Here is a 55,978-nt window from a genome sequence, read left to right as displayed (position 1 = left end):
ATCGCCGAGGCCACGCCGGTCAGCCCGGCCCAGCGGCCGACCGCCTCGCCGCGGTCGTCGCGGCGGATCGTGGAGTTGATCAGCGCCAGGCTGCCGGGCACCAGCAGGGCGCCGCCGACGCCCTGCAGCAGGCGGGCGGTGATCAGGGCCGCGCCGTTCGGAGCCAGGCCGCAGCCCAGCGAAGCCAGCGTGAACAGCACCAGGCCGAGCGTGTAGACGCGGCGGCGGCCGTAGCGGTCCCCGAGCGCACCGCCGAGGAGCAGCAGCGCGCTGAGTGTGAGCAGGTAGGCGTCCAGCACCCACTGCAGGACGCTGAGGTCGCCGCCCACGTCCCGGCCGATCGCCGGCAGCGCGACGTTGACGACGGAGCCGTCCAGGAACGCCACCCCGGAGCCGAGGATCGTGGCGAAGATGATCCAGCGGCCGGACTGGGAGCGAAGGGCTGTGGCGGCGGTCACCGCCCGACCATAAGGGGCGGGCCCAGGCCACGCCGTTGATCACCTGGTCCCCGGCGTGAAAGCCACCGGCAGGTGCTTGATCCCGTTGATGAAGTTCGACACCAGGCGCTCGACCGGCCCGGCCACCCGCAGGTCGCGCATCCGCCACAGCGCCTCGCGGTAGAACGCCCGCAGCTGCAGCCGGGCGAAGTGCGCGCCCAGGCAGACGTGCGGGCCGTTGCCGAAGGCGACGTGGTCGTTGGGCGCGCGCCGGATGTCGAAGCGGTGCGGGTCGGGGAACCGCCGCTCGTCGAAGTGCGCCGAGCAGTGGAAGATCACGACCTTGTCCCCGGCGGCGATGCGCCGACCGCCGAGTTCGGTGTCGGCGGTCGCGGTCCGGCGGAAGCTGAGCACCGGCGGGTGGTAGCGCAGCGTCTCCTCCACGGCGGAGTCCAGCAGCCCGGGGTCCTCCAGCAGCAGCCGCAGCTGATCGGGGTTCTCGGCGAAGGCGAGCATCCCGCCCGGCAGCGCGCTGCGCACGGTGTCGTTGCCCGCCACCGAAAGCAGGAAGAAGAACATCTCCAGCTCGGCGTCGGCCAGCCCGCGCCCGCCCGGCTCGGCGGTGGCCAGCGCGGTCATCACGTCGTCGGCCGGGTTCCGGCGCTTGAACGCCGCGAGGTCCTGGGCGAAGGCGAACATGTCCGCCAGCATCGCCGGGGAACGCGGGTTGACCGGCTTGCCGTCCGCGTCGCGGACCACCTCGGAGTGCTCCGGGTCCTGGTAGCCGATCACGCGGTTGGTCCACTCCAGCAGCATCCGCCGGTCCGACTCCGGCACGCCGAGCAGATCGGCGAGGTTGCGCAGCGGGTAGTCGTCGGTGACCTCGGCGGGCAGGTCGCACTCGCCGCGCTCGACGACGCCGTCGACGAGCAGGCGGGCCCGCTCCGCGACCTCATGCCGGAACCGGTCGATCCGCCGGGGCGTGAACGCGCGGCTGACCAGGCGGCGCAGCCGCCCGTGCTCCGGCGGGTCGAGGTTGAGCATCATGCTGCGGATGAACGGCAGGTCCGCCGGGTTGGGATCGCGGATCTGGGTGGCGCCCAGCCAGGACGAGTACGTCGCGGCGGACTTCAGCACCGCGACGACGTCGGAATACCTGGTGACGGCCCAGAATCCGGGCCCGGAGGGCCAGTCGCCGATCTCGTGCTCCTCCTGGCGGCTCACCGGCGCGTGCCGTCGCAGCCAGGCGAAGTCGTCATGCGGCACGCCGTCGGCGTACCTGCGCGGGTCGAACACGTCCGGAACGTGGGCGGGCGCTGCCATTCGCGACTCCTTCACCGCAGCCGTTGCAGGCCTACTCTGGCCGCGGCGCGCGACCTCGTCAACGCCCGCCTCCGGTCCGAAGTGGACTATCCGGCTACCGGCACCGCCAGCCCGGGGGCGGGCAGCTGCGAGCCCGCGGCGTCCGGGGCGTAGCGGCGCAGCAGGTCCAGGCCGATCTGCGCGCGGCGCACCCGCTCCCGGCCGAGCGCCACCGCCGTCGGCGTCAGGTGGGTGCCGCTGGGGTAGATGTTCGGCGCGTTGCGCAGCCCGAACTTGACGTGCACCGGGGCCGCGACGCGCACGATCTCGGCGATCTCGAAGTGCCGGACGAAGCCGCCCATGTCGTCGGGCGCCTCGACGTAGACGTCCAGCGGCAGGTCGGTGGCGGCGCGGATGGCGGCCAGCTGCCCGATGCTGAGGTCGGTCGGCACGTTGTAGGTGTCGGCGCCCAGGTCCTCGGCGATGCGCACCGAGGCGGGGTTCGCCAGTCCCATCTGGACGCTGATCTTGAACTGCAGGTCCGGCGGCAGGTCGCCGGCCGCGCGCATCGCCGCGGCCACCTTGAGCACGCCGAGATCGGTGATCAGCACGCTGCGGATGCCCGCGTCGGCGGTGCGGCGGATGTCCTCCAGGACGTGCACCAGCTGCTCGGTGCCGCGCGCCTGGGCGGCGACCGGCCCGCCGGCCGGGGCGGTCGCCATCGGGCTGGTGTCCCACCCGGCGACCGGCCGGGCGAACAGGCTCAGCTCGACCGACCGCCCGGCGGCCGTGGCGGCCATCGCGCGCAGTTCGTCGTCGGTGAGCAGCATGCCGCCGCTGCCCTGGGAGATGCGGTGCACCGGCACCCGCCGGGCGTCCGCCGCGTCGAGCACCGCGTCGAGCACCTCGGGTCCTTCGGTGCTGGGGATCTCCACCCGGTACTGCGCGCCGTCCGGGAACCGCTTGGTGCTGGTGGTGGGGGAGTCGTCGGTGGGCAGTCCCTGGGACCGCAGGAATTCACGTGTCTGGCGCACCGGTAGCTCCGTCCGAAATGTCGAACAATGTTCGTCAAATCGTATGGTCGGCCGGACCGGGTGGTCAAGGACTCTCGGCTCGCCGTGGTCGATATCGGATACGATGTTCGAAATATCGGTCAACGGGCCGACGAGTTCCGACAGGGGGAAGTACGCGTGGCACGAGCGGTACCTGCCGTGGAACGGGCCTTCGACGTCCTGGAGCTGTTCCTGGACGCCCACGAGCTGAGCGCGCCGGAGATCACCGCGCAGCTGGGCCTGCCGCGGACCACGGTGCACGAGCTGGTCGGCACGCTCAGCGAGCGCGGCTACCTGATGCCCGCCGGTCGCGGCAGCAACCGGTTCCGGCTGGGCGTGCGCGGTTTCCAGCTCGGCGCGGCCTACGCCGAGCGGCTGGACCTCGCCCGCGAGGGCCAGCTCGTCGCGGAGGAGATCGCCGAGCGCTGCCAGGAAACGGTGCACGTCGGGGTGCGCGACGGCACGGACGTGCTGTACGTGGCCAAGGTCGACAGCAGCCACCCGGTCCGGATGGTCTCGGCCGTGGGCCGGCGGCTACCCGCGCACTGCACCGCGCTCGGCAAGGCGCTGCTAGCGGCGCTGCCTCGCGCCGAGGTCGACGAGCTCTACGGCAGCCGCCGCCTGGAGGCGATGACCGAGCACAGCATCACCACCCGCAAGGCGCTGCGCCGGGAGCTCGACGCCATCGCCGAGGGCGGCGTGGCAGGGGAGTACTGCGAGTCCAACGAGTCGGTGGCCTGCGTCGCCGCGCCGGTGCGCGACCAGTCCGGCGAGGTGGTGGCCGCGATGAGCATCTCGGCGCCGATCCTGCGCTGGAACGACGAGACCGAGGCGGCGCTGCGCGAGCTCGTCGCGGAAGGCGCGTCGGCCCTCTCCGAACGCCTGGGCCACACCGGTTCCTGACCCCGCACGGGCGGCAGCCGGGAAGGCTGCCGAGGTTCCGCTCCGCCGCCGCGCGGGTCGATCTACCGGATCGTCGTTCAGTGCCGGACGATCACGACCGGGCACTTGGCGTGCTGGGCGCAGCGCTGGCTCACCGACCCGAGCAGCGCGCCGTAGAAGCTGCCGTGGCCGCGGCTGCCGACCACCAGCAGGTCGGCGCCCTCGGAGGCGTCGAGCAGCGTCTGCGCCGCGTGCCCGTGGGTGAGCTCGCGCTGCACCGGGACCGCCGGGCTGAGCTCGTGCTCGATCTCGTCGACGGTGTCGGCCAGGCTCTTGCGCGCGGCCTCCTCGAAGTCGTCCGGCGGCATCGGGCCGCCTTCCCAGCTGTAGAAGGCCGGGAACTCCCACGAGGTGATCGCGTGCACCGCGGCCCCGGAGAGCGCTGCCTGCTGCAGCGCCCACCGCAGGGCGCACTTGGACGAATCCGAGCCGTCCACCCCGACGACGATCCTGTGCTGGGTTCCGCTGTTCATGGCGGTGGCCTCCGGTTCCGCGATCCGCTGTGGCGGGCTCAGCCGCCGGCCCGCTCGACGAGCTCGTCGGACAGTTTCCGCAGCCGCGCCCTGGCCTGCCCGTCGTAGGCCTGTTCGAGCGCGCGGCAGGCGCGGGTTCCATGGAAGTACTCCCCGGTCACCTCGTCCAGTCCCGGGTCCGCGACCAGCCGCATCGTCGCCGCGACGCCCTCGGCCACCGTGGTCACCGGGCTCACCCCGGCCTCGCGGACCATCGCGGTGTTCATGTAGGTCGCCGGATGCAGCGCGTTGACCGTGACGCCGGTGCCGCGCAGCTGCTCGGCCAGGTCGAAGGTGTACATGATCTGCGCGAGCTTGCTCTGCGCGTACGCGCGGTAGCCGAGGTAGTTGCGGACCAGCATGGGGTCGTCGAAGTCGATCGGGTGCTGCCCGGCCGAGGCGACGTTGACCACCCGGGCCGGCGCCGAGAAGATCAGCAGCGACTGCAGCAGCCGCGTCAGGTGGTACCCGGCCAGATAGTTCACCGCGAACCGCAGCTCGATGCCGTCCGCGCTCTCCTCCCGGCCGCTGTCCGGCGGCCCGGAGCCGACGCCCGCGTTGTTCACCAGCACGTCCAGCCGGTCGCAGCGCAGCCGGACGTCGTTGGCCAGCCGTTCGACCTGGCGGAGCTCGGCGAGGTCGGCGACCAGCACGCCGAGGCGGTTCGATCCGGTGGCCGCCGCGATCTCCGCGCGCGCCGCTTCGGCGCGCTCCGCGCTGCGCCCGTGGATCAGGACCCGGGAACCGGTCTCGGCGAGCCGGTGGGCCAGGGCCCGGCCGAGCCCGCCGGTCGCGCCGGTGATCAAGATGCAACGCTGGCTGGGGTCGCGCACGGCTCGCTCCGAACTGTCGGCGGTGATTACGACCAGTGTGCGGACGTGCGCCGGGAAATGTCATTCCCGCGTGCCGGAGATCCCCGGCCGAGGTACCACGAAAGCGTTGTGTCGCAAGTCTATCTCTGAGGAAGTCGAGATGGGCGGTACGGATAGTGCGGTCCTTACCCGAGTGGGTGCTTGTCACTGTCCGTAACGCGCGATACACCTGGGAACGGTGTGGCGTTTCGCCGCACCCGGAACTCGCCGAGGGAGCAACCATGACCACCAACGAGGAGAGCTCCACCGGACGCTATCTGGTGCTGCTGGAAGACAACTCGACGATCATCGGGACCCGCGAGCTGACGCGGCTGACGGGCATCCGCTGCGCCAACACCGCCGACGCGGCGGGCGCGGCGCCGGGCGAGCTGTTCCGCGGCGCGGGCGGGATCGTGCTGCACCAGCTCGGCATCGCGTTGGTCAGCGCCGACGCCGAGCAGGCGGCGGCCCTGACGAACGCTGCCCGGGAGAGCGGCCCGATCGCGGCGTTCGAACCGGAGCGTCGGGTGTTCGCCATCGGCGCGGAACCAGCCGTCGCGGACGGCGAATTCACCTGGGGCCTGCAAACCGTGCGCGCCGACCGCGCGCAGCCCACCGGCAAGGGCGTGCGGGTCGCGGTGCTCGACACCGGCCTCGACCTCAAACACCCGGACTTCGCCGGCCGGGACATCGTCACGGGCTCGTTCGTGGAGGGCCAGGACGTGCAGGACGGCCACGGGCACGGCACGCACGTGATCGGCACTTCCTGCGGGCCGCGCACCTCGCAGGCCGGGCCCGGCTACGGCATCGCGTCCGAGGCCAGCATCTACGCGGGCAAGGTGCTCGGCGACGACGGTTCGGGCTCCGACAGCGGCATCCTCTCCGGCATCGAGTGGGCGATTTCCAACGGTGCCGCGGTGGTGTCGATGTCGCTCGGCGCGCCGACGCAGCCCGGCGAGGCGTTCTCCGCGGCCTTCGAGCGGGTCGCGCAGCGCGCGATGGAACGCGGCACGCTGATCATCGCCGCGGCCGGCAACGAGAGCGAGCGCGCCGCCGGGAAGATCGCGCCGGTAGGCCACCCGGCCAACTGCCCGTCCATCCTGGCCGTCGGCGCGATCGATTCGCAGCTGCAGATCGCGGACTTCTCCAGCGGCACGGTCGACGAGATCGGGCAGGTGGACCTGGTCGGTCCCGGCGTGGACGTCTACTCGAGCTGGCCGGGAGCGGAGCGCTACCGGAAGCTCAGCGGCACCAGCATGGCCACGCCGCACGTCGCGGGTGTCGCGGCGCTGTACGCGCAGCAGCACGCGGAGCGGGCGTGGGGGCTGTGGGCGCGGCTGTCGCAGACCGCCCGCCGGCTGCCGCTCGCGTCGACCGACGTCGGTGCGGGTGTGGTCCAGGCGCCGTAGCGGCCGGAGGTCGCCGCGCGGTCATTCGTCGAGGATGGCCTGCGCGGCGACCTTCGCGCAGTTGCCGAGGTCCTCTGCGGCGGCCGCCGCTTGGTCGAGCACGACGTGCAGTTCGGACGGTTCGGCGGAGTTCGGCGTCTCGTAGGCGGCGGCCAGCATGTCGAGCTGCCGGGCCAGCCGGGCGCCCGCCGCGGTGACGGCCAGCAGCGCTTCGCGGGCCGCGGCGGTTTCGCCCGGCTCCCGGCCCTTGCGGGCGGCTCGTTCCAGTTCCCGGCCGGCCTGCGAGATCACTTCGCCTGTCGTGCCGACGTCCTGCCAGCGCGACGGCGTTTCGCTCTCCATCTGGTTTGCCCCCCACAAGCACCCGTTCGCCCGCCCGGGTCAGCTCCGCTGCAGCGCCCGCTCCAGCTCCGACTTCGTCATCTTCGAACGGCCTTTGATGCCGGCGCGCTGGGCGTCCGCGTAGAGCTGCTGCTTGGTGCGCCCGCCCGGACCGGAGCCGGATCGCAGCCCACCGCGGCGCTGCGGCGGGATGTCCTGAGTGGCGGTCCTGCTCTGCTGCCTGGCTTCGCCGCGCTGCGCGCGGTTCTTGTTGACCGTCCGCGCCGCGATCTCCTCGGCGCGGTCCTCGGTGCTGCCGCGCTCGATCGCCTGGTCCTTGATGTGCTGGTACTGGCGTTCCTCCGTTGCGGTCCAGCTCTGCTGCGGCATGCCGTTCACCTCGCCTCCGCACGACTTCGGACGTGCTTCGCGTACCCCGTGCGGGCGTCGGTCACACGTGTCAGCGGCGGGCGCGGAGGCGCGCGGCGGCGACGGAGCCGAGCGCTCCGGCGGCGACCTCCAGGCGGCGCGGGCCGGAGACCGCGAGCCGCTGCCGGAACACGTCGTACCCGGATTCCACGATGCGGTCCAGGATCTCGCCGTACAGCGTGAAAGCGGTGCGCACGCACGGCCGGGACCACGGCGCGAGCAGCGCGATGCCGGGCTCCGCGGCGCGGTACTTCGAGCGGGTGCGCGCGACCTGGTCGGCCAGCGCGCGGCGCACCGGGCGGTCCGGGCGGCCCGATTCCCGGCACCAGGCCAGCCGGTCCCGGTCCACGCCGAACACCGCGAGCTCCTCCATCGGCAGGTAGACCCGGCCGCGGTCGAGGTCCTCGCCGACGTCGCGCAGGAAGTTGGTGAGCTGGAAAGCGCCGCCCAGCGCCGCGGCGTAGGGCTCGGCCTCGTCTGCCGGGCACACCGTGCCGAGCACCGGGAGCAGCTGGAGGCCGATCACCGCGGCCGAGCCGTGGATGTAGGCGTCCAGCGCCGCCCGCGTCGGGTAGGCGCGGACGGTCAGGTCCATCCGCATCGAGGCCATGAAGTCGGTGAACAGCGCCGGGTCGATGCCGTGCCGGGCGACGGTGTCGATGAGCGCGGCCAGGATCGGGTCGTCGCTGGACCCGGCGCGCAGGCCCGCGCGCAGCTCGCCGTCCAGCCGGTCCAGCGCCTGCTGCCGGTCCGCCACGGTCCGCTGCCGGTCGGTGTCGTCGACGATGTCGTCCACCCACCGCGCGAAGCCGTAGAGCGCGTGCACCGAAGGCCGCTGCCGCGGCGCCAGCAGCCGGGTCGCGAGGAAGTAGGTGCGCCCGTGCGCGGCGTTGAGCATCCGGCATCGCTGGTAGGCGGGGCGCAGCTGCGGCCGGACGCCCGCGGCGTCGAGCTCGCGGCGCGCCGCCACTCGCGGCCAGGTGCCCGTGTCCATACCGGGAATCTCAGCACACGGAGTGCGCGAGCGTGCGCACGGTGGGCATCCGCGGTGAACCCGGTCACTACTGTCGGAGTCCTCTTAGGACTGTTCGGCCGGCCCGCTGCGCTCGCCCGGCGGGGTTCCGCCGAGGCCGCTCTCGGCCAGGGCCTCGTCGAGGCCGTCGAGCAGGACCACGCCCAGGGTGTTCGCGACCGAGCCGGAGGCCAGTTCGCTGCGCAGCCGGAAGGCGAGCAGCCGTACCCGGCGCGGATCCGGCCGGTCCTGCCGCACGGCCTCGCCCAGCCGCCGGGCGATGAGTTCGATCTCGGCGGTGTCGCCGTAGCGCGCGTGCACCGTGGGCAGCGCCAGCAGCACGACCTTGGCCACCCGGCTCAGCCCGGTGAAGTCCGGGCGCTCCGGCGGAGCGGGCGCCGGCTGGGCGGGCACCACGGGGTCCGCCGGGCGCTCGTCGAGCACCGCGACCGACTGCGCCCTGGCCCACGAGCCGATGTCGCCGCCGTGCCTGCCCGCGCAGATCAGCCCGGAGCCGGTCAGCCCGGCGCGGGCGGGCGCGCCCTGCGATCCGGTGCCGCTGGTGGCGATCAGCTCGTGCTCGCGCAGCGTCTGCACGACGTCGGCGAGCTCCGCCCACGACGGCTGCAGCGCGGCCGCCACGGCCGCCGGGCTGGCGAAGAAGTCCGCGATCTCGGGCCGGAAGCGGTCGTCCTCGTACAGGTATCGGAGGAAGGCGCGAGCGATCGACTCAAGCCTGGACACGGTTGGCCTCCAGAGTGCTCGTCCAGGGTGCAGGGCGAGAGGGAGGGCGGACCCGGGTCCTGCCGAAGACCGCAGAACGCACCGGCGCGCAGCCGGTTCCGGATTTTTGGTGCCGCTGTCCCCAGTTTCAGCGGATCCGCCGTGCGGCCGCCGGGTCCCGGGCGGCCACATCGGAGGAGCGTAAGCGGACCGGGGCCGTGATCGCAGGGGTCTTTCGTCACCCACAAGCTGGGGATTTCGACGCCGCCGCGTGACTGTCCACTGTGTTCAACTCGGCCGGGAACCGTGCCGCTGCGGCGAACGTGACGGGAGTTGCTCGGGGGACCGCCGGTCGCGACCCACATCCAAGTCACGACCGACGGCCGGTAGCGCGCACGAAATCCCCTCTGCGTTCCGCGCGCGCGGCGGGCGCTCCAGATCGCCCACGGGATCGAGACCCGCGGGCGAGATCATCATGACGCCAAGATCTGGAACTTATTTCGCGCGAGTTGCGGGGGCCTCCGGCACGCGGTCGTCGGCGCCGGTGCGCAGCCCGTCGAAGGCGATCTTGGTCACCGCGTCGGCGACCTGCGCGGCCCGCAGGCCGCGGCTGGGCCGGTACCACTCGATGATCGAGTTGACCATGCCGAACAGCAGGCGGCTGGTCAGCGCCGGGTCGACGTCCGGGCGGATGCTGCCCTCCGCCTCGGCCTGCCGGACCAGCTCGCTGACCACCTGGTCGAACTCGCGGCGCCGGGCCAGCGCCTGCCGCTCGACCTTGGTGTTGCCCCGCACCCGCAGCAGCAGCGTGACGAACGGCAGCTCGTCGACCAGCACCTCGATGCTGCGCCGGACCACGTGTTCGAGCCGGTCGATGGCCTTGCCGGTGGTCGACGCCGCTTCCTCGGTGACCGCGAACAGGGCGTCCAGGGCCCGGTTGACGCTCAGCCGCAGCAGCTCGTCCTTGCTGGACACGTGGTAGTAGATCGCCGACTTGGTGATGCCCAGCCGCTGGGAGAGGTCCTCCATGCTGGTGCCCTCGTAGCCACGCTCGTTGAACACCCGGACGGAGACGTCCAGCAGTCTGCCGAGGTCGTAGCCCGGCCGACCTCGGCGATTCGCGCGACCAGCGTTCCCCGACATGGCTCGCAGTATTTCAGCCGGCCGAGCGGGGTTCGCGGCGGTCCACCACGCGGCGCAACTTGCCCACCGAGCGCTCCAGCGTGTCCGGGTCCACCACGGCGACCTCGGTGCTGACGCCGACACCGTCCTTGATCGCGCGGACCAGTTCGGCGGCGGCGGGTTCGCGGCGGTCGGCGGGGCAGTCGGTGCGCGCCTCTACGCGGACCGCCATCTCGTCCATCCGGCCCTTGCGGGTGAGCACCAGCTGGAAGTGCGGCGACAGCCCAGGCGTGCGCAGCACCAGCTCCTCGATCTGGGTGGGGTAGACGTTGACGCCGCGCAGGATGATCATGTCGTCGCTGCGGCCGGTCACCTTCGCCATCCGGCGCATCGGCCGGGCCGTGCCGGGCAGCAGCCGCGTGAGGTCCCGGGTGCGGTAGCGGATGACCGGCATGGCCTCCTTGGTCAGCGAGGTGAACACCAGCTCGCCCTCGACGCCGTCGGGCAGCACCTCCTCGGTGAACGGGTCGATCACCTCGGGGTAGAAGTGGTCCTCCCAGATGTGCAAGCCGTCCTTGGTCTCCACGCACTCGTTGGCCACGCCGGGCCCCATCACCTCGGACAGGCCGTAGATGTCGACCGCGTCGATGTCCAGCCGCTCCTCGATCTCCTGCCGCATCTGCTCGGTCCACGGCTCGGCGCCGAAGATGCCGATCTTCAGCGACGTGCTGCGCGGGTCGATGCCCTGGCGCTCGAACTCGTCGACGAGGGTGAGCAGGTAGGACGGAGTGACCATGATGATCTCGGGCTTGAAGTCCTGGATGATCTGCACCTGCCGGGCGGTCATCCCGCCGGAGGCCGGGATCACGGTGCAGCCGAGCCGCTCGGCCCCGTAGTGCGCGCCGAGCCCGCCGGTGAACAGGCCGTACCCGTAGGCGACGTGCACCTTGTGGCCCGGCCGCCCGCCGGCGGCGCGGATGGAGCGCGCCATCACGTCGGCCCAGACGTCCAGGTCCCGCTCGGTGTAGCCGACGACGGTCGGGTTGCCGGTGGTGCCGCTGGAGGCGTGCAGCCTGCGGACCTGCTCCATCGGCACGGCGAACATGCCGAACGGGTAGTTCTCGCGCAGGTCCTGCTTGGTGGTGTGCGGGAACTTCGCCAGGTCGGCCAGGCTCCGGCAGTCCTCCGGGCGGACGCCCGCCGCGTCGAACTTGTCGCGGTACAGCGGCACGTTCTCGTAGGCGTGGCGCAGGGTGTGCTGCAGGCGCTCCAGCTGCACCGCGGCGAGCTCGTCGGCGGAGTACCGCTCGGCGGGGTCGAGATCGGCCGGGTCCGGCGCGGCTCCGAGCCGGCGCGGGGCGCCCGTTGTCGCGGTCATGGCTTGGCTCCCTCGGACTGGTTCTCGGACGAGCCGTTCAGCGTCCGGCTGTGGCCCCGGAATTCGGCGATCGGCTCGTCGTCGCGATGCACCGACACGTCGTAGATCCCGCTGCGGCCGAAGCGGGTCCGCTCCTCGGCGCGAGCGACCAGCAGGTCGCCGACGCGGACGGGCCGCATGAAGGTGATGTCCGCGCGCGCCGCGACGGTCGTCGGGCCGTGGCTGTTGCAGGCGCAGGCGAAGGTCGTGTCGGCCAGCAGGAAGATGTAGCCGCCGTGCGCGATCCCGTGGCCGTTGACCATGGCGTCGGTGATCCGCATCCGGGCGAGGGCGAACCCGCTGCCGGTCTCGACGAGCTCGATGCCCAGAGCCCGCGAGGCGCGGTCGTCGTCGAACATGGCCTGGGCCGGGTTGCGCGTCGTCGCGCCGGGCTCCTGCACTGGGGTTCACCGCCTCGTAACCGAACGAATAGTCGGTAATTAATACTGCGCCGCCGGACGCTGTCAAGGGTTCCTGCCCGGGCCGGTGTTTCTGGCTCGGTACAGCAGAATTTAGCTGCATCGGGTGGTGTGCGACACCGGTCGCCGGTGGTACTTTTTCGAACGAACGGTCAGTTAAAGAACGAGCCGGAGGAGGTCGGGCCGCATGGCTGCCCTGCGGAGCTACGTCAACGGTGCCTGGCACGCGCCAGCGGACAACGGGGTGCCGTTGCGCGATGCGGTGACCGGCGAGGAGGTCGCACGGGTCTCTTCGGCGGGGATCGACATGGCCGCGGTGCTGGCCCACGGGCGCGGCAGCGGCGGCCCGGCGCTGGCCGAGCTGACGTTCCACCAGCGAGCCGCGTTGCTGAAGAGCCTCGCGTCGCACCTGCGCGAGCACCGCGAGGAGCTGTACGCGCTGTCGGCCCGCACCGGGGCCACGCTCGGCGACTCCAAGTTCGACATCGACGGCGGCATCGGGGTGCTCTTCGGCTACTCCAGCAAGGGCCGCCGGGAGCTGCCCAACAGCACCGTCTACGTCGACGGCGCGGTCGAGCCGCTGAGCAAGGGCGGCACGTTCGTCGGGCAGCACGTCTGCACGCCGCTGCAGGGCGTCGCGGTGCAGATCAACGCCTTCAACTTCCCCGTGTGGGGGCCGCTGGAGAAGTTCGCGCCCGCGTTCCTGGCCGGGGTGCCCAGCCTGATCAAGCCGGCGAGCCAGACCGCGTACCTCACGCACCGGCTGGTGGAGCTGATGCTGGGCTCCGGCCTCCTGCCCGAGGGGTCGCTGCAGCTGATCTGCGGCAGCGTCGGCGACCTGTTCGAGCACCTCACCGACCAGGACCTGGTGTCGTTCACCGGCTCGGCGGCGACGGGGCAGCGGTTGCGCGCCCACCCGGTGGTGGCGGCGAACTCGGTGCGGTTCAACGTGGAGGCCGACTCGCTGAACTGCTCGATCCTGGGCCCGGACGTCGGGCCCGGCACCGAGGAGTTCGACCTGTTCGTCAAGCAGCTGGTCACCGAGATGACGGTCAAGGCCGGGCAGAAGTGCACCGCGATCCGCCGGGCGCTGGTGCCGGCGAACCGGATCGACGACGTGGTGGCGGCCGCCAAGGCGCGGCTGGAGAAGGTCGTCGTCGGCAACCCCGCCTCGCCGGACGTGCGGATGGGCGCGCTGGCGAGCCTGGAGCAGCGCGAAGAGGTCCGCCGCTCGCTGAAGGCGCTGCTGGAGGCCGGGACCCTGGTGCACGGCGACCCCGAGCGCGTCGAGGTCGTCGACGCCGACCCGGAGCGCGGCGCGTTCCTGCCGCCGCTGCTGGTCCGCTGCGACGACCCGGACCAGCCGCAGCCGCACGAGGTGGAAGCGTTCGGCCCGGTGAGCACCCTGCTGCCGTACGAGACGACGGCGCAGGCCGTGGAGCTCGCGCGGCGTGGCATGGGCAGCCTCGCTGGATCCGTGGTGACCGCCGACGCGGAATTCGCCCGCGAAGTGGTGCTGGGGGCGGCGTCGCGGCACGGCCGGATGCTCGTGCTGAACCGGGAGAACGCCGGGGAGAACACCGGGCACGGCTCGCCGCTGCCCGCGTTGGTCCACGGCGGGCCGGGCCGGGCCGGCGGCGGCGAGGAGATGGGCGGCGTTCGCGGCGTGCTGCACCACATGCAGCGGACCGCGGTGCAGGCCGACCCGGCGACGCTGACCGCGATCACCGGGCAGTGGGTGCCCGGGACTCCGCGCAACACCACCGAGAAGCACCCGTTCCGCAAGCACCTCGACGAGCTGCGCATCGGCGACACGGTCGTCGCCGGGCCGCGCACCGTGACGCTCGAGGACGTCGAGCACTTCGCCGAGTTCACCGGCGACACCTTCTACGCGCACACCGACGAAGAAGCGGCGAAGGCCAACCCGTTCTTCGACGGCCGGGTCGCGCACGGCTACCTGGTGGTGTCCTTCGCCGCCGGGTTGTTCGTGGACCCGGACCCGGGGCCGGTGCTGGCCAACTACGGGCTGGAGAACCTCCGGTTCCTCACGCCGACCTACCCGGGCGACGAGATCACCGTGACGATGACCGCGAAGCAGATCACGCCGCGGGTCGGCGCCGAGCACGGCGAGGTCCGCTGGGACGTGGACGTGACCAACCAGGACGGTGCCTCGGTGGCCAAGTACGACGTGCTGACGCTGGTCGCCAAGCGGTCGGGGAAGCAGGAGGCATCATGACCAGCACGGTGGACCGGCTCGGCGACGCCGGGCTGCAGGAGCACTTCGACGAGCGGATCGCGCACGATCAGCGCATCGAGCCGCGGGACTGGATGCCGGAGGGCTACCGCAAGACCCTGGTGCGCCAGATCGCCCAGCACGCGCACTCCGAGATCATCGGCATGCAGCCGGAGGGCAACTGGCTGACCAGGGCCCCGAGCCTGCGGCGCAAGGCGATCCTGCTGGCGAAGGTGCAGGACGAGGCCGGGCACGGGCTCTACCTGTACTCGGCGGCCGAGACGCTCGGCGTGGACCGCGCGGAGCTGACCGAGAAGCTCATCACCCGGCGGCAGAAGTACTCGTCGATCTTCAACTACCCGACGCTGACCTTCGCCGACATCGGCGTCATCGGCTGGCTGGTCGACGGGGCGGCGATCTGCAACCAGGTGCCGCTGTGCCGCAGCTCCTTCGGGCCCTACGCGCGGGCCATGGTGCGGATCTGCAAGGAGGAGTCGTTCCACCAGCGGCAGGGCTACGAGCTGCTGATGACGATGATGCGCGGCACCGACGAGCAGCGGGAGATGGTGCAGGACGCCACGAACCGCTGGTGGTGGCCGTCGCTGATGATGTTCGGCCCGCCGGACGCCGACTCGCCCAACACCCAGCAGTCCATGGCGTGGCGGATCAAGCGGCACACCAACGACGAGCTGCGGCAGAAGTTCGTGGACATGTCCGTGCCGCAGGCGGAGGCGCTGGGCGTCGCGCTGCCCGATCCGGCGCTGCGCTGGAACGACGAGCGCGGGCACTACGACTTCGGCGAGCCGGACTGGTCCGAGCTCAAGCGGGTGATCGCCGGGCACGGGCCGTGCAACGAGGAGCGGCTGGTCCGGCGCCGGGCCGCGCACGAGGAAGGGCAGTGGGTGCGCGATGCGGCAGCCGCCCACGCCGCCAAGCACGCCGCACGCGAGGAGGTCGCGCGATGAGTTCGGACGCCGAGACCGGTGCGCCGCGGTCCGCGTGGCCGCTGTTCGAGGTTTTCGTCCGCGGCAAGCGGGGTTTGAACCACGTCCACGTGGGCTCGCTGCACGCCGCGGACGAGGAGATGGCGCTGCACAACGCGCGCAACCTGTACACGCGTCGCAACGAGGGCGTGAGCATCTGGGTGGTCCGGGCGGACGCGATCACCGCGTCCAGCCCGGACGAGAAGGACCCGTTCTTCGCGCCCAGCGGCGACAAGGTGTACAGGCACCCGACGTTCTACCGGATCCCCGACAACGTCCCGCACATTTGAACCCTCTCCCGCGTGAACGCGGGAGATTCCTGGCTCAGACTGCTTACTTGCCTAGCAGACAAGCAAGTCTGACGTCGTCAACGCCAGCCGGGACGGAACCTGCCCGGCCCTCAACCGAAGGAGGTTTTGGTGCTGGCTTGGTTCTCACTCAGCACGTTGATCAGCATAGCCGGTTGCTACGCGACCGGACACGAGGGATCGGCTACTGCCTGGCCGAAAGGCCAGGTTGTCCGCCGATTGGAGATCAGGTGAGGTCACCCCAATGTCGTTCGACAACGCCTACGAGGCGCTGACCGCGGCGGAGCCGGAGGGCGAGTCCCGCTGGGCCTTCGGCACCGGCTTCGACGACCCGCTGTCCGGAGTGGACACCACGCTGCCGGAGGGCGTCGACGGCGCCGCGTTCGCCCGGTACTGCCTGATGCTCGGCGACGACGCGCTGATCGCCTCGCAGCGGCTGACCGAGTGGGTCACCCACGCGCCGGAGCTGGAGGACGAGCTGGCGCTGGCCAACATCGCGCTCGACCTGCTGGGCCAGGCGCGGCTGCTGCTGTCCCGCGCCGGGCAGGCCGACGGCAGCGGGCGCGACGAGGACGAGCTGGCGTACTTCCGCGACGAGCGGGAGTTCCGCAGCGTGCGGCTGGTCGAGCCGCCGAACGGCGACTTCGCGCAGACCATCGCCCGGCTGCTGGTGTTCGCGACGTGGCGGCTGGCGCTGTTCGCCCGGCTCGCCGAGTCCCGCGACCCGGTGCTGGCGGCGATCGCGGCCAAGGGCGTCAAGGAGCTGGCCTACCACCGCGAGTACGCGGCGCAGTGGGCGGTCCGGCTCGGCGACGGCACCGAGGTGTCGCACGCGCGGATGCAACAAGGGCTCGACGGTGTGTGGCCGCTGGTCGACGAGCTCTTCGCGCCGAACGCGACCGACCGGGAGATGGTCGCGGCCGGTGTCGGCACCGATCCGGCGCAGGCGCGAGCCGAGTTCGACGACGTCCTGGACCAGGTCATCGCCGCGGCCACCCTGCGGCGACCCGATGCGTCGGCGCTGGCCGGGGTTGCCGGGCGGACCGGCCGGGACGGCGTCCACACCGAGCACCTGGGCTTCCTGCTGGCCGAGCTGCAGAGCCTGGCCCGAGCGCACCCGGAGGCGACGTGGTGACGAGCACGAAGCCGGACCTCCGGCACGCCCGCGCGGTCGCCGAGTCGGTCACCGACCCGGAGCTGCCGGTGCTGACGCTGGCCGACCTCGGGGTCCTGCGCGACGTCGAGATGACCGGGGACGGGACGGTGGTCGTGTCGATCACGCCCACCTACTCCGGCTGCCCGGCGATGCGCGAGATGCGCGCGGATCTCAGCCACCGGCTGCGCGAAGCCGGCTTCGCCGACGTCGAGGTGCGCACGGTGCTGGACCCGCCGTGGACCACCGACTGGATCAGCCCGGCCGGCCGGCGGAAGCTGGCCGACTACGGCATCGCCCCGCCGGGCGCCGCCCCGCAGCGCTCGCCCGGCCCGGTGCCGCTGACGCTGACGGCGCCGCGCGCCCAGGTCCGCTGCCCGCAGTGCGGTTCGCCGGACACCGAGCAGGTCTCGCAGTTCGGCGCGACGGCGTGCAAGGCGCTGCGCCGGTGCCGCTCGTGCCGCGAACCCTTCGAGCACATCAAGGAGATCTGACGTGGTCCGTCCCGCCCCCGTCGACGCGCCCGCCCCGGCCGCCACCGAGCGTCCCGGCCGCCGTCGCACGACCTTCCACCCGCTGCGGGTCAGCCACGTGGAGCGGCTGTGCGAGGACGCGGTCGCGGTCAGCTTCGACGTCCCGCCGGAGCTCGCCGAGGAGTTCGCCTTCCGGCCGGGCCAGTCGCTGACGCTGCGCCGCCGGGTGGACGGCCGCGAGGAGCGCCGGTCGTACTCGATCTGCGCCCCGCACGGCGCGGCGCCGCGGATCGGCGTGCGCCACGTGCCGGGCGGGCTGTTCTCCAGCTGGCTGGTGCAGGAGGTGCGGCCCGGCGACGAGATCGAGGTACTCCCGCCGGTCGGCGGCTTCACCCCGGACCTGACCGCGCATGAGCGGCATGTGTGCGTCGCCGCCGGATCGGGCATCACGCCCGTGCTGTCCATCGCCGCGTCGGTGCTGCGCGAGACGGACGCGACCGTGACGCTGCTCTACGGGAACCGGCGCAGCGACACGGTGATGTTCGCCGACGAGCTCGCCGACCTGAAGGACCGCTACCCGGCGCGGCTGGAGCTGGTGCACGTGCTTTCGCGGGAGCCGCGGGAGTCGGAGCTGTTCACCGGCCGGCTGGACGCGGCGAAGATCCGGGCACTGCTGTCCACAGTGGTCGATGCCGGTTCGGTGGACCAGTGGTGGCTGTGCGGGCCGTACGGCATGGTCAGCGACGCCCAGGACGTGCTGCGCGAATGCGGCGTCGCCACCGGGCAGATCCACCAGGAGCTGTTCTACGTCGAGGACGTCCCGCCGGAGCCGGCGCGCCACGAGGAGCCGGTGGTCGAGGGCCCGACCAGCGAGGTCACGGTGGTGCTCGACGGCCGGTCGACGCCGATGTCGCTGCCCCGCGACGTCCCGGTCCTGGACGCGGCCCAGCGTGTCCGCCCCGACCTGCCGTTCGCGTGCAAGGGCGGCGTCTGCGGCACCTGCCGTGCGAAGGTCACGTGCGGGGAGGTCCGGATGCGCCGCAACTTCGCCCTGGAGGAATCCGAGGTGGCGGAGGGCTTCGTCCTGACCTGCCAGTCGCTGCCGACCACCGACGAGGTCACGGTCGACTTCGACGCCTGACGGCTAGCCCTGCAGGGCCAGGCGGATCTCCTCTGCCGCGCGCCGCCCGGATTCCACCGCGCCGTCGAAGTAGCCGTTCCACCGCACCGCGGTTTCGGTGCACGCCCAGTGCAGCGCCCCGACGGGCTTGCGCAGCGCCGCCCCGAACGCGGTCCAGCCGCCCGGGATGAAGTGCCCGGAGAAGCAGCCGCGGGTCCACTCCTCGGCGAGCCAGTCGAATTCGACGAGTTCGTCGGGGTGCAGCGCTCGGCTGCCGAAGAGGTCTCCGAGCTGGCCCAGGACGAGCCGGCGACGTTCTTCCGGGGCGCATCGACGCAGCATGATGGCCTCGTCGCCGTAGGCGAAGGCGGTCAGCACGGCCCTGGGCGCACCCGGCGGCGTGTTGTCCACCGTCTCGGTGAGCACGCCGGTGGTCGACCGGGCCACCCCGGACAGGCCGTCGGCGCGCCAGAACGGCTCCGGGTAGACGGCGTGGACCTTCATCGCCGTTCCCGCGGGCATCCGCTGGAACACGCCCTCGTGCAGCGCGGGCAGCGGCGGGTCGTACTGGATGCGGCCCGCGAGCATCGGCGGAACCGCGATGACGACGCGCGAGGCCCAATGCTCGCCGAGGCGGGTGACCAGGCGCGCGCCCGAACCGTCGTGCTCGATGCGCAGGACCGGGTCGCTGAGGTGCACCGTTCCCGCGGGCAGGTCGGACGCCATGCAGTTCGCGATCTGCTGCGCGCCACCGACGATCCGCGTGTCCTGCGCTCCGCCGCCGTAGCCCAGCAGCGGCTCCACGCCACCGGCGCTGGCGATGTAGAACATCGTCTCCAGCACGGACGTTTCCGAGGCGCTGCCTGCGAGCAGCCCTCCGGAGATGACGCGGTCGACGAACTTGGCCGCCACGTCCGAGCAACCGGAGTCGGCGAGCCAGGATGCGAACGTCCGGCTGTCCCATTCCGCTGCCTGCGGAGCGGACCACGGCTGCTCCACCGGGATCTGCTTGGCCATGGAGTCGATCTCGGCGAAGACGTCGAGGACCTCCTGCGGGGAGTCGCCGAGCCGTTGGCCGCCGTAGTCGACGATCATCGCGCCGTGCCCCGGGGTGGGGTAGGTCTCGATGCCGTAGCGGCGCACGAGCTCGACCATGTTCAGCTGCGTCGGGCCGATCCACTGCCCGCCGAGGTCGAGCTGCGTGCCGTCCGGCAGGTACCGCGTGAACACCCGGCCACCGACGCGCGACCGCGCCTCCAGGACCCGCACGGTCAGCCCCGCGCGCAGGAGCTCGTGCGCGGCGGCCAGCCCCGCGAAGCCGGCACCCACGACGACCGCGTCGTAATGCCCGAACCGTGCCATGTCCCAGCCCTTCCGCTGCCGAATCCGCGTCGCCCCGCTTCGCGCTCGGGCGGGGCGGTCACCGGCACGAGTTTCAGCGGCGCCCCAGGGCCGGGCAACTCGAAGCGGACCTCCTCGACGGATCGTCCACTGTGGTCAGGAGGCCTTGCGGGAACGGCGTCCTTCGGTGCCGGTGGGTTTCCGGGTGGCCGCGGCCACCGCCTCTTCGAGTTCGGCGCGCTTCATCTTGGAGCGGCCCTTGATGCCCAGCTGCTTCGCCCGGTCGTCGAGCTCGGCCTTGTTCAGCTCCGACAGGTCCTCCTCCGCCCGCGCGGGCTTGCGGCCCTTCCGGGCCTCGTCGACGCTGCGCCGCAATGCCTCGGTGAGGTCGATGACATCCGTCGGCTTCGGCGGCTCCTCCGCCGCCGTCACCTCGCCGCCGTGCGCCTTCTCCGCCAGCAGCTCCTCGACCTTCGCGGTGTAGGTGTCCTCGTACTGCTCCGGTTCCCACGGCCCGCTCATCGACTCGATGATCGTGGTCGCCATCTGCAGTTCCTTCTCCGACGGTTTCGCCTGCTCGCCCTCGTCGCCGATCAGCTCGCCCGGGTCGCGGACCTCGTCGGCGAAGAAGAGGGTGTTCAGCGCCAGCACGGTGTCGTCGGCGCGCACCGCGGTGAGGTACTGCTTGCCGCGCAGCACGAAGGTCGCGATCCCGGCCTGGCTGGTCTCGTGCATCGCCCGGCGCAGCAGGTTGTACGGCCGGTAGTGCTCCTTGCTGTTGGGGGCCAGCCAGTAGGTCTTCTGGAAGTGCACCGGGTCGATCTCGGTGAGGTCGACGAACGTGGTGATATCGATGGTGCGGGAGCGACCGGGGGCGATCTCGTCGAGTTCGGACTGCTCCACGGTGATGACCCCGCCGTCGAACTCGCGGCCCTTGACGATGTCGTTGAAGCCGACTTCCTCGCCGGTCCGCTCGTTGACGCGCTTGTAGCGGATCCGGTCGGCGGTCCCCCGCTCGTACTGGTGGAACTGGATGGTGTGGTCCTCGGTCGCGGCGTAGAGCCCGACCGGGATGGTGACGAGGCCGAAGTTGATGGAGCCGGTCCAGATCTTCCGCGGCATGGTTGCCTCCCATCGCCCCGGCGCCCGAGCGCCGCCGGTGTTCACCATGCGGTGATGGGCGCAAGATCGCAGAAGTCCTGCTCATCGCCGTGGCGTCGGGTTGCCCTCGGTATTTCCCGGGGCCGGGGGTGGGGAAACAACGCGGTGGGTGCCGTCGGCCTGCCGTTGCGTCCGGCCGCGGCGAGCGAGCAGTTCCAGCAAGGGAACCGCAACGCGGCGCGATGTGTCCAGCGCCTGCCTGGCCTGGCTGAGCGTGAACGGCTCGGGTAGCCGCGCCAGCCGTGCCACGGCGGCCTCGTCGGCGCCCGGCAGGAGCACCAGGCCGGGAGCCAGGCGCAGTAGTGCGCCGGCGTGCGCCGCTGCGGCGAGTTCCTTCTCGCCGAGGCCCAGTTCAGAGAGTTCGCCGGCGGTCGGGGCTTGGAACGGGTGGTCGACGAGCGCGCTCCGGATCGTCTCCACCGCGCGCTGCACGTGCTCGGGCAACCGGCTCCGGCCCTTGTGCAATCGCCCTTCGCGCAGAGCGATCCCGGCTGCTCGGGCGATCGGGGGCAACAGGTCCGGATCGGGCAGGTCGAGGGCGCGGCGGGCGGCTTCGGCGGGCATGCCGTCGTCCAGCGGGTGCGTCTCGTGGTGCCGTGCCAGCAGGCCGTCGAGGCGGCTGGCGAGTTCGTCGCGGTGCTCCTCGTCCAGCAGCCAAGGCCCGGGACCGGGCGGGGTGGTGCCCATCGCGCGCAGATCGTCGGCGCGGGCCAGGCGGCGGCGTCGTAGCTCGGCCGCGCCGTCCGGGCGGCCGTCCATGGTGTCCAGTTCGGCCGCCCGCGCGCGGGCCGCTCCGCGCCTGGTCAACCGCGGCGGGCGGACGTCGAGCACCACGAGTCCGCCGCAGATGCACCGGTTTCCCGGATCGCGCAGCAGGGCGCGGTCGCCGATGCGGAGGGGCAGCGGGGTCCGCAACGTCAGCCGCGCCGTGTCATGGCCGAGCGGCCGGACGCGAGCCCCGACCGCCGCCGCGCCGATGTGCAGCACCAGGTCGCGGGGGAGACGTGGTTCCGCTCCGGTGCCGGCGGAAGCAGGCGAGGCCGCCCGGTGGAGCCGGACGTCGAGGACGTCGGTTGTCAGCCACCGGTCCGGGGTCAGCAGCGCGTCGCCGCGCCGCACCTGGTCGAGGTTCACGCCGCGGAGGTTGACCGCCACTCGCGCGACGGCGCCGACCTGGTGTTCGGATGAGCCGAGCGCCTGCAGGCCCCGGACCGTCGCTTCCACACCGGCGGGATGCAGCCGGAGCCGGGCATCTTCGCGGAGGGTTCCCGCCGGGAGGGTGCCGGTCACGACCGTTCCGGCGCCGCGGATGGTGAACGCGCGGTCCACCCAGAGCCGCACATCGGCATCCGGGTCGGCCGCGGGGAGCCGGTGGACGAGCTCGTCGAGCTGGTGCCGCAGCTCGCCCAGACCGGCACCAGTGCGGCCGCTGACGTGCACGGCGGGGATGCCGGCGAGCGACGTGCCGCGCAGCCGTTCGCGGGCCTGCTCGGTGGCTGGGCCGGGATCGGCCAGGTCGCAGCGGGTGACGGCGAGCAGGCCGTGCCGGACGCCGAGCGCGGTCAGGGCGTCCAGGTGCTCGCCGGACTGCGGCATCCAGCCCTCGTCGGCGGCGACGACGAACAGCACCGCGGGCACCGGCCCGACCCCGGCCAGCATGTTCGGCACGAACCGCTCGTGGCCGGGCACATCGACGAAGGCCGCGGTGCAGCCGTCCGGCAGCCGGGTCCACGCGAACCCGAGGTCGATCGTCAGGCCCCGGCGGCGCTCCTCCGCCCACCGGTCCGGCTCCATCCCCGTCAGCTCGCGGATCAGCGTGGACTTGCCGTGGTCCACGTGCCCTGCGGTGGCGATGACGTGCATCAGGCCACCGCCAGCACCGCGCGATGCAGCGGTTCGTCGTGTTCGGGGGCCAGCGCGGCCAGGTCGAGCAGGCAGTGGTCGCGTTCGATGCGGGCGAGGACGGGAGGGTGTCCTTCGCGCAGGAGTTTCGCGAAGCGATCGGGGAGAGCGACGGCCGCGCTGGGCAGCGTGACGCCGGGGGCTCCGCCGCCGCCGACGGTCGCCTCGCTGTGCTGAGCCGAGGCCGGGACACCGGCGGCGCTCAGCAGATCCGCGAGCCGTTCGGCCCGGCGCAACAGGTCGGCTCGGTCCTGCCGGAGCCGCTGCGCTGTCGGCGTGCTCGGACCCCGGACGGTGGCCTCCAGCGCGGCGAGGGTGAGCTTGTCGACGCGCAGCGCACGCGCCAGCGGATGCCGCCGGAGGCGGTGCACGATCTCGGCCCCGCCCAGCAGTAGTCCGGCCTGCGGGCCGCCGAGGAGCTTGTCGCCGCTGGCGATGACCAGATCCGCGCCGTCGGAAAGCGCCGTGGTCGCATCGGGTTCCCGCGGCAGGGCGGGATGCGGGTGCAGCAAGCCCGACCCGATGTCGGCGACCACGGGCACCCCGAGTTCGCGCAGCGCGGCCACCGGCACGGACGAGGTGAAACCGGTGATCACGAAGTTCGACGGGTGCACCTTGAGGACGAAGCCGGTGTCCGCTCCGAGCGCCGCTCGGTAGTCGTCGAGCCGGACCCGGTTGGTGGTGCCGACCTCGCGCAGCCGGGCTCCGGTGGCGGTGAGCAGTTCGGGGATGCGGAACCCGTCGCCGATCTCGACCATTTCGCCGCGTGCCAACACGATTTCGCGGCCCTGCGCGAGCGCGGTCGCGGTCAGGGCGACCGCTGCGGCGCCGTTGTTGACCACGTGCGCGGCTTCGGCGCGCGGCACGGCTGCCAGCAGCGCGGCGATGGCGGCCGCGCCGCGCGGGCCGCGCCGGCCGGTGTGCAGGTCGAGTTCGACGTCCGTGGTCCCGGCGGCCTGTTGCAGGGCGTGGATCGCCGCGTCCGACAGCGGCGCGCGGCCGAGGTTGGTGTGCAGCAGGACGCCGGTCGCGTTGAGCACCGGCCGGATGCTCGACGCGGATTCCGGTAGCGCGGCAAGGGTTTCCGCGACGACCCGGTCGGGCGCGATCTCGCCGCTGCGGGCGCGTTCCTGCGCCGCGTGCACGGCCTGCTTGACCAGCCGGTGGCCCAGCCGCCCTTCCGCAGCGGCCACCTCGGGATCGGCCAGCACCCGGTCGGTGCCCGGCACCAGCTGCCGCGGATCGACCATGCCCCGGACTATAGAGCCTGTTTCGGATGCGGCTGTGCGGAAATGAGGCACGTCCGGACTTCTGCCCTGGACGCGGCGAAGCCGCCGGGGGCGCGGGTTGGCGATTTCGCGCGAAATCGCCAACCGGTAGGCGTGGGGAACGCCGATTTCGCGCGAAATCGGCGCGCCGGCCGAGCGCCGGAACAAGTCGACTGTGACAATGACTGTTGACAAGGTCTGTACTCTGCGGGGTATGGCTCGCACGCCGCGCGAAGCGGATTCCGGCAGGTGGATCGACACCGGCGATGGGCTGCGGTTGGCCGTGCGGGAGCACGGCGACCCGGCCGCCCCGACGCTGCTCGCGGTGCACGGCTACCCCGACGACCGCTCGATCTGGGACGGCGCGGTGGCGGCGCTGTCCAAGCGGTACCGGGTGGTCACCTACGACGTGCGCGGGGCGGGGGAGTCCGACAAGCCCCGCGGCACCGACGCCTACCTGCTGGACCGGCTCGCCGACGACCTGCGCCGCGTCGCCGACGCGGTGAGCCCGGACCGGCCGGTGCACCTGCTGGCCCACGACTGGGGCTCGGTCCAGGCCTGGCATGCGGTCACCGATCCGCGGCTGGCCCACCGGTTCGCCTCGTTCACGTCGATCTCCGGGCCCTGCCTGGACCACGTGGGCCGCTGGATGCGGGCCAAGCTGCACCGGCCCACGCCGCGCGGGCTGCGCGACCTGGTCGCGCAGCTGATCTTCTCCGGCTACATCGGCTTCTTCCAGCTCCCGGTCCTGCCCGAGCTGGCGTGGCGGACCGGGGCGCTGCCCAAGCTGATCGGTGCGCTGGAGCGGCTCGATCCCCGCACGGCGGCGAACCCGACGCGCCCCGCGCTGTCCGACGGCCTGCACGGCTTGCAGCTGTACCGGGCGAACATGCGGTCCCGGCTGGGCAAACCGGGGGAGCGCCGCGCCGAGATCCCGGTGCAGGTCCTCGCGCCCGGTGGCGATCCGTTCGTGTCGACACCCCTGCAGACCGGAATCGCGCCGTGGGTGCCGAACCTGCGGGTGCGCCGGCTGCCGGGCGGCCACTGGCTGCCGCGAAGCCGGCCGGAGCTCGTCGCGCGGTGCGCCGCGGAACTCGTCGACCACGTCGAAGGCGGCGCGGAGCCGCGAGCCCTGCGGGCCGCCCGGATCCGCCCGGGGCGCCACCACTTCCAGGACCGGCTGGTGGTGATCACCGGCGCGGGCGGCGGGATCGGCCGGGCGACGGCGCTGGCCTTCGCCGCGCAAGGCGCGCACGTGGTCACCGCCGACATCGACGAGGCCGCCGCCAAGGCCACCGCGGAGCTGGTCGCGCGCACCGGCGCGGGCGCCACCTCCTACCGCGTCGACGTGGCCGACCAGGCGGGCATGGAGAGCTTCGCCGAGCACGTGCACGCCGAACTCGGCACCCCGGACGTGGTGGTGAACAATGCGGGCATCGGCGTCGCCGGGTCCTTCGTGGACACCGAGGTGGCGGACTGGGAACGTGTCATCGACATCAACCTGTGGGGCGTCATCCACGGTTGCCGGCTGTTCGCCGGGCAGATGATCGACCGCGGCGAGGGCGGGCGGATCGTCAACGTCGCCTCCGCCGCCGCGTACCTGCCGTCGAAGCTGCTCCCGGCCTACAGCACCACGAAGGCGGCGGTGCTGGCGCTCAGCGAATGCCTGCGCGCCGAGCTGGCCGCCGACGGGATCAAGGTGACCGCGATCTGCCCCGGGCTGATCAACACCGGGATCACCGGCAGCACCCGGTTCGTCGGCGTCGCCGACGCCGAGCAGGACCGGCTCCGCCGCGCGGCCAAGCAGCTCTACCAGCGGCGGAACTTCACTCCCGAGCGAGCCGCCGCGGAGATCTTGCGCGCGGTCCGGCGCGACGCCGCGGTCGCGCCGATCACCGCCGAAGCCAAGGTCGGCCTGGTGCTGTCCCGCCTGACCCCCGGGCTGCTGCGCGCGGCGGCCCGGGCCGACCTGACGCCCCGCTGATTCGAGGAGGCCGGAGATGTCGCAGATCGATCCAGGGGAGCCGGACCGCGTCGCGTTGCAGGCCCGCGATGTCGCCTTCGACTGGGCCCAGCTGCCGATGCACTGGATTCCCGGTGAGCCGTTCGCCACCCACATGATCAACTTCCTGCACCTGGTGCTGCCGGAGGGCGAGCGCTGGTTCGTGGAGGTCTTCAAGCAGGCGATGCCGCTGATCAAGGACGACCGGCTGCTGGAGGACGTCCGCGGCTTCGTCGGCCAGGAGGCGATGCACGCCGAGTCGCACCAGGGCGTGCTGGACCACTTCGACGCGCACGGCCTGGACACCCGGCCCTACGTCGCGCAGGTCGGCTGGATGTTCCGCAAGATCCTCGGCGACCGGCCGCACACCGGCAAGCGCGCCGAGTCGTGGCTGGTGCAGCGGCTGGCGATGATCGCGGCGATCGAGCACTACACGGCGTTCCTCGGCCAGTGGGTGCTGGACGCGGCGGAGCTCGACGCCGCAGGCGCCGACCCGACGATGCTCGACCTGCTGCGCTGGCACGGTGCCGAGGAGGTCGAGCACCGGTCGGTCGCCTACGACCTCTACATGCACGTCGACGGCGGCTACCTGCAACGCTGCCGGACGATGGCGATCGCGATCACGGTGCTGGCCATCCTGTGGGCGCGAGGTGTCCGCTACCTGATGGCGCACGACCCGGTGCTGCGCGGCCGCCGCAAGCCGCGCTTCCGCGACATGTTGCGCACCGGGCGCCTCGGGCTGACGCCCGGCTACTGGCAGATGCTGAAGGCGATCCCGCCCTACTTCCGCCGTTCCTACCACCCGTCGCAGCACGGTTCGACCAGCCAGGCGGTGGCGTACCTGGCGAAGTCGCCCGCCGCGCAGGCGGCCGAGCACTGATGGCCGAGGTCGATCGCGCCGTGCCGCCGGCGCTCACCCACGCGGGCCCGGACCGGTTCCTCTGGGCGCTCGACAAGCTGACCACCGCCGTGGAATGGCTGCACCGCAACGACCGCCGTGACCACCCGCCGGTCCGGCCGGTGGACCGCGACATCCCGCTGCTGGTGTCGGAGGTGCGCGCCGAAGCGGACGAGGTGATCAGCCTGCGGCTGACGAGCCCGAGCGGCGCGCCGCTGCCGACCTGGCAGCCCGGCGCGCACCTCGACGTCGTGCTGCCCTCCGGCCGCAAGCGGCAGTACTCGCTGTGCGGGGATCCCGGCGAACGCGGGCACTACCGGATCGCGGTCCGGCGGCTGGCCGACGGCGGCGTATCGCGCGAGATCCACGACGAGATCCGCTCCGGCAGCCGGATCGTCGCGCGTGGGCCGCGCAACGCGTTCCCGTTCGTCACTGCGCCGCGCTACCTGTTCATCGCGGGCGGCATCGGCATCACGCCGATCCTGCCGATGGTCCGCACCGCCGCGGCGCGCGGCGCGGACTGGCGGCTGGTCTACACCGGACGGTCGCGCGAGTCGATGCCGTTCCTCGGCGAGCTGACGGCGCTGGACCCGGCGCGCGTCTGGATCCGGCCGGACACCGAGTTCGGCATCCCGGCCTCCGGCGCGGAACTGCTGGAGCACTGCCCGCCCGACGCGGCGGTGTACTGCTGCGGGCCGATCCCGATGATCACCGGCGTGCGGGTCGATCTGCCCGGCAGCGCGGCGGATTCGCTGCACTGGGAGCGGTTCTCGGCGCCGCCGATCGTCGACGGCCGCCCGTTCACCGTCGAGCTGGCCCGCACCGGCGAGACCGTCGAGGTGCCCGCGGACCGGTCGGCGCTGGACGTGATCGGCGAGGTCCTGCCGCAGGTGCCCTACTCCTGCCGCCAGGGCTTCTGCGGCACCTGCCACGTCCGGGTCCTCGCCGGGGAGGTCCACCGCCGGGGCCGGGCCGAGGACGACCGGATGGCGATCTGCACCTCCCGCGCGACGGGCCGGGTCGTGCTCGACCTCTGAACCGATCGCAGCGACGAAAACCACTCTCGGCGGCGCTCCCCGGTGCCGTACGGTCTGAGGCGGAAGATCGATCTTATGGAGAAGCCATGGAGCTCACTGGTCTGGTGGAGATCACGTCGGTCGACGAACTGCGCGAGATCGTCGGCGAGCCGCTGCAGCGCGTCGCGGACAAGGCGCGCCCCGGCCTGCACGAGCTGGACCGGCAGTGGCTCGCGGCCTCGCCGTTCTGCCTGATCGCCACCTCCGCCGCGGACGGCACGTGCGACGTCTCGCCGAAGGGCGACCCGGCCGGGTTCACGCTGGCGCTGGACGACCGGACGATCGCCATCCCGGACCGGCCGGGCAACCGGCGCGTCGACGGCTTCCGCAACGTGCTGTCGAACCCGCACGTCGGCCTGATCTACTTCATCCCCGGCCGCGGCGACACCCTGCGCATCAACGGCCGCGCGCGGCTGGTGCGCGACGCGCCGTTCTTCGACGAGATGGTGGTCAAGGGCCACCGCCCGACGCTGGCGCTGGTGGTGGAGATCGACGAGGTCTTCCACCACTGCTCGAAGGCGTTCCTGCGCTCCGCGCTGTGGAAGTCCGAAACGTGGGAGCCGGACGCCGTGGCCTCCCGCGCGCAGATCGCCAAGTTCCTGGAGCGCCCGGAGGACTCGCTGGCGGAACTGGAGCGCTACTACGGCCCGTCCTACGCCAACGGCCTCTACTGACGGGCCCTCAGCGCGCCGAACCCCGGACCGCCGAACCGACCACGTCGGCGGCCTGGGCCAGGCCACCGGCGGTCTCGTCCAGCACCTGGGCGAGGATCTCGCGCAACGGCGTGCCGCCGGTGCCGACCAGCCAGCTGTGCATGGCCGAGCCGAAGCAGCTCATCAGGGTGATCGAGTAGGCGACCGTGCGCGGGTCGTCGCCGCCGGCGCCCGTCCGCTCCGCGACCAGCGCGGCCATGTCCTCTACCCAGCGCTGCCTGATGAGGTGCAGTTCGTAGTCGCCGGCGTGCTCGAGGCCGTCCAGCAGCTCGGCGCGCATCAGGTGCTGCGCGCGGTCCTGTTCGATGCGTTCGGCCGCGTCCAGCAGCGCCGCGGCCAGCGATCGCATCGGGTGCTCGCCGGCGGGCCGGGCGGCCAGCACTTCGCGCATCCGTTCGGTCTCGCGGCCCGGGTCGCCGAAGAGCACGGCGTCCTTGCTGGGGAAGTGGCGGAAGAACGTGCGCGGGGCGATGTCGGCGGCCTCGGCGATCTGCTCCACCGTGGTGCTGGCGAAGCCCTGCTCGGCGAACAGCTTCAGGGCCGCCGCTTCGATGGCCGCGCGGGTGCGCATGGTCCGGCGATGGCGGCGGTCCTGGGGCCGGGAAGCCGGGTTCTCCGCCGCAGCGGCCGTCATACCTGCCAGATTCGTCCCGGCTCCGGCCCGGGTCAAGCGCGCCGATTACCGATGCGAGCGCTGGGCTTGCATCGCCCGGCCGCCGGGTTTCTCCTGGAACCACGCGTGTGGGGAGAACGGTGATGGCGGAGTGGTTGCGTTGGCCGGTGGTTCGCCAGCTGACCGGGGCGGACCCGCTGGGCAGGGGCCCAGCGGCCCGGTCGCGGCGCACCGATGAGCGGCGGGCACGCACCGAGGACGCCGACGCGGTGGTCCGTTCGGTGTGCCCGTACTGTGCGGTGGGCTGCGGCCAGCGGGTCTTCGTCCAGGACGGCGCCGTAACCCAGATCGAGGGCGATCCCGATTCGCCGATCAGCCGCGGCCGGCTGTGCCCCAAGGGCTCGGCGAGCCGCGAGCTCGTGACCTCGCCGCTGCGGCAGACCAAGGTCCGCTACCGCCGCCCGCACGGCACCGGGTGGGAGGACCTCGACCTCGACACCGCGCTGGACATGATCGCCGACCGGGTGCTGGCCACCCGGGCCGCCACCTGGCAGGACGCCGACGCCGACGGCCGGCCGCTGCGGCGCACGACGGGCATCGCGAGCCTCGGAGGAGCGACCCTCGACAACGAGGAGAACTACCTCATGAAGAAGCTCTACACCGCCCTCGGCGCGATCCAGGTGGAGAACCAGGCCCGCATTTGACACTCCTCCACGGTGCCCGGTCTGGGCACCTCGTTCGGGCGCGGCGGCGCCACCACGTTCCAGCAGGACCTCGCCAACGCCGACTGCGTCCTCATCCAGGGGTCCAACATGGCCGAGGCGCACCCGGTCGGCTTCCAGTGGGTGATGGAGGCGAAGCGGCGCGGTGCCACGATCATCCACGTCGACCCGCGCTTCACCCGCACCTCGGCGCTGGCGCACCGGCACGTCGCGCTGCGCGCGGGCAGCGACATCGCGTTCCTCGGCGCGCTGATCAACCACGTCCTGACCAACGACGCCTACTTCCACGACTACGTCGTGGCCTACACGAACGCCCCGATGATCGTGGGCGAGGATTTCCGCGACACGGAGGACCTCGACGGCGTCTTCTCCGGCTTCGACCCCGAAGCGGGCAGCTACGACACGACGACCTGGCAGTACGAGGGCAGTTCCGCGGTGCCCTCGGTCGGCGGTCACGGCCCGGAGACCGCGGTGCCCACGACGACGCACGGACGCGAGCGCGACGCCAGCCGCCCGGAGCGCACCGGAGCGGGCGGCCCGGTCTACCGCGGTCGCGCCGAGACCGACCCGACGCTGCAGCATCCCCGCTGCGTGTTCCAGCTGCTCAAGCGGCACTACGCGCGCTACACGCCGGAAATGGTGGAGGAGGTGTGCGGGGTTCCGCGTGAGGACTTCGAGTGGGTGGCCGAGCAGCTCGTGGCGAACTCCGGCCGGGACCGCACCACGGCGATCGCCTACGCGGTCGGCTGGACGCACCACACGGTGGGCGTGCAGTACATCCGCGCCGCCTCCATCCTGCAGCTGCTGCTGGGCAACATCGGCCGGCCCGGAGGCGGGATCCTGGCGCTGCGCGGGCACGCCAGCATCCAGGGCTCGACCGACATCCCGACGCTGTTCAACCTGCTGCCCGGCTACATCCCGATGCCGCACGCGCACGCCGACTTCGACCTCGACTCCTTCGTCGCGCCTGACGAGCTCGCGCGCGGCTACTGGGGCAACATGCGGTCCTACCTGGTCAGCCTGCTCAAGGCGTGGTGGGGCGAGCACGCCACGGCCGACAACGACTTCTGCTTCGACCGGCTGCCGCGGCTGACCGGCGACCACGGCACCTTCCAGACCGCGATCGACCAGATCGAGGGGCGCTGCAAGGGCTACTTCGTCGTCGGCGAGAACCCGGCGGTGGGCACGGCGAACGCCCGCCAGCAGCGGATGGGCCTGGCGAACCTGGACTGGCTCGTGGTGCGCGACCTCAACCTGATCGAGACGGCCACCTTCTGGCTGGACGGCCCGGAGATCGAGACCGGCGAGATGCGCACCGAGGACATCGGCACCGAGGTGTTCTTCCTGCCCGCCGCGGCGCACACCGAGAAGGACGGCACCTTCACCAACACCCAGCGGCTGCTGCAGTGGCACCACAAAGCCGTTGAGCCGCAAGCGGATCAGCGCAGCGACCTGTGGTTCTTCTACCACCTGGGGCGACGGCTCCGGGAGAAGCTCGAACCCGGCGCCGAGCGGGACCGGGCACTGCTGGAGCTGACCTGGGATTACCCGGTCGAGGGCGACATCCGCGAGCCGAGCGCGGCGGCCGTGCTGCAGGAGATCAACGGCTTCGACGCCGCCGGCGACCCGCTGTCGTCCTACACCCAGCTGCGCCCGGACGGATCCACCCGCTGCGGTTGCTGGATCTACTGCGGCGTTTTCGCCGACGGGATCAACCAGTCCGCGCGGCGTCGCCCGGGCCGCGAGCAGTCGTGGGTCGCGCCGGAGTGGGGCTGGGCGTGGCCGGCGAACCGGCGGATGCTCTACAACCGGGCATCGGCCGACCCGGACGGCCGGCCGTGGAGCGACCGGAAGGCCTACGTCTGGTGGGACGACGAGCGCGGCGAGTGGACCGGCCACGACATTCCGGACTTCGACCGGGCCAAGCAGCCGGACTACCTGCCCGACCCGGACGCCACCGGGCCCGAGGGCATCGCGGGCACCGAGCCGTTCATCATGCAGAGCGACGGGCGCGGCTGGCTCTACGTCCCGGCCGGGCTGGTCGACGGCCCGCTGCCGGCCCACTACGAGCCGCAGGAGTCGCCGCTGGAAAACCGGATCCACGCCGCCCAGCAGCGGAATCCGGCGCGGCAGGTGTTCTCGCGGCCGGAGAACCGCTACCAGCCCAGCGGCGCCGAACCCGGCAGCGAGGTGTTCCCGTACGTGTTCACCACGTTCCGGCTCACCGAGCACCACACCGCGGGCGGCATGAGCCGGTGGCTGGCGCACCTGTCCGAGCTGGCGCCGGCGATGTTCCTGGAGGTCTCCCCGGCGCTGGCGGCCGAGCGCGGGCTGCGGCACCTGGGCTGGGCGACCGTGATCACCGCCCGCAGCGCCATCGAAGGCCGCGTCCTGGTGACCGCCCGGATGCGGCCGCTGCGCCACGGCGAGCGCACCCTCCACCAGATCGGCATCCCGTGGCACTGGGGGCCGAACGGCCTGACGACAGGCGACGCGGCGAACGAGCTGATCAACGTGGCGCTGGACCCGAACGTGCACATCATGGAGACCAAGGCCGGTGCCTGCGACATCCGGCCGGGCCGCCGCCCGCGCGGCGCGGCGCTGGTCCGCTACGTCGAGGAGTACCGGAGGCGGGCCGGGATCACCGAGCGCACCGGCATGGAGCACGCCGACAGTCCGAGGCGAGGAGGCGAGTGAGCGCGTGGAATCGAACCGGTTGAGCGGACCGCTTGCGGACCCGGCGGGGGAGGCGGGCTACCCGTCGGACCACCCCGACCGCGTCGGGTTCTTCACCGACACCAGCGTGTGCATCGGGTGCAAGGCGTGCGAGGTCGCCTGCAAGGAGTGGAACCTGCTGCCCGAGGACGGCCTCGACCTCACCGGGATGTCCTACGACAACACCGGCGCGCTCGGCGCGACGACCTGGCGGCACGTGGCCTTCGTCGAACAGCATGGGTCCACTGTGGACCTGGGCATGCCGGGTATGGGCGAGGACCAGGTCCGCTGGCTGATGTCCTCGGACGTCTGCAAGCACTGCACCCACGCGGCATGCCTCGACGTCTGCCCGACGGGCGCGCTGATCCGCACCGAGTACGGCACGGTTCTGGTGCAGGACGACGTGTGCAACGGCTGCGGCTACTGCGTGCCTGCTTGCCCGTACGGGGTGATCGACGTGCGGCCGGACACCGGCGGCGCGGCCAAATGCACGTTGTGCCAGGACCGGCTGGGCGCGGGGCTGATGCCCGCCTGCGCGACGGCGTGCCCGACGGAGTCCATCCAGTACGGCCCGCTCGACGAACTCCGCGACCGCGCGCAACTGCGCGTCGAAGAGCTGCACGCTCAGGGCATCACCGAGGCCAGGCTCTACGGGCACGACCCGGCCGACGGGGTCGGCGGCGACGGCGCGTTCTTCCTGCTGCTGGACGAGCCCGAGGTGTACGGGCTGCCGCCGGACCCGGTGGTGACGACGCGGGACCTGCCGTCGATGTGGCGGCACGCGGCGGGCGCGGCGCTGACCGCGGCGGCCGTGATCGCCGGGTGCTTCCTCGGGGGCAGGCGGTGAAGCGCGGCGACCGGCTGATGGTGCCGGAGGCGGAGTTCCGGTCCTACTACGGGCGCCCGGTGCTCAAGCAGCCGGTGTGGAAGGTGCCGGACGTTCCCGCGTACCTCTACCTCGGCGGGCTGGCGGGGGCGTCGTCGGCGATGGCGTTGTGCGCGGACCTCGCCGGGTACCGGCGGCTGGCGCGCTCCGGCAGGCTGGCCGCGGCGGTCGGCGCGACGGCCAGCGTCGGGGCGCTGATCCACGACCTCGGGCGCCCGGCGCGGTTCCTGAACATGCTCCGGGTGCTGAAGCCGACCTCGCCGCTGAGCGTCGGGTCTTGGATCCTGGCGCCGTTCTCGGCGTTGTCGAGCGTGGCCGTGGCCAGCGAGCTCACCGGGCGGCTCCCGGTTCTGGGCCGCGCGGCGGCCACCACGGCCGGGGTGATCGCGCCCGCGATGACGACCTACACCGCGGTGCTGCTGGCCGACACGGCGGTCCCGGGATGGCACGAGGCGTACCGCGAGCTGCCGTTCTTGTTCGCCGGGAGTGCCGTGGCGAGCGCGGGTGCGATCGGCATGCTCGCCGCGCCGGGCGAGTCCGGCCCGGCGCGGCGGATGGCGGTGGCCGGGGCGGCACTGGAGTTCGCCGCCGAGCAGAGCATGCACAGGCGGATCGGGCTGGTCGGCGAGGTCTACCGGCAGGGCCGCGCGGGCGCGGTGTGGCGCGCCGCCCGGGCGCTGACCGCCTTCGGCGCGGGAGCGGCGCTGTTCGCCGGGCGCAGCCGGTCGGCCGCGATCGCCTCGGGGCTGGGCCTGACCGCGGCCGCCGCCGCGACGCGGTACGCCGTCTTCGAGGCCGGTCGCGCGTCGGTCCGGGATCCCCGGTACACCGTGGTGCCGCAACGCGAACGCTCCTGACCAGCGGATTCGCCTGATCCAGACATCTATACACTTGCTATATACACCGCGTGTATAGTTGCCGGCATGTCGATCAGTCTCACCTTGCTGGGGCTGCTGGAAGGTGGCCCCAGCTACGGATACGACTTGAAGCGCGCCTACGACGAGAGCTTCGGGCACGCCAAGTCGCTGGCCTACGGGCAGGTCTACTCGACGCTGTCCCGGCTGCTGCGGGACGAACTGGTCGAAGTGGACGGAGTCGAGTCCGGCGGGGGACCGGACCGCAAGCGCTACTCGATCACCGAGGCCGGTAGGCGCCGGATCGAGGAGTGGCTGTCCACTCCGGAGAAGCCCGTGGCGGAACTCCACAACACGCTCTACGCCAAGGTCGTCCTCGCCGTCCGCTCCGGTCGCGACGCGACGGAGGTGCTCGACCGCCAGCGCGGCGCCCACCTGGCCCGCATGCGCGAACTGACCCGCCGCAAGGCCGAAGCCGAACCCGGCGAGCAGTTGGTGCACGACTACGCCCTCTTCCACCTGGAGGCGGACCTGCGGTGGCTCGAACTCGCCGTGACCCGCCTCGAACCGCTCGCCCAGGAGGTTTCCCAGTGACCGAACCAGCGGTGACCCAGGCGCCGGCAGCCGAACCGCTGCTGCGCGGCACGGACCTGCACCTGTCCTTCGGCCCGACGCCGGCGCTGCGCGGCGTGTCCCTGTCCGTCTCGGCGGGGGAGATCGTCGCGGTGATGGGCGCATCCGGGTCCGGGAAGTCGACCCTGCTGCACTGCTTGGCCGGCATCCGCCTGCCGCAGTCGGGCCAGATCAGCTACCGCGGCACGGAACTGACGACGCTGTCCGACGAGCGGCGGAGCGCCCTGCGCCGCGAGGAGTTCGGCTTCGTCTTCCAGTTCGGGCAGCTGGTGCCGGAGCTGACGGTGCGGGAGAACGTGGCGCTGCCGCTGCGGCTGTCCGGGATGGCGCGCCGCGAAGCGGAGTCCAAGGCCGCGTTGTGGCTGGAAGAGCTGGGGATCGCCGACGTGGCCGGTTCGCGACCCGGCGACATCTCCGGTGGGCAGGGCCAGCGCGCGGCGCTGGCCAGGGCGCTGGTCGCCGAGCCCGCGGTGATCTTCGCCGACGAGCCGACCGGCGCGCTGGACTCCGCCGGCGGCGAGCAGGTGATGAAGCTGCTGACGCGCGCCGCGCGGGGCGCCCGCGCGGCGGTGGTGCTGGTGACCCACGAACCGCGCGTCGCCGCCTACGCGGACCGGGAGGTCGTGCTCCGCGACGGCAGCACCCAGCTCACCGGGGTGGCCCGATGACGACTGCGCAGGACTGGATGCGGGACCTGGCCTTCGGGCTCCGCCTGGCGGTGACCGGCCGGCGGTCATGGGGACGGCTGGTGGTCACCGCCGCGGGCGTCGGGCTCGGCGTGGCGTTGCTGCTGGCGGCGGCATCGATCCCGAACGTCGCCTCCTCCCGCGACGCCCGATTCGACGCGAGGTGGGGTGTCGGCGCCGTCGCCGGGGACGCCGCCTCGGTGCTGGTGGCGCAGACCGCGACGGAGTTCCGGAACGAGCGGGTCCAGGGGCTGTGGGTGCAGAACCAGCGCCCCGATGGGCCGGTGGCTCCCGGGCTGCACCAGAACCCGCGGCCGGGAGAAGTGGTGGTCTCGCCGGCGTTGGAGGAGCTCCTCTCCGGGCCGGACGGCGCGCTGCTGCAGCCGAGGTTCCCCAACGTGGTCGGCGTGGTCGGCGCCGAGGGCCTGCTCGAACCCAATGAGCTCTTCTTCTACGCCGGAACCGACGCGCTGTCGCCGCGGGGCAGCAACGTGAGCGGCGTGTTGGACCACTTCGGGGAGGCCCCTGGACACAGCCGCGCGACGTTCTCGACCAGCGAATGGCTCATCCTCTCCCTCGGTCTGGCCGCTCTGCTGGTGCCGATCGTGGTGTACGTCGCGGCCACCGTGCGGCTGGCCGAGACCGCGAGGCAGCGCCGGCTGTCGGCAATGCGGCTGGTCGGTGCCAGCGGTGAGCAGATCCGCCGGATGGCAGCGGGCGAAGCGCTGGCGGGCGCGGTGTTGGGCGTCGTGCTGGGCTGGGCGCTGTTCCTCGTCGGGCGGACGTTCGCCAGCGGAGTGACCGTCGCGGAGTCCGCCGTCTTCGCGTTCGACATCAACCCGGTGTGGTGGCTCGCGGCGCTCGTGAGCGTCGGTATCCCGGCCGTCGCCGTCATCGTCACGATCGGCTCGCTGACGCACACCATCGCGGACCCGCTGGACGTGACCCGCCGGACGGTGTCGCGGCGGCGTCGCCTGGGCTGGCGCCTGGTGCCGCTCGGACTCGGCCTGCTGGGATTGCTGGCGGTCGCCATGGGTTTGGACAGCATGGACGACCTGCCGCTGTTCGTCGTCTCCGTGGTGCTCGTGCTGGTCGGGATCCCGGTGCTGCTGCCGTGGTGCGTCGAGCGCGCGGTCGGACGCCTGCGAGGCGGCCCGACTGCGTGGCAGCTGGCGATCGGACGGCTGCAGCTGACCAGCGGCCCCGCCGCGCGGTCGGTCAGCGCGATCGCGGTCGTGGTCGCCGGCGTGATCGCCCTGCAGACACTGATGGCGGCGGAAGAAGCCGACCACGCGGACCGCGGCACTTCGCAGGACCCGGTGCGAGCGGCGTCGGCCAGCGGGCGAATCGCCGGTGAACGACCGGCCGAGCCCGCCGAGATCGGGCGGATCGAGCAGGAGGTGCGATCGCTGCCCGGCGTCGACGAAGTGCGGGTCGCGACGATTGCCGTGGTCACGGGGCAGGACAGGGCGACTGCTGGGTTGCTCATCGCCGACTGCGCGCAGATCGCCCGGCTGCTCACGGTGCCGGACTGCCGGGACGGCGACGCGTTCGCGCCGCCCGGCCACAGCCCGCTACGGCCCGCCGAGCGCGTCGAGCTGGCGGAATCGTCGTACGGACGGGAGTTCCGCTCCAGCACGCCACCACCGGCCTGGAACGTGCCGGAGTCGGTGCGGCCGGCGTCCGCGCCGGTCGTGTTCGGCGACTACGACATCGCGATGGTGCTGACCCCGGCCGCAGCCGCCGGCATCCCGGCGGAAGTCCAGCACCTGCAGGTGGACATCCGCCTCAACCCGGCGGCCCCGAAGGACCTGGACGAGCGCTTCCGCAACATCGCCGCGGCGCACCTCGCCGACTACAGCGCCTGGATCACGACGGCAGGCGGAGGGGGCGCGGGCTCGGGCCAGGAGTCGGCGCTGGCCGCGATCCGCGCCGCGCTGCTGGCAGGTGCGCTGCTCACCTTCGCGCTCATCGGGTGCAGCCTGTTCGTCTCGGCGGCCGAGCAGATCCAGGAACGGCGCAGGCCGCTGGCCGTGCTCGCGGCGGTGGGCGTCCCGAGGCGAACCCAGTGGTGGTCGCAACTCCTCCAGAACGCGGTGCCGATGCTCGTCGCAACGGCGCTGGCGACGGTGGTCGGCATGCTGCTCGGCGTGCTGACGACGGTGGCCATGAACAGCGGGAAGGATCAGATCGTATTCGACCTGCCAGGCATGCTCGGCCTCTTCGCGTTCGCGGCAGCGGCGGTCCTGGTCGTAACGGCCCTGACCCTCCCGGCGCTCGGCCGAGCCGCCCATCCGACGGGCCTCCGCACCGAGTGACCCCGCCGGACGAGTAGTCCCGAGTCGATGGGCGCCTCCTGCTTACCCGGCAGGAGGCCCCCATCGTGGCGTTTGTCCACTCTATTAGTTCAGTGTCAAATGAAATCAATCATTCCCGGCGGCGCCTGAGTGTGTGGCGGCGAGGCCTTCCTACGTTTCCTGCTGGCGGCGCACCATCTCGGTGATCCAGATGGGCGCGAACGGTGACGTGCAGTTCGGTGGGGTCGGGTAGTCCTTGAGCACCTCCAGGCGCTCACCGATGTCGAGCGCCCGGGCGCGGTGCTCGGCGTGACCGATCCCGATCTGGGCCAGGCAGCTGTTCATCGCCCACTGCAGGCGGTCCGGGGCGCCTTTCATCTCCGCCTCGATGACGTCGAGCAGCTCCGCGAGGTCGAGGCCCTCGGGCTTCTTCGCCACGCGTTCGGCGGTCAGCGCCCAGCCTGCGCTCGCGACCACCGGATCCGGATCGGCGGACCAGGCCAGGCGCAGCTCTTCGGCGTGCGGACTCTTCTTCACCACGTAGTTCACGAGCCAGTCGTGCGCCTTGGGGGTGCGCGCGGCACGCAACATGGCGTCCAGCTCGTCACGCTCGAACGCCTTCGGGCGGCAGATCAGGGTCGCCAGCAGCTTCGCGGCGGTGTCGTCCGTCTCCCAGAGTTGGCGCGCGAGTTCCTGCTGCGTCTTCAGCCGCTTCGCGAGCGCACGCAGCTTGCCGAGGTTCACACCGTGATCGTCACCGTGCTTCTCGTTCACCTTGCGCGCCTTCGGGTCCTCGAGCGCGGCCAGCTCGGCCATCACCTCGGCCACCGACGTCTCAGCCACCTCGGCCTCCTGTCCATCACGTGTGGGATCAGCCTACGAGGCAAGAGATGTCGCGCCGGGCAATTCGGGCTCTTCGGACGAGGTGCAGAGCCTTTGCGCGGTCTTTTCGGTGCGCCCATGTGAACTGATCGAATGCGTTCGGGGACGTTCCGTGAACACTCAATAGGGTGAGTCGTGGCTCATGTCTCACCGTGGGTGATTGGATTTCCGGGGGAGAGCTCATCGTCGATCAAGAAGTGAGCTGGAAAAACCCCGCAATCGCGGCGATCTTGCCGACGTTTCTATGACGATGGCCACTCGCCGATGGTTTGGTCCTCGGTTTCCCGCTACGTAGCGTGGCCCCTCGTCGGCGCCCCCGAGCCGACGAGCAAGACCGGAAGTCCGCTTCGCCGAACCCTGCCCAGCGGGCCTTCCGACCCCCGACACGTGCACCAGGGCAGGGGCCTGACGACGACGGCGAACCCGGCGTCCGGCCGAGCAGTCTCGGCCGGGCCGATCGCCGCCCCCGGAGTCAGCGCAGGCGTCGCTGGAGACGAAGAACATGGCTAGCTCCCGAGGCAAGCACCGCAAGTCCACCACCGGCCGCAACGTCGCGCGGGTCGCCCTCGCCGGCGCGGTCGTCGCCGCCCCGTTCGCCCTGGCCCTGCCGGCCAACGCCGCGTCGCAGTCCACCTGGGACGCCGTCGCGAAGTGCGAGAGCGGTGGCAACTGGTCGATCAACACCGGCAACGGCTACTACGGCGGCCTGCAGTTCAACCAGTCCACCTGGGCCGCCTACGGTGGCACCAGCTACGCCTCGAACGCCTCGCAGGCCAGCCGCGAGCAGCAGATCGCGGTCGCCGAGCGCGTGCTGCAGAAGCAGGGCCCGGGCGCCTGGCCGGTGTGCTCGAAGAAGGCGGGTCTGACGGCCGGTGGCGGCCTGCAGAACCAGAGCGTCTCTTCGACCGCCACGAAGAAGACCACTCCGAAGACGGAGACCAAGCCCAAGGTCAAGACCGAGACCAAGAAGACCGAGGTCAAGAAGACCGTCCAGGTCGAGGGCGCCTACACCGTGCAGGCCGGCGACACGCTGAGCTCGATCGGTGCCGAGTTCGACGTCAGCTGGCAGTCGATCTTCGAGAAGAACCACGGCGTCGTCAGCGACGCCAACCTGATCTTCCCGGGTCAGCAGCTGACCGTGAAGTGACCCGTCCGGTCCGCGTGACCGGGCGACCGCAAGGGACCCCGCCTGCCTCTCTCCGGCGGGGTCCCTTGCATTTCCGTCGAGGCGCGGGGAACGGGCTCATTTCAGCTTGCGGCGGCGCAGGTCGCTGCGGATGTCCCACGCGGTCCAGCTGACGCCACCCAGGGCGAGGCCGGACATCAGGATCAGCACCAGGGCTTCGGTCACGGCGGGCTCCCTTCGAGCGGGACCGTCGGAGTGCTTCCCGAGCCTAATGACCGTTCCGTTGATCGCCGAACGTGTCGAGCTTTCAAACCCGATCGGGCGAAGTGTCCACATCGTCCGATCGTCGCGGGCACCTCAAATTCCGGATGTCCGAGGCGAATTCGGCGTGCGGTTCGAACGCGCGCCCCGTCGCTCGCCTTGCACGTTCCGTGTCTTCCGATCACCACCCGGGGTGAATGCTGCCCGGCAGGGTGATTCGTCGGCATGTTGGGGCCGGTCGCATCGCCCGTTGCCCCGATCATTCTCGTGATCAAGCCCGGCCGCGCTCGGTGCGGGAAAGGGCACGTGCCGCGGGAAAGGGGGAGAGCAAGATGGACGCAGGTCATTACGCCGCGCTGGTGGAGGTGACCGCCCTGGGCGGCTGGGTCGGCCCGACGACGATCGTCGTCGGCGCCCTGCTGCTGATCGTCGCGCTGTTTCGCCGAACGCGCGCCACACTGGCGAAGAAGCGACGGACGGCGCGCCCGAGTGCGGCCCATTGGTGGTGACGCGTCGTCCGGAGCTGACCTAGGCGTGTCGCGCGTGTGCGGGCGCCGAGGGGGGAGGGACGCATGACCGACACCACGCGGGACTCGAGGGAGGCGGCGGAGCGCGCCCCGACCGCAGACCGGCCGGCCGATCAGAGCTGGCGGGTCGTCCCGGCACCGCCGATGCGCAGGGCGCAGCGCCAGGACCTGCGCACCGCCATCGCCGTCGATCTGGGGCGGCTGGCGGCGTCGATGTCGCGGCGGCTCGGCATGGGCAGCGGCGGGATGATCGGTGGCCGACTCGCGCTGAGCGTACAACCGAGAGCCCTGCGCACGTTGGCAACCGGGCGGCGTGTCGTGATGGTCACCGGGACGAACGGCAAGACGACGACCACGCAGATGGTGGCCGAGGCGTTGCGCTCGCAGGCTCCCGCCGTCAGCAACGGAACCGGCGCGAACATGCTCGACGGACACGTCGCCGCGCTGATGACCAGGCCGGACGCCCCGTTCGCCGCGCTGGAGGTCGACGAGCTGCACCTGGCGCAGGTGACCGAGCAGTTCGAGCCGGCCGTGATCCTGCTGCTCAACCTCAGCCGGGACCAGCTGGATCGGGTCGGCGAGATCCGCACCGTCGCCGCGAGCCTGCGGCGCGCCCTGGCGCAGGCGCCGGGCGCGCAGGTGATCGCGAACCGGGACGACCCGAACATCGTCTTCGCCGCCGCCGATCATCCGGCGGTCACCTGGATCTCCGGTGGCGTGCGCTGGAAGGACGACGCGCTGAACTGCCCGAACTGCGGCGCGTTCATCGGCGACACCGACCGGGACTGGCGCTGCGCCTGCGGCTTGGCGCGTCCCGCCGCGGACTGGACGGTCACCGGAACCGGCGCGGTGTCCGCCGACGGCTCCCACCACGAGCTCGCGCTGTCGCTGCCGGGCCACGTCAACCGGGTCAACGCGACGTTCGCGCTGGCCGCGGCGCTGCACCTGGGCTGCGACGAGGACGCGTCGCTGGCACGGATCGGGCGGATCTCGGAGGCCGCCGGCCGATACCAGACGGTCCGGCTCGCCGGGCGCGACGCCCGGCTGCTGCTGGCGAAGAATCCGGCCAGCTGGCTGGAGATGCTCGACCTCGTCGACGGTGGCGACGAACCGCTGGTACTGGTGGTCAACAGCAGGGAGGCCGACGGCTACGACGTTTCCTGGCTGTGGGACGTGGATTTCGAGGTGCTGCGCGACCGGCCGGTCCGGGTGGCGGGGGACCGGGCGCTGGATCTGGCGGTGCGGCTGCGCTACGCCGAGGTGCCCTGCGCCGTGTCGTCCGATGTGGACGAGGCGCTGGCCGGGTCGGCAACCGGCGTGCCGGACGTGATAGCCAACTACACCGCCTTCCGCGACCTCGTGACCAGGAGTCGGCGATGATGCGCGACCGCGTCCGGCTCGCGCTGGTGCTGCCCGACCTGCTGGGCACGTACGGCGACCGGGGCAACGTGCTGGTGCTGGCGCAGCGGCTGAAGTGGCGCAACATCGACAGCGAGACGGTGACGGTGCTCTCCGATTCCGCCTCGGTGCCGGAGTCCTGCGACCTGTACCTGATCGGCGGCGGGGAGGACGTCGCGCAGGTGGCCGCGGTCCGGTTCCTGCACCGCGGTCCCGGGCTGCGGCGCGCGGTGGATCGCGGCTCCCCGGTGCTGGGCATCTGCGGCGGCCTGCAGGTGCTCGGGACGAGCTTCGTCACCGGCGACGGCGTGCGGCACGCCGGTCTGGGCGTGGTCGACGCGGCCACCGAGCCGGGCAGCGGGCGCGCGATCGGCGAGGTGACCACGCAGTCCACCCTGGGCGGCGTCGGGATGCTCACCGGGTTCGAGAACCACCTCGGCCGCACCCGGGTCGGCCCCGGCTCGCAGCCGCTGGGGCGGGTGACGCGCGGCATCGGCAACGGTCACGACGATGCCGAAGGCGCGATCCGCGGGCACGTCGTGTGCACCTACCTGCACGGACCGGTGCTGGCGCGCAATCCGAAGCTGGCCGATCTGCTGCTGGAATGGGCGATCGGCGAACCACTGGAGCCGCTGCCCGATCCTCCGGAGCTGCGCGCGCTTCGCGCCGAACGAACCCGGCCGCACGTCCGCAACCGCAAGTGACCGTCAGCGGCGGAAGACCCGGCCCAGCCGGTCGACCGCGGGTCGCAGCTCCGGGGCGCGGAAGAGCGCCAGCGTGCCGAAGCTGACCGCCAGCACCACCACCGTGTGCACCACCAGCGAGAACCAGGCGTCGGCGACCGGCCCGAACGGGCCAAACGCGCTGCGCAGTCCGGCGAGGGCGGCGAGCCCGCAGGCGCAACCGAGCAGGGCGGCGGCGATCGCGCGCCCGAGCCCGGCGAGGGTCCGGCGGGTCTGGACCGGGCCGACCCTGCGGTGCAACCAGATCTGGCCGGCGACCGCGCCGATCACGAAGCTCACCGACATCGCGCCGGTGACGCCGACGACGAGATCGCGCGGGTCCAGCACGGCGAGCGCGACGTAGCACAGCACGCTGCGGACCAGCACCATGATCACGTTGATCCAGGTGGGCGTGCGCGCGTCCTTCATCGCGTAGAACGCGCGCAGCTGCAGCATCGTGATCGCGAACGGGACCACGCCCAGCGCGGCGGCCGCCAGCGCCCAGCCGAGCCGGTCCGCCGCCGCGACATCGCTGGCGCCCAGCGAGAAGAACGCCACGCCGATCGCGCCGCCGGCGACCGCCAGCAGCGCGCTGATCGGCATCAGCAGCACGGCGCTCAGTCGGCTGCCCAACGACACGTCGGCGACGAACTCCGCGGTGTCCTCGGCCGCGGCGGCGCGGCTGATCCGGGGCATCAGCGCGGTGAGCAGCGAGACGCCGAGCACGCCGTAGGGGACCTGCGACAGCAGCCAGGCGTAGTTGAAGGTCGCGACGCTGCCGGTGGTGCCCTGTCCGGTGACGCGGGTGATCACCACCATGCCGGCCTGGCTGATCAGCGTGTAGAGCACGACCCAACCGGCGAGCCCGCCGAACTCGGACAGCCTGCGGTCCCAGCCCCACCGCCAGCGGAAGCGGAAACCGCTGCGGCGCAGCGAAAGGGCCATGATCGCCGCCTGGGCGGCGATGCCCAGCGCGGTGCCGATGCCCAGGATCAGCAGCTTCGGCTCGCCCATGCGCACCGGGTGCGCCGAGATCTCGCCGGGCACCAGTGCGTACACCACGACTGTGGTGATCACGACGACGTTGTTGAGCACCGGGGCCCAGGCCGGGGTGCCGAACACGCCGCGCACGTTGAGGATCGCCTGCAGCAGCGCGGACATCCCGTAGCAGACGATGCCGGGCAGCAGCAGGTAGGCGAACGCCGTGGTCAGCGCGGCGTTGGCCCGGGTGTCGGGGCCGAGGTAGAGCTCGGTGAGCAGCGGTGCGGCGGCCACCGCGGCGGTGGTGGCCACGATCAGCAGCACCCCACCCATGGTGATCATCCACTGCGCGTAAGCCTCGCCCTGCCGGGCGCCCTCCTGCTGCGCCCGCACCAGCAGCGGCACCGCGATGCTCGTGAGCACCCCGCCGAGCAGCAGCTCGTTGACCACGGTCGGAAGGGTGTTCGCGACCGTGTAGGAGTCGTTGACCATGCCGAGACCGAGGACCGCCACCAGCAGAACCTTCGCCAGCAGGCCGCTGACCCGGCTGACGGTGGTCGCCACCGCCATCGCCGCACTGGCCCGGGCCAGCGAACTCCCGCGCACGCTGGAATCGGCCTGCTCGACCACGACGCTCCCCAGTTCTCGGTCCCACCTGCGCCGACCGTGCCATGAAAACCCGGCCGCCGCCTCGCGACCGCTCGTCCCATGGCAACCTGATCACACCGACGTGGACGGGGGAGGCGCTGCGATGATCCTGATCGGAGGGCTGTTGCTGGTGGCCGGGGTGGTCGTGGCGATCGCCAGCGGCGGCGACATGGCGGGCGGCTGGTTGCTGCCGGTGGGCCTGATCGCCGCGGGCCTCGGGATGCTCATCGCCGGAACGGTCGCGGCGGCTCGCCGCCGGCTTCCACTGCGGGCGGCGGTCCGCGCGCACCGGGTGGCGCCGGTGGGCAGCCCGCTGCGGCGGGCCCGCGCGGTCCCGTCGATGCTCGCCTCCACCGCGCGGGGCCGGAATCCGGTGCTGCCGCGCTACCAGCTCGCGCTCTGGCTGCTGGCCGCGGTGTACGTGGTCTCGCCGATCGACTTCATCCCGGACTTCCTGCCACTGCTGGGCATCGGCGACGACATCGGCGTCGGCACCTGGCTGCTGACCAGCCTGTACGCCGAAGCGGGCAACTTCCTCGCCGCCCGGGAGCAGCGGTCCGGTACGGACGCCGAGTAGTCCTCAGGTCGTCGTCGGCGCGGGTTCGGTGGGGGTGCGGCGGCGGCGGAAGAGGCCGTGGTCGATCGACCAGTTGCCGCCGTTGAAGCCCAGTGCGAGCGCGGCGACGCCGATGGCCAGCGGCAGTTCGAAGCCCATGGGGGAGAACAGGCCGTGGGGCAGGTGCACGAGCAGCACCGCGCCGGCCATGTCGATGGCGACCAGGACGCCGACCAGCGGCAGCAGCAGCCCGAGGATCAGGAACACGCCGCCGATCAGTTCGACCAGGGCCGCGTACCAGGCCGATACCTGCGGGAACGGGATCTGCATGCCGGCGAAGCTCTGCGCGACCGCGCCCAGCCCGTAGTCGACGATCTTCTGCCATCCGTGCGCGATCAGGATGATCCCGATGCCCAACCGGCCGATGAAGGCGAAGAAATCACGAACGACGTGCATGACGTGCCTCCTGTCCTGCGTCGACCCCGCTGGCGGCGCGGCCACACCTCAAGTCTGGTGGGTGGCCGCGTCGCAGTCATCTCGGCGGAGTTCTCGCCGGGCAGGAGGGTTGGGGGCCGGCCCGCGGCCCCCAACCCGGTGGCTCAGCCCTTGAGCAGGGAGCGGGCCATCACCATGCGCTGGATCTGGTTGGTGCCCTCGTAGATCTGGGTGATCTTGGCGTCGCGCATCATCCGCTCCACCGGGAAGTCCCGGGTGTAGCCGGCGCCGCCGAAGAGCTGCACCGCGTCGGTGGTGACCTCCATGGCGACGTCGGAGGCGAAGCACTTCGCGGCGGCGGAGATGAAGCCGAGGTTCGCCTCGCCGCGCTCGGCGCGGGCCGCGGCGATGTAGACCATGTGGCGCGCGGCCTCGACCTTCATCGCCATGTCGGCCAGCATGAACTGGACGCCCTGGAAGTCGGAGATGGCCTTGCCGAACTGCTTGCGCTCCTTGACGTAGGCCAGCGCCTGGTCCAGCGCGCCCTGCGCGATGCCGACGGCCTGGGCGCCGATCGTGGGCCGGGTGTGGTCCAGCGTGCGCAGCGCGGTCTTGAAGCCGGTGCCGGGCTCGCCGATGATCCGGTCGGCCGGGATCGTGCAGTCCTCGAAGTACAGCTCCACGGTCGGCGAGCCCTTGATGCCGAGCTTCTTCTCCTTGGGGCCCACCACGAATCCGGGGTCGTCGGCGTGCACGACGAACGCGCTGATGCCGTTGGCGCCCTTGTCTGGGTCGGTCACCGCCATCACGGTGTACCACTTGGACTCGCCGCCGTTGGTGATCCAGCACTTGCTGCCGTTGAGCACCCAGTGGTCGCCGTCGAGGCGCGCGCGGGTCTTCATCGACGCGGCGTCCGAACCGGCCTCGCGCTCGGACAGCGCGTAGGACGCGGTCGCCTCGCCGTTGGCGATCGAGGGCATCACCTTCTTCTTGAGCTCCTCGGAGCCGGAGAGCAGGATCGGCATGGTGCCGAGCTTGTTCACCGCCGGGATCAGCGACGACGAGGCGCAGACCCGGGCGACCTCCTCGATCACGATGCAGGTGGCGACCGAGTCGGCGCCCTGCCCGTCGTAGGCCTCCGGTACGTGCACGGCGGCGAAGCCCGCCTTGACCAGCGCGTCGCGGGCCTCGCGCGGGTACCGCTCCTGCTCGTCCACCTCGGCCGCGTACGGCGCGATCTCCTTCTCGGCCAGGGCACGCACCGCCTCGTGCAGTGCTTCGTGCTCCTCGGCCAGCTGGTAGGTGCCGAAGCTCGGGTCCACCGGATGCCTCCTAGTTCCCCGGCTCCCCGGCCGGGTAGTCCTCGTGGTCCGCGCCGGCGGACCCTGTTCCTGCCACCATCGTAACGGCACTGAGTGCCACTAGCAATCGCGGGCGGTGCTATATTCCGGCCATGTCCGAGGCAGCGACTCCGGCGCCCAGAACCCGTTCCGGCCGCACTCCGCACGGCCGCCGGCGGGTGCGCAGCTCCCTGGCGCTGGCCGCGATGGAGCTGTTCGGCGAGCAGGGTTTCGAAGCGACCACTGTGGACCAGATCGCCGAAGCGGCGGGCGTCGGCCGGCGCACCTTCTTCCGGTACTTCCGGTCCAAGGAGGACGTCGTCTTCCCCGGCCACGACGAGCGGCTGGCGGAGGTGGTCGAGCTGCTGGCGGCCGCCGAGCCGGCGGCCGATCCGCTCGCGGTGCTCGGGCGGACCGCCGGGGTGGTGCTGGAGATGTACCTGGCGGAGCCGGAGGTGTCGCTGAAGCGGTTCGAGCTGACCCGAGAGGTTTCCGCGTTGCGGGACAAGGAGATCGCCAGCATCGATCGCTACCAGCGGGTGTTCGCCCGCTACCTGCGCGGCCGCTACGCGGACGAGCCGGGCGGCGATCTGCGCGCCGCGGTGGTGGCCTCGGCGGTGGTCGCCGCGCACAACCACGTGCTCCGCCAATGGCTGAAGAGCGGGGGAGCGCTGGACGCGAAGACGCTGCTGCGCGAAGCGCTGCAGCAGGTGACGGTCGCGATGTCGGGGCAGTGGGGTCGCGACGATTCCGCCGTCGTGGCGGGGGAGAACGTCGTGGTGGGCGTGGTGCGGACCGCGGCGCCTGCGGGTGTCGTCCTCAAGCACCTCGAAGAGGCGCTGCGGGACATTCGCTAGCGGGAGTTCGGCACTCAGTGTCAGATCGAAGGCGGCAGGTGTGCCGATCAGAATATCGATTAGATCTATTTGTTCAGTGTTGAGTGAAATCATGCTTCGAACCGCGCGACGGCACAGCGGCGAGGGAAGCAGCCGGGGGTGGAGTTCGCCGCGCGTGGGGCTCAGCCGGTAATCGCGCGGACCCGCTCGATGACCGGTGCGAAGGCATCCATGTACGGGCCGTGCACGGTGTAGTAGGTGAAGCCGTAGCGCTCGCGGTTGCGCAGTACTTGGTCGGCGATCTGCTCGACGCTGCCGATGAAGGCGAACGGCGTCTCCAAGAGCTCGTCGGCCGTCATCATCGAGCCGTACCGCTCCAGGAGCTCCTCGGCGGCGGCCGCTCGGTCATCGGTGATCACGACCACCTGCGTCAAGGCGTGCCACTGCACGCGATCGGCGCGATCTCCGGCGCGTTCGCGGGCGTAGCGGACCCGTTCGTCGGCTTCGGCCGCCGTGCCGATGCGCAGCGTTCCCGGCGGTTGCCCCTTGACCTGGAAAGCCCCGGCGATGCCGATGACGTCCGCGGATTCGGCGGCGATCTGCAGGATCCGGTCGCCGGTCCCGCCGACGATCAGCGGTGGCCCGTTGCCGCCGAAGCCGGAGCGCTGCACGGGGCGCAGGACCGGGATGCCGAAGTTCTCGCGCATGGCCGCCTGCTGCTCGTAGCCGTCCGCGGCGAACAGGCGGCCGAGCTCGTCGACGGTCGCCCGCAGTCGTTCGGCGCGGCTGCCGAATGGTTCCCACTCGATGCTCGCCTCGTCGAACTCCCACTTCATGTGGCCGGCGCCGAGGCCGACTTCGAGGCGTCCGCCGGTGAGGACGTCCGTGGTGGCGATCTCGCGGGCCAGCAACGCCGGGTTCCAGAACGGTGCGTTGAGCACGAGGGTGCCGACCCGGAGCCGCTCGGTGGCCTGCGCGGCGGCGACGAGGGTGGGGAAGGGGGACGCGATGCCGAGGTGGTCGGCGGCGAACACCGCGTCGTAGCCGTAATGCTCAGCGCGGCGGCAGGTCTCGGCGAAGGCCGTGGGCTCTTCCAGGCCGAAGATGTTGTAGGAGAAGCGGAAGTCGGTCATGGGGGTCATGCTGCGGCATGCCCCGGACGACCACCAGGAGTTCAGCACTCGGCGAACGTTCTATATCATTAAAATCTATCGTTTCAGTACTGAATGAAATTAAGCACTATACCGACACCTGCCGGAAAAACCGCTAGGAAGCCGGAGCGGACGTCTCTAGCCTTGCTCCGCAATGGTTTTCGTGAATCGGGGAGTGGGAATGGTCGGGTCGGTGCGTTTCGATCCGTTGTCACGGCAGGATTTCGGGTTGCTGCAGAGCTGGCTGTCGGCCCCGCACGTGCGGGAGTGGTGGCGCGGTGCGGAGCCGACCGCGGACCTGGTGGAGCAGGAGTACGGCCCGTCCGTGGACGGGGTGGACCCGGCGCGCTGCTTCGTGATCAACGTGGCCGGGGAGCGGGTCGGGATGGTCCAGTGCTACCGGATGGCGGACGAACCGGAGTGGGACGCGCTGGTGGGGATTCCGGCGGCGGCCGGCGTCGATTACCTGATCGGGATGCCCGGCCGGTGCGGGCTCGGGATCGGCCCGTCGGCGATCGCGGCGTTCACCGAGCTGGTGTTCGGCCTCTACGACGACGTCGAGTCGATCGTCGCGGTGCCGCAGGCGGACAACCAGGCGTCCCGCCGGGCGCTGGAACGGGCGGGGTTCGAGCTGGTCGAGGAGCGAGATCTGGAGTCCGATGATCCCTCGGACGCGGGTGTCAGCGCGATCTACGAGTTCCGCCGCTGACCGGGGCGGTCCACTGTGGATGCGCGGTTCAGCATGCGATGCCGGAGGACTGCAGATGCCGGCGCACCACGTCCCAGCGCGGGTCGACCGGTTCGGGCCGTTGCGTCCCGACGCCGATGTCCTTGAACCCGCTGGAGGTGGCGATGCACACCACTGGGCCGTCGAACTCCTCCTGCTCGCGCGCCTGGCGGAAGCCGGCGAGTCCGGCGGTCGCGGAGATCTCGTACCACAGGCCCGCGCGGGCCAGATCGTGTTGCGCCCGCGTCATTTCGGCGTCGTCCACCAGCAACGCGCGCCCGCCGCTCGCCCGGATCGCCGCCACCGGTCGGTAGCCGCTGACCTTGGAGTTGATCGCGTAGGCGGCGGTCTGGGCGACCTCGACTTCCGCCGCCGGGCGTCCTTCGGCGAGGGAGCGGGCCAGCGGGCCGCCCGCGGCGGGCTCGCAGGCGAACATCCGGGGCGTCGTCATCGCCACGCCGAGACGTGCCAGCTCGGCGAATCCCTTCCACACGCCGAAGAGCAGCTCGCCGTACCCGGTGGGCGCGAACACCGCCGCCGGAACGCCGAGTTCGGTGAAGATCTCGTACGCGATGGTCTTGTACCCCTCGGGGCCGAAGGCGTGTCCGGTGTGCGTCGTCGTGATGTTGCTGACCGGGTGGAAGCCCGTTTCGGCCACGATCCGGCGCAGCAGCGGCCAACGCGCTTCCGGGGGCACGGTCAGCACGACCGCGCCGTAGGCCCGCAGGAACGACGTGACCGCCGGCGGGGTTTCGGCCGAGGTGAGCACGACGCACTTCAGCCCGGCGCGGGTGGCGTACGCGGCGGCGGATGCGCCGTGGTTGCCGGACGATGCGACGACGATCCCGTCTGCGCCCGCGCCCAGGGCGGCGCTCACCGTGCAGCGGTTCAGCCGGTCCTTGTGGCTCCAGGTCGGGTTTCGCGCTTCGTCCTTGACGAATGCGCCGTCGGCGATCTCCACCAGCGGCGTGCCGCCTTCGGCCAGTCCCGGGGCGGTCAGGGGTGGCAGCAGCGGCGCCCAGCGGTCCAGGCCGGTGCCGGTCGCGTGCTCGAACAGACCTGGCGGGACCCGGTCGTAGTCGTAGTCGACCTCGACCGGGTAGGCGATCTCGTCGGTGCTCGTGGTGGGGCAGCCGGCGGTCAGCGGCGGCCACAGCGGGTAGGCGATGTCCGGGTTGCCCATCGAGCGCTGGCCGATGGCCAGCGAGAGATCGGTTGTCACGCTTCCAGAGCGTAGCCGCCGGTGAGGCGGGGAGGGCGGCTTCCGGTCAGTCGTAGCCGCGGATCAGGTGGCTCTCGTCGTGGTCGTCGTGATCCGCGGCGGGGGTGGTTTCCACTCGGTCCTGGGCGGGCACGTGAAGTTCTCCGAAGTCCGGGGTGGGGGAGGCGGTTCGCTGCTGCGGGGCGGCGAAGTGGTCGGAGAGCGTCATGCCCGGCTCCTCTCGAAGCGGAAGTTATTGCCTGATGGTGCTTCTCGGGTTGGGAGATCGCATGGCGACCCGCGATCGCTGATCGGAAATCGCCCGGTCGGGAGGAGTACGTGTACAGTATTAACTTCTATTATATCAGTGTAGATTGAAATTGAATCTGCGATCATGCGACCCGGCTTGCCATGCACACCCCAAACCGCATGGACGGCTAGGGTTTTTCCTCTTGCTGGGCCGGGGGGATTCGGGGCGTCCTATGTCGCTGGCGGGCCCGGGCGTCCGGAGCAACGCGGCCTGCTACGGTGATCGTCATGTGTTCCGTCATCCACAACTGGCAGGCGATCCGCACGCGGTCGGCGTTCTGATCGTGGTGCCGGCCGTTGCCGGCACCGGGTCCCACGTCCACCGTTCGCCTCAGGATGACGAGGATTTTCACCATGCGCGCAGATTCGCGCCCCACATTCGTATTCGTTCACGGCGGTTCCAGCAACGCTAGGGCCTGGGGTCCGTTGCAGAGCGAGCTGGCCCTGCTCGAGCACCGTTCGCATGCCGTCGATCTTCCCGGCCACGGCGACCGCGCCGACCACCCTGCCGCTTACTACCGGCAGCCCCAGGACGTCACGGCGCTGGCCGCTGCTCCCTCGCCGCTGCGCGGTGTCACGTTGCAAGACAACGTGCGGCACGTGGTGGGCACGTTGCGTCGGCTCGCCGAACGGGGTCCGGTCGTTCTGGTCGGCAACAGCCTCGGCGGTCTGACGATCAGCGCTGTCGCGAATGCCGTGCCGGAACTGCTCGACCGCGTGGTCTACCTGTCCGCGCTCTGCCTCAGCGATTCGGCCATGCTCGGCGAGCCGTGGGATGTGGTCGATGACAACCTGCTGGACGCGCTGGCGGCGCGGATCACCGTGCCGGGTGTGCAGGATCCCGGGGTGGCTCGGCTGAACTGGCGCAGTGCCCATGCCGATCCGGCGCTGTTCGCAGAGTTGAAGGCCGCGATCATGGCCGATGGCACGGATCACCAGTTCCGGTTGCTGCTGGATTCCATGGATCCGGATGAGAACTACTCGGTTCTGGAGCCCGCGGCGTTAGTCCGGGCGGATGGGTTCGGGCGCGTCCCGCACACCTACGTCCGGCTGTCCGAGGATCGCAGCATCACTCCGGCCGTCCAGGACTACATGATCCGCAAGGCGGATGAGCTGACGCCGGACAACCCCTTCGAGGTGCGTGCGCTGGCCGCCTCGCACGTCGGCTACTTCAGCCGACCTGCGGTGTTCGCGGAGTTGTTGGCCGGTCTCGTCTGAGGCATTCCGGGTGCCCCCGTCGCCGTGTTCGGTGGCGGGGGCACCGTCGTCGGGGACGCCTGGGGTCAGGCTTTCGGCGTCAGGCGGATTCCGGTGCGGGGGCCGATGTATTCGCCGTTCTCGACGACGGTTCGCCCGGCTTGGCAGACCCAGGGGATGCCGGCCGGTGGGCGCATCGGGTCCTGGTAGTCGCCGATGTCGATGACCGCGTCGGCGTCGAAGGCGACCAGGTCGGCGATGTGGCCGCGGGCGATCACGCCGCGGTCCGGGATGCGGAAGCACTGGGCGGGCAGCGAGGTCATCCGGCGGATGGCTTCGGGGAGGGTGAGGACGCCGCGTTCGCGGGTGTAGCGGCCGAGGACCCGGGGGAAGGTGCCGGTCAGCCGCGGGTGCGGTTTGCCGCCGGTGCCGGGTGGCAGGCCGTCGGAGCCGATCATGGTGTGCGGGTCGGTCATGGCGAGTTCGAGGTCGTCCTCGTGCATCGAGAAGTTGATCATCGCTGCGCGGAGTTGCTCGTCGACGAGGACCTCGATCAGCGCGTCGACAGGTTCGGTGCCGTGGTGCGCGGCGAGTTCGGCGATGGTGCGGCCTTCGTGGCGGTGGCTGGCGGTGGTGGCGATGAGGATGCGGTCCCAGGCGGTGCGTTCGCCGATGGTGGCGGCGAGGTCGTCGCGGCCGGTCTTGCTGCGGAGGCGGGCGAGGGTCTGTTCGGCGGTGCCGGCGAGGTACGGGGTGGGGAGGACGGCGGTGAGCATGGTGGAGGACGCGGTGTAGGGGTAGACGTCGTGGACGACGTCGTGGCCGGCGTTGCGGGCTTGGTCGATCTTGTCGAGGGCGGGGCGCATCTTGCCCCAGTTGTCCGGTTTGGTGGCTTTGAGGTGGGACAGGTGGGTGCGTCCCGCGGTGGCGCCGATGTGGAGCGCTTCGGCGATGGATTCCAGCAGGGCGTCGCCTTCGTCGCGCATGTGCGTGACGTAGAGGCCGGTGCCGCCGAGTGCTTCGGCGATGGCGGTGAGTTCGCGGGTGGTGGAGAAGACGGCGGGTGGGTAGATGAGCCCGCTGGAGAGGCCGAAGGCGCCGGCGGTCATGCCTTCTTCGAGGGCGGTTCGCATGGTGCGGAGGGCGTTGTCGTCGGGGGTGGTGTCCGCCATGCCGAGGGCGGCGATGCGGAGGGTGCCGTGGCCGATGAGGGGGCAGTAGTTGGTGACGTAGCCGGCGGCGTCGGTGGCGGCGAAGAGGTCGTGGAAGCCGGTCCAGGTGAAGTCCAGTGGGGGGAAGAGGCGTTGCAGGAAGGTGGCGAGGGTGTCGGCGTTGTGGGTGCTGCGCGGTGCGAGGCTGAAGCCGCAGTTGCCGACGATTTCGGTGGTGACGCCTTGCAGGATCTTGGTGGTGTCGTCGGTGGTGAGCAGTGGGGCGTTGTCGGCGTGGGAGTGGACGTCGATGAAGCCGGGGGCGAGGACGAGTCCGGTGAGGTCGCGTCGGGGTGTGCCGGTGGGGAGGGTGCCGGGGTGTTCGACGGCGGTGATGCGGTCGTCCTGGATGAGGATTTCGGCGGGGCGCAGGGGTGTTCCGGTGCCGTCGGCGAGGAGCGCGCCGGTGAGCAGTTCGGTGGTCACTCGGGCTGCCTTTCGGGTGCGGTGGAATAACGGTGGTCGTGTGATGTTGTCCGGTTCGTCGGTGTCTAGGGCAGGGGTGTGCGGTGCACGGTGAGTACAAGGTTCCCGGTGGGAAGCTGGTCGTGGTCGATCTGGACGTTGTGGACGGTCGGCTGGCGGATGTGCGGTTGAGTGGGGACTTCTTCTTGGAGCCGGATGAGGCTTTGGAGGACATCAACGGTGCGTTGACGGGGGCGCCGGTGGATGCCGATGGGGCGGAGTTGGCGGCGCGGATCCGGAGCGGGTTGCCTGCCGGCGCGCGGTTGGTGGGTTTCGATGCGGAGGCGGTCGGGATCGTGGTGCGGCGGGCGTTGACGCGTGCGTCGGATTGGGCTGATCACGAGTGGCGGTTGGTCCACGATGGGCCGCAGACGCCGTTGATGCACATGGCGTTGGACCAGGTGTTGGCCGAGGAGGTGGCGGCGGGGCGGCGTGCGCCGACGTTGCGGTTTTGGGAGTGGGCTGCGCCGGCGGTGATCATCGGGAGTTTCCAGTCGGTGCGCAATGAGGTGGACATGGGTGGTGCGCAGCGGCATGGGGTCGAGGTGGTGCGGCGGATCACGGGTGGTGGGGCGATGTTCGTGGAGCCGGGGAACACGGTGACGTATTCGCTTTATGCGCCGGGTTCGCTGGTGGCGGGGATGACGTTCGCGGAGTCGTACGCGTTCTTGGACGACTGGGTGCTGGGTGTGTTGCGGGAGTTGGGGTTGAACGTGTGGTACCAGCCGTTGAACGACATCGCGTCGGATGGCGGGAAGATCGGTGGTGCGGCGCAGAAGCGGTTGGTGTCGGGTGCGGTGCTGCACCACGTGACGATGTCCTACAGCATCGATGTGGACAAGATGGGTGAGGTGTTGCGGGTGGGGAAGGAGAAGTTGTCGGACAAGGGGATCTCGAGCGCGAAGAAGCGGGTTGATCCGTTGCGGCGGCAGACGGGGTTGGCTCGTGAGGTGATCATCGAGCGGTTGGTCGAGGGGTTCCGCTGGCGGTTCGGGTTGTCCGAGGGTCCGGTGTCGGAGGGCGAGCGGCAGCGGGCGCGCGAGTTGGTGGAGTCGAAGTTCGCGACGCGGGAGTGGTTGCTGCGGGTGCCGTGACCGGGTCAGGTGAGCAGGCCGGGTACGCCGGGGGTGGTTCGGCGGCGGCGTAGCCAGATCTTGCGGGTTCCGTCGGCGTAGAGGAGCACGCGGGAGAGTTCCCAGCCGGAGAATTCGGCGTGGATGCTGAGTTGGGTCGCTGCGCTCCATCGGGTGACGCCTGGTGGGAGGCGCAGCGGTTGGTATTCCCAGTCGGTTTCGGTGTCGGTTCCTTCTGCGTTCACGCTCTCACCACCTGGTAGCCGGCGCCGTTGGCGGAGGCGATGTAGACGTCTCCGGTGTCTGGGTCGACTGCGACTGCGTTGGGTTGGCTGATGGTGGGCAGCCGGTGGCGTTCCTGGGGTTCGCCGCCGGCGATGTCGTAGCCGACGAGTTCGTTTGTTGCGGTCAGCGTGATCCAGGCTAGGTCGCGGGTGGGGTCGTAGGCGAGGCCGTAGGGGGCGCCGGGCACGGGGTAGCGCTGTTTCATGATCAGCGGGTCGGTGCTGAAGGCGAGGAGTTCTTGGCCTCGGGTGTCGATGGTGAGGATGCGGCCGTAGCGGTCGGTGATGGCGTTGGTGGCGCCTTGTCCGGCGCGGAGGCCTGCGCCTTTGCTGCCGGTTGTGGGGTCGATGGGGGTGATGGCGGTGGCGAGGCGGTCGAGGACCGCGATGCCGCCGCGGGTGGGCAGCAGTTGTGCTGGGCCCTGGAATTTTTCGGTGGTGGCGGTGGGGGTGCCGTTGTGGAGGACGGTGACGGTGCCGGTGTCGCGGAGGATGACGGCTGTTCGGTCGCCGTCGAGGTCGATGGCGTCGACCGGGCCGCCGGGGACCTGGGTGGGTTGTGCGGTGGCGGTGCGCAGGGCGATGCGGCTGATGAGGTTGGTGTCGGGGAGTGCGGCGGTGAGTTGGCCGCGTTCGGTGCGCAGGGCGGCGGGGGCGCTGGGG

The 55,978-nt window shown here is 71.6% G+C and carries 54 protein-coding genes (1 of these 54 cut by a window edge); 27 read left to right on the top strand and 27 right to left on the bottom strand.

The genetic code is table 11. The annotated features are described in order from the left end of the window. From E1288_RS10345 to E1288_RS10335, 3 genes are all read right to left on the bottom strand, one after another. A protein-coding gene (locus tag E1288_RS10345) for an MFS transporter (protein ID WP_132483707.1) crosses the window boundary here: on the bottom strand, nt 1-458 show its beginning. It extends 1,006 nt beyond the left edge of the window; 458 of the gene's 1,464 nt are visible here — the first part of the coding sequence; it begins with the start codon at nt 456-458; the stop codon falls past the left edge of the window. A 39-nt stretch (nt 459-497) separates the two neighbouring features. Then, nucleotides 498-1,760 carry a cytochrome P450 gene (locus E1288_RS10340; protein ID WP_132483705.1) on the bottom strand — a complete coding sequence of 421 codons (1,263 nt, stop codon included), beginning with the start codon at nt 1,758-1,760 and terminating at the stop codon, nt 498-500. Between the two features lie 86 nt (nt 1,761-1,846). Continuing rightward, on the bottom strand, nt 1,847-2,773 hold the full coding sequence (locus E1288_RS10335) for a U32 family peptidase (RefSeq protein ID WP_132483704.1): 927 nt from the start codon (nt 2,771-2,773) through the stop codon (nt 1,847-1,849). Nucleotides 2,774-2,929: 156 nt separating this feature from the next. Here E1288_RS10335 and E1288_RS10330 point away from each other — a divergent pair, with 156 nt between their 5' ends. Continuing rightward, nucleotides 2,930-3,694 carry an IclR family transcriptional regulator gene (locus E1288_RS10330; RefSeq protein WP_132483702.1) on the top strand — a complete coding sequence of 255 codons (765 nt, stop codon included), beginning with the start codon at nt 2,930-2,932 and terminating at the stop codon, nt 3,692-3,694. A gap of 77 nt (nt 3,695-3,771) precedes the next feature. Here the strand turns inward: E1288_RS10330 and E1288_RS10325 are convergent, their stop codons facing one another. Then, nucleotides 3,772-4,206: a universal stress protein gene (locus tag E1288_RS10325; protein WP_132483700.1), complete on the bottom strand. Its 435-nt coding sequence runs from the start codon at nt 4,204-4,206 to the stop codon at nt 3,772-3,774. A 38-nt stretch (nt 4,207-4,244) separates the two neighbouring features. After that, the gene (locus E1288_RS10320; protein ID WP_235883464.1) at nt 4,245-5,051 is read right to left on the bottom strand and encodes an SDR family NAD(P)-dependent oxidoreductase; all 807 of its coding nucleotides are present in this window, start codon (nt 5,049-5,051) and stop codon (nt 4,245-4,247) included. A 287-nt stretch (nt 5,052-5,338) separates the two neighbouring features. On the opposite strand from E1288_RS10320, the gene E1288_RS10315 reads away from it, so the two are divergent. Further along, on the top strand, nt 5,339-6,505 hold the full coding sequence (locus E1288_RS10315; RefSeq protein WP_132483696.1) for a S8 family serine peptidase: 1,167 nt from the start codon (nt 5,339-5,341) through the stop codon (nt 6,503-6,505). A gap of 21 nt (nt 6,506-6,526) precedes the next feature. Here the strand turns inward: E1288_RS10315 and E1288_RS10310 are convergent, their stop codons facing one another. The 7 genes from E1288_RS10310 to paaI all read right to left on the bottom strand — a co-directional run bounded on the left by E1288_RS10310 (nt 6,527) and on the right by paaI (nt 11,888). Beyond that, nucleotides 6,527-6,847: a hypothetical protein gene (locus E1288_RS10310; RefSeq protein ID WP_132483694.1), complete on the bottom strand. Its 321-nt coding sequence runs from the start codon at nt 6,845-6,847 to the stop codon at nt 6,527-6,529. Nucleotides 6,848-6,886: 39 nt separating this feature from the next. Then, nucleotides 6,887-7,216 (bottom strand): plasmid stabilization protein, encoded by a 330-nt coding sequence (locus E1288_RS10305; RefSeq protein ID WP_132483692.1) that lies wholly within the window; start codon nt 7,214-7,216, stop codon nt 6,887-6,889. Between the two features lie 70 nt (nt 7,217-7,286). Continuing rightward, on the bottom strand, nt 7,287-8,249 hold the full coding sequence (locus E1288_RS10300; protein WP_132483690.1) for a phytoene/squalene synthase family protein: 963 nt from the start codon (nt 8,247-8,249) through the stop codon (nt 7,287-7,289). Nucleotides 8,250-8,333: 84 nt separating this feature from the next. Further along, nucleotides 8,334-9,011, bottom strand: a complete 678-nt coding sequence (locus E1288_RS10295; RefSeq protein WP_132483688.1) for a hypothetical protein — start codon at nt 9,009-9,011, stop codon at nt 8,334-8,336. A 474-nt stretch (nt 9,012-9,485) separates the two neighbouring features. After that, nucleotides 9,486-10,133, bottom strand: coding sequence for a TetR/AcrR family transcriptional regulator (locus tag E1288_RS10290; RefSeq protein ID WP_132483686.1), 648 nt, complete (start codon nt 10,131-10,133; stop codon nt 9,486-9,488). 13 nt (nt 10,134-10,146) lie between these two features. Further along, nucleotides 10,147-11,490 carry a phenylacetate--CoA ligase PaaK gene (gene paaK, locus E1288_RS10285; protein WP_132483684.1) on the bottom strand — a complete coding sequence of 448 codons (1,344 nt, stop codon included), beginning with the start codon at nt 11,488-11,490 and terminating at the stop codon, nt 10,147-10,149. Beyond that, nucleotides 11,487-11,888, bottom strand: coding sequence for a hydroxyphenylacetyl-CoA thioesterase PaaI (paaI, locus tag E1288_RS10280; RefSeq protein WP_132483854.1), 402 nt, complete (start codon nt 11,886-11,888; stop codon nt 11,487-11,489). Before paaI ends, paaK begins: the two co-directional genes overlap by 4 nt. Before the next feature lie 247 nt (nt 11,889-12,135). Here paaI and paaZ point away from each other — a divergent pair, with 247 nt between their 5' ends. The 6 genes from paaZ to paaE all read left to right on the top strand — a co-directional run bounded on the left by paaZ (nt 12,136) and on the right by paaE (nt 18,239). Beyond that, nucleotides 12,136-14,184, top strand: a complete 2,049-nt coding sequence (paaZ, locus tag E1288_RS10275) for a phenylacetic acid degradation bifunctional protein PaaZ (protein ID WP_132483682.1) — start codon at nt 12,136-12,138, stop codon at nt 14,182-14,184. Next, on the top strand, nt 14,181-15,146 hold the full coding sequence (gene paaA, locus E1288_RS10270; protein WP_132483680.1) for a 1,2-phenylacetyl-CoA epoxidase subunit PaaA: 966 nt from the start codon (nt 14,181-14,183) through the stop codon (nt 15,144-15,146). The genes paaZ and paaA overlap by 4 nt, the downstream gene beginning before the upstream one ends. Then, nucleotides 15,143-15,454, top strand: coding sequence for a 1,2-phenylacetyl-CoA epoxidase subunit PaaB (paaB, locus tag E1288_RS10265; RefSeq protein ID WP_132483678.1), 312 nt, complete (start codon nt 15,143-15,145; stop codon nt 15,452-15,454). Before paaA ends, paaB begins: the two co-directional genes overlap by 4 nt. Before the next feature lie 262 nt (nt 15,455-15,716). Beyond that, entirely contained in the window at nt 15,717-16,607 is an 891-nt protein-coding gene (gene paaC / locus E1288_RS10260) for a 1,2-phenylacetyl-CoA epoxidase subunit PaaC (RefSeq protein WP_132483676.1), read from the top strand. Beyond that, complete coding sequence (gene paaD / locus E1288_RS10255) at nt 16,601-17,119, top strand: 1,2-phenylacetyl-CoA epoxidase subunit PaaD (protein WP_132483674.1); 519 nt, start codon at nt 16,601-16,603, stop codon at nt 17,117-17,119. The genes paaC and paaD overlap by 7 nt, the downstream gene beginning before the upstream one ends. Before the next feature lies 1 nt (nt 17,120). Next, nucleotides 17,121-18,239 (top strand): 1,2-phenylacetyl-CoA epoxidase subunit PaaE, encoded by a 1,119-nt coding sequence (gene paaE, locus E1288_RS10250; RefSeq protein WP_132483672.1) that lies wholly within the window; start codon nt 17,121-17,123, stop codon nt 18,237-18,239. A 3-nt stretch (nt 18,240-18,242) separates the two neighbouring features. Here the strand turns inward: paaE and E1288_RS10245 are convergent, their stop codons facing one another. The 4 genes from E1288_RS10245 to selA form a co-directional block, all read right to left on the bottom strand. Further along, the gene (locus E1288_RS10245) at nt 18,243-19,580 is read right to left on the bottom strand and encodes a flavin monoamine oxidase family protein (RefSeq protein ID WP_132483670.1); all 1,338 of its coding nucleotides are present in this window, start codon (nt 19,578-19,580) and stop codon (nt 18,243-18,245) included. A 135-nt stretch (nt 19,581-19,715) separates the two neighbouring features. Beyond that, nucleotides 19,716-20,681, bottom strand: a complete 966-nt coding sequence (gene ku / locus E1288_RS10240) for a non-homologous end joining protein Ku (RefSeq protein ID WP_132483668.1) — start codon at nt 20,679-20,681, stop codon at nt 19,716-19,718. An 81-nt stretch (nt 20,682-20,762) separates the two neighbouring features. After that, the gene (selB, locus tag E1288_RS10235; RefSeq protein WP_132483666.1) at nt 20,763-22,583 is read right to left on the bottom strand and encodes a selenocysteine-specific translation elongation factor; all 1,821 of its coding nucleotides are present in this window, start codon (nt 22,581-22,583) and stop codon (nt 20,763-20,765) included. Continuing rightward, complete coding sequence (gene selA / locus E1288_RS10230; RefSeq protein WP_132483664.1) at nt 22,583-23,872, bottom strand: L-seryl-tRNA(Sec) selenium transferase; 1,290 nt, start codon at nt 23,870-23,872, stop codon at nt 22,583-22,585. Before selA ends, selB begins: the two co-directional genes overlap by 1 nt. A gap of 232 nt (nt 23,873-24,104) precedes the next feature. On the opposite strand from selA, the gene E1288_RS10225 reads away from it, so the two are divergent. The 4 genes from E1288_RS10225 (at nt 24,105) to E1288_RS10210 (ending at nt 28,540) form a co-directional block, all read left to right on the top strand. Next, complete coding sequence (locus E1288_RS10225) at nt 24,105-25,874, top strand: SDR family oxidoreductase (protein WP_207954281.1); 1,770 nt, start codon at nt 24,105-24,107, stop codon at nt 25,872-25,874. A 16-nt stretch (nt 25,875-25,890) separates the two neighbouring features. Further along, entirely contained in the window at nt 25,891-26,772 is an 882-nt protein-coding gene (locus E1288_RS10220; RefSeq protein WP_132483662.1) for a metal-dependent hydrolase, read from the top strand. Continuing rightward, nucleotides 26,772-27,827 carry a PDR/VanB family oxidoreductase gene (locus E1288_RS10215; protein ID WP_132483660.1) on the top strand — a complete coding sequence of 352 codons (1,056 nt, stop codon included), beginning with the start codon at nt 26,772-26,774 and terminating at the stop codon, nt 27,825-27,827. Before E1288_RS10220 ends, E1288_RS10215 begins: the two co-directional genes overlap by 1 nt. An 86-nt stretch (nt 27,828-27,913) precedes the next feature. Further along, entirely contained in the window at nt 27,914-28,540 is a 627-nt protein-coding gene (locus tag E1288_RS10210) for a pyridoxamine 5'-phosphate oxidase family protein (protein ID WP_132483658.1), read from the top strand. Between the two features lie 7 nt (nt 28,541-28,547). On the opposite strand, the gene E1288_RS10205 is transcribed toward E1288_RS10210, so the two are convergent. After that, nucleotides 28,548-29,213, bottom strand: a complete 666-nt coding sequence (locus E1288_RS10205; protein ID WP_132483656.1) for a TetR/AcrR family transcriptional regulator — start codon at nt 29,211-29,213, stop codon at nt 28,548-28,550. A gap of 122 nt (nt 29,214-29,335) precedes the next feature. Here E1288_RS10205 and fdh point away from each other — a divergent pair, with 122 nt between their 5' ends. The 6 genes from fdh (at nt 29,336) to E1288_RS10170 (ending at nt 38,006) form a co-directional block, all read left to right on the top strand. Further along, the gene (gene fdh / locus E1288_RS10195) at nt 29,336-32,611 is read left to right on the top strand and encodes a formate dehydrogenase (RefSeq protein ID WP_165968061.1); all 3,276 of its coding nucleotides are present in this window, start codon (nt 29,336-29,338) and stop codon (nt 32,609-32,611) included. 4 nt (nt 32,612-32,615) lie between these two features. Beyond that, the gene (locus E1288_RS10190; RefSeq protein WP_132483650.1) at nt 32,616-33,476 is read left to right on the top strand and encodes a 4Fe-4S dicluster domain-containing protein; all 861 of its coding nucleotides are present in this window, start codon (nt 32,616-32,618) and stop codon (nt 33,474-33,476) included. Continuing rightward, nucleotides 33,473-34,372 (top strand): NrfD/PsrC family molybdoenzyme membrane anchor subunit, encoded by a 900-nt coding sequence (gene nrfD / locus E1288_RS10185; RefSeq protein ID WP_132483648.1) that lies wholly within the window; start codon nt 33,473-33,475, stop codon nt 34,370-34,372. The genes E1288_RS10190 and nrfD overlap by 4 nt, the downstream gene beginning before the upstream one ends. Before the next feature lie 66 nt (nt 34,373-34,438). Next, nucleotides 34,439-34,963 (top strand): PadR family transcriptional regulator, encoded by a 525-nt coding sequence (locus tag E1288_RS10180; RefSeq protein WP_132483646.1) that lies wholly within the window; start codon nt 34,439-34,441, stop codon nt 34,961-34,963. Beyond that, a complete protein-coding gene (locus tag E1288_RS10175; RefSeq protein WP_235883463.1) occupies nt 34,960-35,670 on the top strand; it encodes an ABC transporter ATP-binding protein in 711 nt (236 codons plus the stop codon). The genes E1288_RS10180 and E1288_RS10175 overlap by 4 nt, the downstream gene beginning before the upstream one ends. Continuing rightward, nucleotides 35,667-38,006 carry an FtsX-like permease family protein gene (locus tag E1288_RS10170; protein WP_132483644.1) on the top strand — a complete coding sequence of 780 codons (2,340 nt, stop codon included), beginning with the start codon at nt 35,667-35,669 and terminating at the stop codon, nt 38,004-38,006. The genes E1288_RS10175 and E1288_RS10170 overlap by 4 nt, the downstream gene beginning before the upstream one ends. Nucleotides 38,007-38,156: 150 nt before the next feature. On the opposite strand, the gene E1288_RS10165 is transcribed toward E1288_RS10170, so the two are convergent. Then, entirely contained in the window at nt 38,157-38,801 is a 645-nt protein-coding gene (locus E1288_RS10165) for a DNA alkylation repair protein (protein ID WP_132483642.1), read from the bottom strand. Nucleotides 38,802-39,369: 568 nt separating this feature from the next. Here E1288_RS10165 and E1288_RS10160 point away from each other — a divergent pair. From E1288_RS10160 to E1288_RS10150, 4 genes are all read left to right on the top strand, one after another. Beyond that, the gene (locus E1288_RS10160; protein ID WP_132483640.1) at nt 39,370-40,014 is read left to right on the top strand and encodes a LysM peptidoglycan-binding domain-containing protein; all 645 of its coding nucleotides are present in this window, start codon (nt 39,370-39,372) and stop codon (nt 40,012-40,014) included. A gap of 572 nt (nt 40,015-40,586) precedes the next feature. Further along, on the top strand, nt 40,587-40,763 hold the full coding sequence (locus tag E1288_RS46840) for a hypothetical protein (protein ID WP_165968060.1): 177 nt from the start codon (nt 40,587-40,589) through the stop codon (nt 40,761-40,763). 63 nt (nt 40,764-40,826) lie between these two features. Next, nucleotides 40,827-42,161, top strand: a complete 1,335-nt coding sequence (locus E1288_RS10155; RefSeq protein ID WP_132483638.1) for a Mur ligase family protein — start codon at nt 40,827-40,829, stop codon at nt 42,159-42,161. Continuing rightward, a complete protein-coding gene (locus E1288_RS10150; protein WP_408013206.1) occupies nt 42,158-42,883 on the top strand; it encodes a type 1 glutamine amidotransferase in 726 nt (241 codons plus the stop codon). Before E1288_RS10155 ends, E1288_RS10150 begins: the two co-directional genes overlap by 4 nt. A 3-nt stretch (nt 42,884-42,886) precedes the next feature. On the opposite strand, the gene murJ is transcribed toward E1288_RS10150, so the two are convergent. Then, nucleotides 42,887-44,512, bottom strand: coding sequence for a murein biosynthesis integral membrane protein MurJ (gene murJ, locus E1288_RS10145; RefSeq protein WP_132483636.1), 1,626 nt, complete (start codon nt 44,510-44,512; stop codon nt 42,887-42,889). Nucleotides 44,513-44,633: 121 nt separating this feature from the next. On the opposite strand from murJ, the gene E1288_RS10140 reads away from it, so the two are divergent. Further along, the gene (locus E1288_RS10140) at nt 44,634-45,107 is read left to right on the top strand and encodes a YkvA family protein (protein ID WP_132483634.1); all 474 of its coding nucleotides are present in this window, start codon (nt 44,634-44,636) and stop codon (nt 45,105-45,107) included. 3 nt (nt 45,108-45,110) lie between these two features. On the opposite strand, the gene E1288_RS10135 is transcribed toward E1288_RS10140, so the two are convergent. Both E1288_RS10135 and E1288_RS10130 read right to left on the bottom strand, forming a co-directional pair. Beyond that, entirely contained in the window at nt 45,111-45,542 is a 432-nt protein-coding gene (locus tag E1288_RS10135) for a DoxX family protein (protein ID WP_132483632.1), read from the bottom strand. A gap of 143 nt (nt 45,543-45,685) precedes the next feature. Beyond that, on the bottom strand, nt 45,686-46,843 hold the full coding sequence (locus E1288_RS10130; protein ID WP_132483630.1) for an acyl-CoA dehydrogenase: 1,158 nt from the start codon (nt 46,841-46,843) through the stop codon (nt 45,686-45,688). A gap of 131 nt (nt 46,844-46,974) precedes the next feature. On the opposite strand from E1288_RS10130, the gene E1288_RS10125 reads away from it, so the two are divergent. Further along, entirely contained in the window at nt 46,975-47,718 is a 744-nt protein-coding gene (locus E1288_RS10125) for a TetR family transcriptional regulator (protein ID WP_132483629.1), read from the top strand. Nucleotides 47,719-47,879: 161 nt separating this feature from the next. Here E1288_RS10125 and E1288_RS10120 read toward each other — a convergent pair whose 3' ends face one another. Next, entirely contained in the window at nt 47,880-48,830 is a 951-nt protein-coding gene (locus E1288_RS10120; RefSeq protein ID WP_132483627.1) for a TIGR03621 family F420-dependent LLM class oxidoreductase, read from the bottom strand. A 211-nt stretch (nt 48,831-49,041) separates the two neighbouring features. Between E1288_RS10120 and E1288_RS10115 the strand changes: the two genes are divergently transcribed. After that, complete coding sequence (locus tag E1288_RS10115; protein ID WP_235883462.1) at nt 49,042-49,557, top strand: GNAT family N-acetyltransferase; 516 nt, start codon at nt 49,042-49,044, stop codon at nt 49,555-49,557. A gap of 28 nt (nt 49,558-49,585) precedes the next feature. Here E1288_RS10115 and E1288_RS10110 read toward each other — a convergent pair whose 3' ends face one another. Then, entirely contained in the window at nt 49,586-50,797 is a 1,212-nt protein-coding gene (locus tag E1288_RS10110; RefSeq protein ID WP_207954280.1) for a threonine synthase, read from the bottom strand. A gap of 46 nt (nt 50,798-50,843) precedes the next feature. Continuing rightward, nucleotides 50,844-51,005 (bottom strand): hypothetical protein, encoded by a 162-nt coding sequence (locus tag E1288_RS46835; RefSeq protein ID WP_165968059.1) that lies wholly within the window; start codon nt 51,003-51,005, stop codon nt 50,844-50,846. Between the two features lie 434 nt (nt 51,006-51,439). Here E1288_RS46835 and E1288_RS10105 point away from each other — a divergent pair, with 434 nt between their 5' ends. Further along, complete coding sequence (locus E1288_RS10105) at nt 51,440-52,303, top strand: alpha/beta fold hydrolase (RefSeq protein WP_132483623.1); 864 nt, start codon at nt 51,440-51,442, stop codon at nt 52,301-52,303. A gap of 65 nt (nt 52,304-52,368) precedes the next feature. On the opposite strand, the gene E1288_RS10100 is transcribed toward E1288_RS10105, so the two are convergent. Next, nucleotides 52,369-53,919 (bottom strand): N-acyl-D-amino-acid deacylase family protein, encoded by a 1,551-nt coding sequence (locus E1288_RS10100; RefSeq protein ID WP_132483621.1) that lies wholly within the window; start codon nt 53,917-53,919, stop codon nt 52,369-52,371. 83 nt (nt 53,920-54,002) lie between these two features. Here E1288_RS10100 and E1288_RS10095 point away from each other — a divergent pair, with 83 nt between their 5' ends. Continuing rightward, nucleotides 54,003-55,052 (top strand): lipoate--protein ligase family protein, encoded by a 1,050-nt coding sequence (locus E1288_RS10095; protein WP_132483619.1) that lies wholly within the window; start codon nt 54,003-54,005, stop codon nt 55,050-55,052. A gap of 5 nt (nt 55,053-55,057) precedes the next feature. On the opposite strand, the gene E1288_RS10090 is transcribed toward E1288_RS10095, so the two are convergent. After that, nucleotides 55,058-55,276, bottom strand: a complete 219-nt coding sequence (locus tag E1288_RS10090) for a DUF5703 family protein (RefSeq protein WP_093263387.1) — start codon at nt 55,274-55,276, stop codon at nt 55,058-55,060. Continuing rightward, nucleotides 55,273-55,978 (bottom strand): YncE family protein (locus E1288_RS10085; RefSeq protein ID WP_132483617.1); only part of this gene is annotated, 706 nt, incomplete at its 5' end. The genes E1288_RS10090 and E1288_RS10085, both read right to left, overlap by 4 nt.

It is taken from the genome of Saccharopolyspora elongata (genome assembly GCF_004348985.1).
GTDB lineage: Bacteria > Actinomycetota > Actinomycetes > Mycobacteriales > Pseudonocardiaceae > Saccharopolyspora > Saccharopolyspora elongata.
The sequence above is the reverse complement of the archived record's forward strand: the minus strand, read 5'-3'. Positions and strand labels throughout refer to the sequence as shown.

Bases quoted from the DNA above. Each gene is read 5' to 3' on its own strand.
- E1288_RS10140 (WP_132483634.1), top strand. From the start codon at position 44,634: ATGATCCTGATCGGAGGGCTGTTGCTGGTGGCCGGGGTGGTCGTGGCG.
- E1288_RS10120 (WP_132483627.1), bottom strand. From the start codon at position 48,830: ATGACCGACTTCCGCTTCTCCTACAACATCTTCGGCCTGGAAGAGCCC.
- E1288_RS10225 (WP_207954281.1), top strand. From the start codon at position 24,105: ATGGCTCGCACGCCGCGCGAAGCGGATTCCGGCAGGTGGATCGACACC.
- E1288_RS10135 (WP_132483632.1), bottom strand. From the start codon at position 45,542: ATGCACGTCGTTCGTGATTTCTTCGCCTTCATCGGCCGGTTGGGCATC.
- E1288_RS10290 (WP_132483686.1), bottom strand. From the start codon at position 10,133: ATGTCGGGGAACGCTGGTCGCGCGAATCGCCGAGGTCGGCCGGGCTAC.
- E1288_RS10155 (WP_132483638.1), top strand. From the start codon at position 40,827: ATGACCGACACCACGCGGGACTCGAGGGAGGCGGCGGAGCGCGCCCCG.
- E1288_RS10105 (WP_132483623.1), top strand. From the start codon at position 51,440: ATGCGCGCAGATTCGCGCCCCACATTCGTATTCGTTCACGGCGGTTCC.
- E1288_RS10310 (WP_132483694.1), bottom strand. From the start codon at position 6,847: ATGGAGAGCGAAACGCCGTCGCGCTGGCAGGACGTCGGCACGACAGGC.
- E1288_RS10215 (WP_132483660.1), top strand. From the start codon at position 26,772: ATGGCCGAGGTCGATCGCGCCGTGCCGCCGGCGCTCACCCACGCGGGC.
- E1288_RS10150 (WP_408013206.1), top strand. From the start codon at position 42,158: ATGATGCGCGACCGCGTCCGGCTCGCGCTGGTGCTGCCCGACCTGCTG.
- E1288_RS10325 (WP_132483700.1), bottom strand. From the start codon at position 4,206: ATGAACAGCGGAACCCAGCACAGGATCGTCGTCGGGGTGGACGGCTCG.
- E1288_RS10180 (WP_132483646.1), top strand. From the start codon at position 34,439: ATGTCGATCAGTCTCACCTTGCTGGGGCTGCTGGAAGGTGGCCCCAGC.
- E1288_RS46840 (WP_165968060.1), top strand. From the start codon at position 40,587: ATGGACGCAGGTCATTACGCCGCGCTGGTGGAGGTGACCGCCCTGGGC.
- paaZ (WP_132483682.1), top strand. From the start codon at position 12,136: ATGGCTGCCCTGCGGAGCTACGTCAACGGTGCCTGGCACGCGCCAGCG.
- E1288_RS10210 (WP_132483658.1), top strand. From the start codon at position 27,914: ATGGAGCTCACTGGTCTGGTGGAGATCACGTCGGTCGACGAACTGCGC.
- E1288_RS10305 (WP_132483692.1), bottom strand. From the start codon at position 7,216: ATGCCGCAGCAGAGCTGGACCGCAACGGAGGAACGCCAGTACCAGCAC.
- E1288_RS10165 (WP_132483642.1), bottom strand. From the start codon at position 38,801: ATGGCCGAGCTGGCCGCGCTCGAGGACCCGAAGGCGCGCAAGGTGAAC.
- E1288_RS10220 (WP_132483662.1), top strand. From the start codon at position 25,891: ATGTCGCAGATCGATCCAGGGGAGCCGGACCGCGTCGCGTTGCAGGCC.
- selB (WP_132483666.1), bottom strand. From the start codon at position 22,583: ATGCACGTCATCGCCACCGCAGGGCACGTGGACCACGGCAAGTCCACG.
- E1288_RS10125 (WP_132483629.1), top strand. From the start codon at position 46,975: ATGTCCGAGGCAGCGACTCCGGCGCCCAGAACCCGTTCCGGCCGCACT.
- E1288_RS10205 (WP_132483656.1), bottom strand. From the start codon at position 29,213: ATGACGGCCGCTGCGGCGGAGAACCCGGCTTCCCGGCCCCAGGACCGC.
- paaK (WP_132483684.1), bottom strand. From the start codon at position 11,490: ATGACCGCGACAACGGGCGCCCCGCGCCGGCTCGGAGCCGCGCCGGAC.
- E1288_RS10245 (WP_132483670.1), bottom strand. From the start codon at position 19,580: ATGGCACGGTTCGGGCATTACGACGCGGTCGTCGTGGGTGCCGGCTTC.
- paaB (WP_132483678.1), top strand. From the start codon at position 15,143: ATGAGTTCGGACGCCGAGACCGGTGCGCCGCGGTCCGCGTGGCCGCTG.
- E1288_RS10340 (WP_132483705.1), bottom strand. From the start codon at position 1,760: ATGGCAGCGCCCGCCCACGTTCCGGACGTGTTCGACCCGCGCAGGTAC.
- paaI (WP_132483854.1), bottom strand. From the start codon at position 11,888: ATGTTCGACGACGACCGCGCCTCGCGGGCTCTGGGCATCGAGCTCGTC.
- E1288_RS10160 (WP_132483640.1), top strand. From the start codon at position 39,370: ATGGCTAGCTCCCGAGGCAAGCACCGCAAGTCCACCACCGGCCGCAAC.
- paaA (WP_132483680.1), top strand. From the start codon at position 14,181: ATGACCAGCACGGTGGACCGGCTCGGCGACGCCGGGCTGCAGGAGCAC.
- paaC (WP_132483676.1), top strand. From the start codon at position 15,717: ATGTCGTTCGACAACGCCTACGAGGCGCTGACCGCGGCGGAGCCGGAG.
- E1288_RS10170 (WP_132483644.1), top strand. From the start codon at position 35,667: ATGACGACTGCGCAGGACTGGATGCGGGACCTGGCCTTCGGGCTCCGC.
- selA (WP_132483664.1), bottom strand. From the start codon at position 23,872: ATGGTCGATCCGCGGCAGCTGGTGCCGGGCACCGACCGGGTGCTGGCC.
- E1288_RS10300 (WP_132483690.1), bottom strand. From the start codon at position 8,249: ATGGACACGGGCACCTGGCCGCGAGTGGCGGCGCGCCGCGAGCTCGAC.
- E1288_RS46835 (WP_165968059.1), bottom strand. From the start codon at position 51,005: ATGACGCTCTCCGACCACTTCGCCGCCCCGCAGCAGCGAACCGCCTCC.
- E1288_RS10315 (WP_132483696.1), top strand. From the start codon at position 5,339: ATGACCACCAACGAGGAGAGCTCCACCGGACGCTATCTGGTGCTGCTG.
- ku (WP_132483668.1), bottom strand. From the start codon at position 20,681: ATGCCGCGGAAGATCTGGACCGGCTCCATCAACTTCGGCCTCGTCACC.